We start from the raw sequence: 54681 nt of genomic DNA on the forward strand, positions 1-54681 counted from the left end.
CACAAACGACTCAAGGCACGATGGGCCGATCAAAACCTGCTTAGCCTCTTTACTCATATGCGATAGCCCTGCCCTCGTGGGGGGAGATTGGCTAGTCATCTGGCCCTACACGCCGCCGTCATAAACGACTAGTTTGAACCCATGAACCAGCACGCCAACCTCAGAATCGGCCATTCGGCCTGCCCGCATGATTGCCCGTCGACCTGCGCGCTCGAAGTCGAACTGCTCGACGGCAACCGCATCGGCCGCGTCCATGGCTCCAAGTCCAACAGCTATACGGCCGGTGTCGTCTGCGCCAAGGTCGCGCGCTATGCCGACCGCGTCCATCATCCCGACCGGCTTCTGAAGCCGCTGATCCGCGCCGGTGCCAAGGGCGATGGCGCCTGGAAGGAAGCGAGCTGGGAAGCCGCGCTCGATCTGGTCGCCGAGAAGTTCATCGCATCTGAGGAAAAATTCGGCTCGGAGACGGTCTGGCCTTATTACTATGCCGGCACGATGGGACTGGTGCAGCGCGACGGCATCGACCGGCTGCGCCATGCCAAGAAATATTCCGGCTTCTTCGGTTCGATCTGCACCAATCTGGCCTGGACCGGCTGGATGATGGGGGCAGGCGCGCTGCGTGGTCCCGATCCGCGCGAGATGGCGAAATCCGACTGCGTGGTGATCTGGGGCACCAATGCGGTGGTGACCCAAGTCAACGTCATGACCCACGCCATCAAGGCGCGCAAGGAGCGCGGCGCGAAGATCGTCGTCATAGATGTCTACGAGAACGCGACGATGAAGCAGGCCGATCTCGGCCTGGTGCTGAAGCCAGGCACCGATGGCGCGCTGGCCTGCGCGATCATGCATGTGCTGTTCCGCGACGGCCTCGCTGACCGCGCCTATCTCGAAAGATACACCGACGACCCGAAAGGGCTTGAGGCCCATCTGCGGACGCGCACGCCGGAGTGGGCGGCTGATATCACAGGTTTGACGGTCGCCGAGATCGAGGCCTTCGCCCGGATAGTCGGCACGACCAAGAAAACCTATTTCCGCCTCGGCTACGGTTTTGCGCGCCAGCGCAATGGCGCCGTCAACATGCATGCCGCATCTTGCATCGCGGCTGTCACCGGCAGCTGGCAATATGAGGGCGGCGGCGCCTTCCACTCCAATTCCGGCATCTTCAAGCTCAACCAGGACGTGCTTGAAGGCACGAAGATGCGCGACCCCTCGATCCGTCATCTCGACCATTCACGCATCGGCCCGGTGTTGACCGGCGCCAGCGATGCGCTTTATGGCGGCCCGCCGGTAACGGCCATGCTGATCCAGAACACCAATCCAGTTAATGTCGCGCCCGAGCAGCGGCTGGTGAAGCAGGGCTTCCTGCGCGACGACCTGTTCACCTGCGTGCATGAGCAATTCATGACCGACACGGCCAAGCTCGCCGATGTCGTGCTGCCGGCGACGATGTTTCTGGAACATGACGACGTCTACAAGGGCGGCGGCAACCAGCACATCACGCTTGGCCCCAAATTGATCGAGCCACCGGCAGGGCCGCACACCAACCATTACGTCATCGAGGAGTTGGCTGAGCGCCTCGGGGTCGCCGACCGTCCGGGTTTCGGTCTCACCGAGCAGCAGCATATCGATATCATCCTGGGCAAGCGCGGGCTGGGCAGCTTCGACAGCTTGAAGCAAGACAAATGGGTCGACCTGCAGCCGGATTTCGACACCGCGCATTTCATCAAGGGGTTTGGCCATGCCGATGGAAAATTCCGCTTCCGCGCCGACTGGACCGGGCAGGCGGCACCCAACCGGCCGCCGAAAAGCATGGGCCTGTTCGGCCCAGTGGCGCGGCTGCCGGAATTTCCCGACCATGTCGACTTGATCGAGGTCGCCGACGAGGCGCATCCGTTCCGGCTGGCGACGTCGCCGGCGCGCAACTTCCTCAACTCTACATTCTCGGAGACGCCGGTGTCGAAGGCCAGGGAAGGCCGGCCGGAACTCTTGTTGCATCCCGACGACGCCGCGGAACATGGGCTGGCCGACGGCGACCGCGTCGAAGTCGGTAATCAGCGTGGCGAAGTCGTGCTGCACGCAAAACTCTTCGACGGCATCAAGCGAGGCGTGGTCATCGCCGAAGGCATTTGGCCAAACAGCGCGCACGAGCGTGGCGAGGGTATCAACGTGCTGACAGGCGCCGATGCGCCGGCACCCTATGGCGGTGCTGCCTTCCACGACAACAAGGTCTGGCTGCGCGCGGCAGGCTGAGAACTCAGTTCCTCACGCGCCAAATCATACCGGCAGGATTTCGGCAGCCTTCCTTCGGTTTCGTCGCTAGCTGATGTCGTCGGCGATCTGCTCTGCCTCGATCGAGATTTCGCGCAGCAGTCCGGTGACCGGATTGTGAAAGCCGATGAGATAAAGGCCGAGCTCCGAAGCCCTCGCATTGACGCCGCTGCGGCCCGGCTGGATGCCCGGCTGCAACAATCTGGCATAGCCCGGCCGGAAGCCTGTGGCGAAGATGATCGCATCGAACTCGCAATGCTTGCCGTCGGCAAAACGGGCGCCTTGGTTGTTGGTACGCTTTTAACGAAGACAATCCCCCGATGACGCTGGGGAAAGACTCAGCTAACTTCTGCTGCGCGGCGGACCTCATCATCCGCTTGGCCGGCGCTCCCTTCCTCCCAAGCGGCGCCGGCCTTCTTCTTCAAGAGCCTGCCGAACTGGAGCGCGAGCTGATGACGACCTCAGCTCCGAGGCCACAGGCGGCGGCATGAGGCAGGACACGAATTTCGCTACGCCAAGTTCCTTCGAGAACGCATCGGGAAGCGCCAGCGAAGCCATCGCCGCCTTCGATGCTTGACCGCGCGTGGATGATCGGCAGGGAACCAAATGCCGTCTCCTCGGTTGGTCCTGCTCCAAAGGAGTGTTGCAACCATGTTTCGTCTGCTTGTTGCCGGCGCCTTGGCCTATGTCGCCTATCGCATCGTCAGGAAGATGGTCGAAGACGTGCCCAATACAGTCGACCCGCTGCTGTTGCCGCCGTTGAAATATGATCGCGAGACCTTGCGCCGACAGCCAGCCGCCATGGGCGTCGATCCCCAGCGCTAGCGGTGACACGTTTCCTCGCTCCGCTAGGCTATGTCTGCTTCGCATCAACGTTGCGAACAAAGCAGAAACGATGCTTGATGGGCGATGAACCTCGCCACTGCTGATTCGACCTTCCGGGAACCGACCGTCCAGCCTGCCTATCTCGCCCGGCTGAACGATGCCCAACGCCTGGCCGTCGAGCATGGCGACGGCAAGATCGCCGGCCCGCTGCTGGTCATCGCCGGCGCCGGTTCGGGCAAGACCAACACGCTGGCCCATCGCGTCGCTCATCTGATCGTCAAGGGTGCCGACCCGCGCCGCATCCTGCTGATGACCTTCTCGCGCCGCGCCGCGTCCGAAATGGCCAAGCGCGTCGAACGCATTGCCGGCGAAGTGCTCGGCCGCGATGCCGCGGTCATCACCGATGCGCTGACCTGGGCCGGCACCTTTCACGGCATCGGTGCGCGGCTGCTACGCGACTATGCGCTGGAGATCGGCCTCGATCCGGCCTTCACCATCCATGACCGCGAGGACTCCGCCGACCTGATGAATCTGGTCCGCCACGAACTGGGTTTCTCGAAGACGGAAGCGCGTTTCCCCACCAAGGGCACCTGCCTCGCCATCTATTCCCGTGCCGTCAATGCGCAGGCGCCGCTCAACGAGGTGTTGGGGTCTGCCTTTCCCTGGTGCGCCGGCTGGGCGGAGCAACTGAAGCAATTGTTCGCCGGCTATGTCGAGGCCAAGCAGGCGCAGAACGTGCTCGATTATGACGATTTGCTGCTCTACTGGGCGCAGATGGCGGCCGAGCCTGAAATAGCGGCGCATCTGAGCGGACGTTTCGACCATGTGCTGGTCGATGAGTATCAGGACACCAACCGCTTGCAGTCCTCGATCCTGCTGGCGCTGAAACCCGACGGCGCCGGGCTGACTGTGGTGGGCGACGATGCCCAGTCGATCTATTCGTTCCGTGCCGCCGAGGTGCGCAACATCCTCGACTTCCCCAAACAGTTCGCGCAGGCCGCCGACGTGGTGATGCTGGAGCGCAACTACCGCTCGACCGAAACCATTCTCGCCGCAGCCAATGCCGTGATCGGCGAGGCCTCGGAGCGCTTCACCAAGAATCTATGGTCGGAGCGCAAGTCGACCGACAGACCGAGGCTGGTGACCGTGCGCGACGAGGTCGAGCAGGCCAATTTCGTCTGCGATACGATCCTGGCCGAGCGCGAGGCCGGCACCGCGTTGAAATCCCAGGCGGTGCTGTTTCGCACCTCGCATCACAGCGGGCCGCTGGAAATCGAGCTGACCCGTCGCAACATTCCCTTCGTCAAGTTCGGCGGCCTGAAGTTCCTCGATGCCGCTCACGTCAAGGACGTGCTGGCGGTGTTGCGCTTTGCCGAAAACCCGCGTGACCGCGTCGCCGGCTTCCGCGTGCTGCAACTGATGCCGGGCATCGGCCCTTCGGCCGCCGCGCAGATAGTCGAGACGATGACGACGGCGCTCGACGAAGCGATGGGCCTGGCCGGTTGGCGCCCGCCGCAACGCGCGGCTGATGACTGGCCGGGCTTCGTCTCGCTCTATTCCGGCCTGCGGGCCGGCGCCAAATGGCCGGCCGATCTCGAACAGATCAGGCTGTGGTACGAGCCCCATCTGGAGCGCATCCACGAAGATGCGACGACCAGGCGCGCCGACCTGTTGCAGCTTGAGCAGATCGGATCGGGCTATGTCTCGCGCGAACGCTTTCTCACCGAACTGACGCTCGACCCGCCCGACGCGACCAGCGACCAGGCCGGCCCACCGCATCGCGACGAGGACTATCTGATCCTCTCGACCATCCATTCGGCGAAGGGTCAGGAATGGAAGAATGTCTTCGTCCTCAACACCGTTGACGGCTGCATTCCGGCCGATCTCGGCGTCGGCACCAAGGAAGATATCGACGAGGAGCGCCGGCTGCTCTACGTGGCGATGACGCGGGCCAAGGACAATCTCAACCTGGTCATGCCGCAACGCTTCTTTCCGCACGGCCAGGCGGCGCGCGGCGACCGCCATCTCTATGCCTCGCGCACGCGCTTCATCCCGGCTTCGATCCTTGCGGCGTTCCAGCAAATGTCGTGGCCGAGCGCGCAGGCAGCGCAGGGCAGGGCAGCCCGGCCGGAGGTGCGCGTCGACATCGGCGCGCGCATGCGCGGAATGTGGAAATAGTCTCAGGGGGTCGGCGCGATGTCGCAACCACCGATCAAGGTCGCCGTCGCGGGTGCGCTCGGCCGCATGGGGCGCCAGATGGCGGATGCCGTCCGGGCCGATGCGCGGCTGGCGCTTGCTGCCCGCTTCCATCGGCCTGGCATCGTCGGCGAAGGTCTGGTGAGCCGCGACGAGGCGCTTGCCAAGGCCGATGTGGTGATCGATTTCACCACGCCGAAGGCATCGGCCGACCTGGCCAGGTTTTGCGCCGAGCGCGGTGGTCCAGCCCTGGTCATTGGCTCGACGGGTTTCGATGCCGCTGAATTGGCTGCTATCGCCGATGCCTCGAAAACCATCGCAATCGTGCGTTCCGGCAGCTTCTCGCTAGGGCTCAACATGCTCCTCGGATTGGTCGAGCAGGCGGCGAAGGCGCTCGATCCCGACGACTGGGATGTCGAGATCGTCGAGGCGCATCATCGCCACAAGATTGATGCGCCGTCGGGGACGGCGCTGATGCTCGGGCAAGCCGCCGCCGGCGGGCGTGGCATCGACCTGGAAACGGTCGCAAGGCGGGTCCGCAATGGCGACGTCGGCGCACGGCCGGTCGGCGAGATCGGCTTTGCTGTGATGCGCGGCGGCAGTATCATTGGCGAACACAGCGTCGGCTTCTGCGCCGAGGGCGAGACCGTGACCCTGTCGCATGCGGCCGGCGACCGTGTCATGTTCGCGCGCGGCGCCATCGCCGCCGCACTCTGGGTGGCGGGGCGCCCACCCGGCGAATATGACATGCGCGACGTGCTGGGACTGGGCGCCCCGGCACGGCATTGCGGCTGATCTTTTTCGCCCAGTGGCTGAAAGCCAGCTGAAAGCTTGGGCGTGCCATGACAGGGTCGCGGTGTCACCGCATGACCGGTCCTCAAGCGGCCGGCGAGGAGGAGAATGCGGCGCAGCTTCACGGCGCGTCGCCCAAGTGGAGGAAGTTTCGTGACCGGTTTCATCTCGAAGTGCGCCTTGCGCACAGCGGCGCTAACCCTTGTCATCGCTGCGGCAGGCGCCACGGCGGCATCGGCGGCCGACAAGATCACCATCATCGTCGGCGGCATGGAAAAACAGATCTATCTGCCGGCCGTACTCACCCAGCAGCTCGGCTACTTCAAGGACCAGGGACTCGATGTCGAACTGGTCAATTCGCGCGCCGGCGTCGAGGCCGAGAATGAATTGCTGGCAGGCGCCGTTCAGGGCGTCGTCGGCTTTTACGACCACACCGTCGACCTGCAGTCGAAGGGCAAATACATCCAGTCGATCGTCCAGTTCAGCCAGGCGCCGGGCGAGGTCGAGCTGGTCTCCGCCAAGCATCCCGAAATCAAATCGCCGGCCGACTTCAAGGGCGCCACGCTCGGCGTCACCGGCCTCGGCTCGTCGACCGATTTCCTCAGTCAGTATCTGGCCGTGCGCAACGGGCTGAAGCCCGGCGACTATACGCTGCTGCCAGTCGGCGCCGGCAACACCTTCATTGCCGCCGTCAAACAGGATCAGATCCAGGCCGGCATGACCACCGAGCCGACGATTGGCCGATTGCTGAAGACCGGTGAGGCCAGTGTCCTGGTCGACATGCGTACCCCTGAAAAGACCAAGGAAGCGCTGGGCGGCCCCTATCCGGCGGCGTCCTTCTACGTCCAGTCCGCCTGGCTCGAAGACCACAAGGATGAGGCACAGAAACTCGCCAATGCCTTCGTCATGACGATGAAGTTCATCGCAACGCATTCGGCCGAGGAGATCGCCGACAAGATGCCGAAGGACTACTACGCTGGCAACAGGGACCTCTACGTGCAGGGGCTGGCCGGCGGCAAGGCGATGTTCACGCCGGACGGCCGCATGCCGGCCGACGGCCCGCCAACCGTGCTCAAGGTCCTCTCGACATTCTCCAAGAGTCTGCAGGGCAAGCAGATCGACCTGTCGAAGACCTATACGACGACGTTCGTCGACGCTGCCAAGTAGCGTCGCCCGACGGGCACTGCTTCCCGTCTCCGCTCGTTGAAGAACAACGGTTTGCGCCGCTTGCTTGAATCTAGCCGGCAGCGGCACGGCCTTGCCAGACCACCAGGAGACCCGCGGCCGCGCTGTGGGCTCCCTTGCCCGATTGCGACAGGAGTGTGCCATGCAACTGCAACCCATGGCGGCCGAGAAGCTGTCTCAGGCCGCACTGCCAGCCGATGCGGCGATCGCCATCGACGACGTGACGTTGCGCTTCGTCACGCCGGACGGCCACATGATGACGGCGATCCGCGATTTCACCATGACGGTGGCGCGCGGCGAATTCGCTTGCGTCGTCGGGCCGACCGGCTGCGGCAAGTCGACGACGCTCAATCTCGTCACCGGGCTGCTGCGGCCGACGACAGGCAATGTCCGTGTCATGGGCAGCCCCGTCACCGATATCAGCCGCGACATCGGCTTCGTCTTCCAGGCTGACGCGCTGTTTCCCTGGCGCAGTGTCATCGACAATGTCGCCGCCGGCCCGCTCTATCGCGGCATGCCAAAGGCGCAGGCCTATGAACTGGCGCGTGACTGGATCGCCCGTGTCGGCCTCGGCCGCTTCGAAAAGCACTATCCGCACCAGCTGTCCGGCGGCATGCGCAAGCGCGTCGCGCTTGCTCAGACCTTCATCAACCAGCCCAAGATCCTGCTGATGGACGAGCCGTTCAGCGCGCTCGACATGCAGACGCGCACCGCCATGCAGGACGAGCTGCTGGGTCTGTGGTCGCAGCAGAAGTCTTCCGTCGTGTTCGTCACTCACGACCTGGAGGAGGCAGTGGCACTGGCCGACAAGGTTTATGTGCTGACGGCCGGGCCGGGCACGGTCAAGAGCGTCTACCGCATCGACCTGCCGCGTCCGCGCGTCATGGCCGACATTCGCTACGACCCGAAATTCGTCGAGATCGCCAAGGTGATCTGGAACGACCTGCGCGAGGAAGTGCAACTCGGCCAGAGCCGCACCTTGCAAACCGGCCATTAAAGCGGGTCGCCGACCCGCTCTAATGGTTTTGTTTTTCGCAATTCCGGACGGAAAACCGCTTGGCGCTTTTCCTGGAATTGCTCTGAGAGGAGACGCTGCCATGACCGCCATATCTCCCACCACTTCCCAAGCCGCCGTCCGCGATGCCTCCATTGCCGTTGCCGAAGGCCGGGCGAAGGCGCGGCTCCGCCGCCGGCATGCGTTGGTCATCGGCCTACGCCTGGCTATCCTGGTCGTCTTCCTCGGCCTATGGGAACTCGGTGCCGACCACAACATCATCGATCCGTTCTTCTTCGCCAGCCCGTCCGGTATCTGGGACCAGATCTGGGTGTGGGTCACCGAGGGCACGTCGCAAGGTCCGCTCTGGGTGCAAATCTATGTGACACTCGAGGAAACCTTCCTCGGCTTCGTCATCGGCGCCGTCGGAGGCATCGCCGCGGGCATCATCCTCGGCCGCAACCGGCTGCTGGCGGACGTCTTTTCGATCTACATCAAGATCGCCAACTCGGTGCCGCGCGTCGTGCTGGGCTCGGTGTTCATCATCGCGCTCGGCCTCGGCATGGCCTCCAAGGTGGCGCTCGCCGTGGTAATGGTGTTCTTCGTCGTTTTCGCCAACGCCTTCCAGGGCGTGCGCGAGGCCGACCGGGCGATGATCGCCAACGCCCAGATCCTCGGCGCTTCGCCATTCCAGATCACCCGCACCGTCATCATCCCGTCGGCGATGAGCTGGATCCTGGCCAGCCTGCATGTCAGCTTCGGCTTTGCCCTGGTCGGCGCGGTGGTCGGCGAATTCCTCGGCGCCAAGCAAGGCATGGGCCTGCTGATCTCCACGGCGCAGGGCGCCTTCAACGCCAATGGTGTCTTTGCCGCCATGATCATCCTGGCGGTGATGGCGCTGGTGGTGGAGTTCATCATCACCCGCTTCGAGAACTACGTCGTCAAATGGCGGCCGGCGCCGTTCAACGAGCAGGGGACCTGATCCACTTCGGCATGCGATCAGGCCAAAGGCAATCTTACCTCAACCACCAGGCCACCGGTCGCGCCATCTCCAAGGGTGACGCGTCCGCCGGCATTTTCGATGACCTCGCGCACGATGGCGAGGCCAAGCCCGCTGCCTTCCTCCGTCGAACCGGCAATGCGGTAGAAGCGTTCGAACACATGGTCTCGCTCTTCCGCCGGAATGCCGGGCCCATCATCGGCGACCGTCAGCACGGCTTCGCCGTCTGTGGCCGCCAGTCTCACCGTGACGCTGCCGCCGGCTGCCGAATAGCGAAGCGCATTGTCGACAAGATTGACGATCATCTCGCGCAGCATGGTGCCGTCGCCGATGACCGGTACGGGGCCAGCCTCCTCGAAGCCGAGATCGATCCTGCGAGCGATTGCGGCCGGCGCCTGGGTTTCCAGCACGTGCCGGGCGGCGTCGGTCAGGTCGATGCGGTCGGCGCGCGGCCGCCGGCTACCGGGTTCGGCTCGCGATAAGGTCAGCAACTGTTCGGCCAGCCGCGCCAGCTTGCCGGAGCTTGCCTGCAGCGCCACCAGGGCTTCCTGGCGCGCCTCCGTAGCACTTTCGCGAAGCGCGTAGCTTGCCTGTGTCGACAGCAGCGCCAGCGGTGTGCGCAACTGGTGCGCCGCATTGGCGATGAAGCGGCGTTGCGCCGCCATCTGCGCGCGTACCCGCTCCATGTAGGCGTTCAACGCATCGATCAGCGGCTGAATCTCGCTTTGCGCCCCCGGCACTTCGATCGGATCAAGCTTGCTGCGGCCTGGCGAGCGCACTGCGTCGCGCAGCCGGATCAGCGGCGCCAGACCGCGACGCAGCCCGAGCAGCACGAAGATGCCGGCAATGGCCACCAGCGCCAGTTGCTGGGCAAAGGCGCTCAGCCACAGCCGTTTCACCATCGCATCATGCCCGGCCGGCGTGACACCAACGGTGACGGATATTGGAGAGTCAGTGCCGGCGCCGACCACCGCATGACTGAATGTCAGCAGCCGCAGCGCGTGGTCTCGATAGACCGCTTCCATGCTGCGCTGCCTCGGACCCTTGGGCAGGTCTGGGTAGCCAGTCAGCAAACGCCCGCCAGCCGTCTCGACACGATAATAGACGCTGTCGCGATCGCCGGTGTCGAACATCTCGATCGCCGCCGGCGGCACCGTGGCGTCGAGCACGCCGTCGACGATGGCGACCTGCTCGGCGATGGCACGTGCGGAACCCAACAGCATCCGGTCCGTGACCAGATCGGCGGTCGCCTGCGCGCCGCGGTGGCTGGTCCACAGGTTGATGGTGGCGAGCCCGGCGAGCGGCAACACCACCCAGGCCAGCAACTGCAAACGGAGGCTGCTAGTCCTCATGGCGCCAAATCGTCATGGCGCAAGAGATAGCCGAGGCCACGCAAGGTGGCGATCTGGACACGAGATCCTTCGAGCTTCTTGCGTACACGGTGCACATAGATCTCGATGGCGCTGGGGTCGGCGTCGGTCTCGAAATCATAGATCGCGGCCGACAACGCCGCCTTGCTCACTGTGCGTCCGGCCTTGACCATCAATTGCTCCAACACTGCGTGTTCGCGCGGCGTCAGCGCCAACGTCTCGCCAGCGAGTGAAAACAGGCGGGTATTGGTGTCGAAGACGAGATCGCCGCAGGCAACGACGGGCGCGGTGCGGTCATTGGCGCGGCGCAGCTGCACGCGGATGCGTGCTTCGAGCTCCTCGATCTGGAAGGGCTTGGCCAGATAGTCGTCGGCGCCTTCATTAAGACCCTTGACCCGGCCGTCGAGGCTGGCATTGGCGGTCAGCACGATCACCGGCACTCGGTTGCCGCGCGCCCGCAGCATGCGCAGCACTTCCAGCCCACCCATGCGCGGCAGCGCCAAGTCCAGGATGACAAGCGCGTGGTCGCCGGCGGCCAGCGCGTGCTCGACATCCTCGCCGTCATGAACGATGTCGACGACATAATTCGCCTGACGCAGAGTCTTGCCCAGCCAGTCAGCCAGTTCGCGATTGTCCTCGACGAGCAGCAGCCGCATTTCTATCGCTTTCCTGGAAAGCAGGTCACCCGGAATTCCGCCCGTTCTTCGACCGGCACAGCCAAGGTCGCGTCCGATTGATGGTCGTGCACAAGCGATAATATCGATCTGACGCCAAGGCAAATGCACGGCCGACGGGCACCGTGAACCTCAGCCTCCGAACCGACAGATTGGAAGCCGTGAAAACACAGCCGGCTGTCATCCGGCGTAGGTCAGGCCACACAATTGGAACCCTTTCGGCGCTCGGAAGAGAAAGCTTGAACCAGTCGATCCAGACAAATCGAACCGATCGGTTCGTTTTCCGTTGACGGACCGTGCAGCCCTTGGTGAACGACCGGCTCGGTGCACGGTCGCGCCCGCGGTGGTGATGTATATTAACTACTTGATTTTGAACGATAAAATTATGATTGCCAAGGCCATTTGTCGAATTTCAAGGGCCGAAATCTCACAATCTTTGGAACATCTTCGTGATTGGAATCCGCGGCAGGGCAAACCCATCTCGGGGAGGTCCGAGCGACGCGAAATTCCTCCCAAGGGCACGCACTAGACGGACAGAACAGAGAACCATTGGAGTAAATAAAATGACCAAGATCGCACTCACCGCCGCCGCCATTCTCGTTGCCACGGGCACCGCCTTCGCCGGCAGCGACAATTACGGCTCCTACAATGCCAACCAGCCGGTTCCCAATCAGTCGACTTCGAGCCAGTCGATTTCGGGCCAGTCGACTTTCAACATCGACACCTCGCACACCGGCTCGATCCTGAAGCCCTCGAAGGCACAGGGCGACGCCAACGCTAAGGTGCCGGCTGAGTCTGGCCGGGGCATCTGGGGCCGCTAATCCAGGCAAGTCTTGACTACCAAGTCTTGACTACAAAGAGCGGTGGGCTTGGCCCGCCGCTCTTGTTTTTTGCGCAGAGTAGCACCAGCCGGGGGCGCTGGCCCAAGCGGCCAATCTTCGCTGTCGGCAACAAACAGTTCTCGGCCAAAAATAAAATTGGATTGGCTGGGGTCCGCTGCATGGCAGGCTCGGTCTGCCGCGCCTGGATTCTAGCCCAGATCCTTCGGCCGCAGACAATGTGTCAGCCGGGCGCAAGACAAGGCCGACCAGTCGCCCTCGAAAACGAAGCGCACGAGGGCCGCTGTCGGGAATTTTTCCTCGAGCTTCTTGCGCGCCTTGGCCTCCGATCCTGGCCCGGCAAGCTGGTTGGCCAGATCTTCCAGACCCGGATTGTGTCCCACCACGAGCAAGCTGCCGTCCGACGGATCGACCTGACGAATCTGGCTTAGAATATCCGCCGCTGAAGCGTCGTAGAGCGCCTTGGCGAATGCGACCTTGGGATGCGCAGGCAGTTCCGCCGCCACCAGCCGCCAGGTGTCGCGGGTGCGCAATGCCGGCGACACCAGCGCCAGTTCCGGCAGCCAGTCGCGCGCCGCAAGCTCACGCCCCATCAAATGTGCTGCCTTCAATCCGCGATCGGTGAGTGGACGGTCGAAATCATCGAGTGCCGGATCGTCCCAGCTCGATTTGGCGTGGCGAAGCAGGAGAAGCTGTTTCATCGCCACGCTCTCGACACTCACGGCGTGATGCGCGCCAGATGCTCGAGGTCAGCTTCCTCGCGCAGCGGGTCGGGGGCCATCACCACCGAGGTGCTGTTGTCGGCATCGTCGGCAAAGTGGGCAAGCACGGTGCGGCCGGCCTCCATGCGCGCCTTGCCCTCGGCGACCAGCCCCAGCGCCAGCGGATAGAGCCGGTGCTCGGTCTTCAGCACGCGGGCAGCCAGTGTATCCGCAGTGTCACCGATCATCACCGGCACGGCAGCCTGGGCGATGATCGGGCCGTCATCCATCTCGGAGGTGACGAAATGCACGGTGCAGCCATGGATGCGTATGCCGGCGGCGAGTGCACGCGCATGGGTGTCGAGCCCCTTGAATGCAGGCAGCAGGGCAGGATGGATGTTGATCATGCGGCCCTGCCATTTCTGGACGAAGCCGGGGGTAAGGATGCGCATGTAGCCGGCCAGCGCCACGATCTCGGCGTTGAATGCCGCGAGCGCTGCGTCGATGGCGGCGTCATGCGCCTGCTTGCTGCCATGATCGGCACGCGGAATGACCTGCGTGGCGATGCCGCGCGCCCTGGCGATGCCGAGGCCGGCAGCGTCGGCCTTGTCGGAAATGACGCCGACGATCTCGGCCGGGAAGGCCGGGTCGCTGGCTGCCGCTATCAGCGCGGTCATGTTGGAGCCGCGCCCCGAGATCAGGACGACGGTGCGTTTCCTCTGCGCGCTCATAGGCCGATCGAGCCCCGATAGATGACGCCGGCATCTCGGCGCGGCACGATGCGGCCGATCGGCGTCACCGTCTCGCCGGCCTCCTGCAGCACGGCGGCGACCTGCGCCGCCTGGCCGGACGCGACCGCCAAAATCATGCCGATGCCGCAATTGAAGGTGCGCATCATCTCTTCCGGCGCCACGCCGCCGGTCCTGGCCAGCCACGAGAACACTGGAGGGACGTCGATCGCCTCGAGGTCGAGCTCGGCCGAAAAATCCTTGGGCAGCACGCGCGGAATGTTTTCCGGGAAGCCGCCGCCGGTGATGTGCGCGAGCGCCTTGATGCCATGCGTGTTGCGAATAGCCTTGAGGATCGATTTGACGTAGATGCGGGTCGGCTCAAGCAGCGCCTCTGCAAGCGTGGCCTCGTCGTTGAATGGCGCCGGATCGCCCCACGCCAGGCCGCTGACGGCGACGATGCGGCGCACCAGCGAATATCCATTCGAATGCAGGCCCGAGGAAGCCAGGCCCAGCAGCACGTCACCTTCGACGATGTCGTCGGTGGGCAAGAGCTGGCCGCGTTCTGCCGCGCCCACCGCAAAGCCGGCAAGGTCGTAGTCGTTGCCGTGATACATGCCGGGCATCTCGGCCGTCTCGCCGCCGATCAGCGCGCAGCCGGCCTGGCGGCAGCCCTCGGCAATGCCGCCGACGATCGCGGCACCCTGGTCGGGATCGAGCTTGCCGGTGGCGAAATAGTCGAGGAAGAACAGCGGCTCGGCACCCTGCACGACGATGTCGTTGACGCACATGGCGACGAGATCGATACCGATCGTATCGTGCTTGCCGGCATCGATGGCGATCTTGAGCTTGGTGCCGACGCCGTCATTGGCGGACACCAGCACCGGATCGATAAAGCCGGCGGCCTTGAGGTCGAACAGGCCGCCAAAACCGCCGATCTCGCCATCGGCGCCCGGCCGGCGCGTCGCCCGCACCAGCGGCTTGATCTTCTCGACCATGAGATTGCCCGCGTCGATATCGACGCCGGCCTCTGCATAGGTGAGCCCGTTGGTGAGCCCGTTCCTGCGCTTGCTCGTTTTGGGCTGGCCCGTTTTGGGCTGGCTTGTGTAGCGCTTGCTCATCGCAATTTTCCTGCTCGTTTGCGGGCTCTTCGCATGAACGGCTGCGCCTCGCAAGGATGACGACGGAATGGTTGGCTTTTGCCCCCGATAAAAGCGAGGCGATGGCGCCCTTGTGCAAAATCTCCTCCGCCCTCGTTTCTCATCGGAGGCAAAACCTCGCGTCTCCATTTCGCCTCACCCCTTTGCATCCTTGTAAGTAGTTGTTGTTGGTGCTCTGTTGCCAGTCATCAGGCATCGGGGAACAGGCCATGCTCAATCCTTCGCAACAGATCATGAGGCTAGGCCTCGGATTCGCCGTGTCACAGGCGCTGCGCGTCATTATCGAACTCGGCATCCCCGATCTCCTGGCTGCCAGCGAGCGGTCGGTAGATGAACTGGCGGCTGCCACTCAATCGGATGCTGACTCGCTTTATCGTGTAATGCGACTTCTCGCGCCTGAAGGGGTGTTTAGCGAAGTGCTGCCCCGTCATTTCGAGTTGACGGAGGTTGGTGCGGTGCTGCGCTCCGATCGGCCGGGTCCCCGTGACTTCATCCGTATGATCAACAGCGAAGCCTATCTTGCCTTCGAACAGCTCCTGCATTCTGTTCGCACCGGAAAGCCGGCCTTCGACAAGGTTTTCGGGAGCCCAAGGTTTGACTGGCTGTCGGAACATCCGGAGCAGGCTGCCTTGTTTCAGCGTGCCATGGTCGCCTTGAGCCAAGGCAGTAACGAGGCCGTTGCCGAAGCCTATGATTTCAAGCCGTTCACGCGGATCGTCGACGTTGGCGGCGGACATGGCCAGCTTCTCTCGGCGATCCTGGCGCGCAACCCTCACCTGGACGGCGTGCTTTTCGATCTGCCTTCGGGCGTCGCGGCAGCACGCCAGGGTGCCGGAGGCGACCTGCCGCGCACCGAATTTGTCGCCGGTAATTTCTTTGAAAGCGTTCCCACCGGTGACGTCTACATCATCAAGAAGGTCGTTCACGATTGGGATGATGGGCGTGCCGCGGAGATCCTGCGAAATTGCCGCAAGGCAATGCTGCCGAACGGGAAGGTGCTTGTGGCCGAGACGCTCGTGCCGCCAGGTGACGAACCGAACCAGATCAAGGGTATCGACGTGGTCATGCTCGCCGTCACTGGCGGCCTGGAGAGAACGCGGACCCAATATGCAAGCTTGTTCGACGCCGCCGGGCTACGCCTTGAACGAGTGATTCAGACCCGAGGACCCATTTCCATCCTCGAGGCGTCTGCGGTCTGATCAAGCAAAGTGTCGCCGCACCTTTTCCGTGAAGGTTAGGGACATCGCATACCCGAGACTGTCGAGATGGCCGACCGGCAGGGCGCAGGGGTGGTTCACACACAGACCTTTGCCATGTCTGGCGCGCTGCTCCCTTGCGATCCTCCTCCGTCTCCATCATGTATCAGAAGCAAACCCGGCAGGCACGCTTTGACCATCCCCAATCTGATCACCATCCTGCGCTTTGTTCTGGTGCCGGCGGTGGTGCTGGCAATGCTGCAGGCAAGCTGGGACTGGGCCTTTGCCGGGTTTCTCGTTGCCGGCATTTCCGACGGCGTCGACGGTTTTATCGCCCGCCGGTTCAACCAGCAGTCAAGGCTCGGCGCCTATCTCGACCCGATGGCCGACAAGCTGCTGCTGGTTTCGGTCTTCGTCGTCATGGGCTTTATCGGGCAATTGCCGCTGTGGCTGGTCATCACCATGGTGTCGCGCGATGCGTTGATCGTCTGCGCGGTCCTATTGTCCTCCGTCATGGCTCATCCGGTCGAGATGAAGCCGCTTTTCGTGTCGAAGGCCAACACCGCCATCCAGATCGTGCTGGCCTCGGTGGTGCTCGGCGAACTTGCCCTGTCGGTTCACCTCGACCCGCTAAGGCCAGTCCTCATATTGCTGTCCGGGGTCTTGACCGTGGCTTCGGCCGCGGCCTATCTCGTGGCTTGGCTGAGGCATATGAGCGGCTATGGCGAAGGCTCCAAACCGGACACCTGACCAGGAATCAATCGAAGCGGCCGCCGAGGCTGCGGCGGCAGGCGAAACTGCGTCTCTGGCGTTTCGCCGCCAGATCCGCTTCTGGTTGATCAGCGCCGTCCTGCTGGCGGTCTTCCTCTACGTCTTCTCAGGCATCCTTTTGCCGTTCGTCGCCGGCATGGTCCTGGCCTACTTCCTCGATCCGGTCGCTGACCGGCTGCAGCGCCTCGGCCTGTCGCGCTTCATGGCGACGGTGGTCATCCTCATCGCCTTCCTCATCGTGCTGGTGCTGGCCTTCGTCATCCTTATTCCGGTGCTGGCGACGCAGATGGCCGATTTCGCCGGCAAATTGCCGGAATACCTGACCCGGCTGCAGAGCCTGATCACGTCTTTCGATCCGAAATGGCTGGAACAGAAATTCGGTGTCAACGCCAATGGCCTGCGTGACGGGCTGAATTCGCTGCTGACCTCCGGCTTCGGCCTGCTCACCACGGTCTTCACCTCGATATGGAGTTCCGGCGTGGCGCTGGTTTCGGTGGTCAGCCTGTTCGTGGTGACGCCGGTGGTCGCCTTCTACATGCTGCTCGACTGGGATCGCATGGTGGCGGTCATCGACAGCTGGGTGCCGCGCGACAATGTCGCGACGGTGCGCGCCATCGCCAAGGACATCAACACCGCCACCGCCGGCTTCGTGCGCGGCCAGGGCACGCTGTGCCTGGTGCTGGGCGCCATGTATGCCACCGGGTTGACGCTGACCGGGCTGAATTTCGGCATTCTCATCGGCCTGTTCGCCGGGCTGATCTCCTTCATTCCCTATGTCGGTTCGCTCACCGGACTGGTGCTCGCCGTCGGCGTAGCCTTCGTCCAGTTCTGGCCGGACTGGACGATGATCGTCGCCGTCGCGGTGGTGTTCTTCATCGGCCAGTTCATCGAAGGCAACATCCTGCAGCCGCGACTGGTCGGCAAAAGCGTCGGCCTGCATCCGGTGTGGTTGATGTTTTCGCTGTTTGCGTTCGGCGCGCTGTTCGGCTTCGTCGGCTTGTTGATCGCGGTGCCGGCTTCTGCTGCCGTTGCCGTGCTGGTGCGGTTTGCCATCGCCCGCTATCTCGAATCGCCGCTTTACAAGGGCCACGGCGCGGCGCCTGTGCCGCAGCTTCCGGAAGATCGCGGCGGCGGCCACCGCACGCAACCGCGTCGCTGAAGTGACTGGCCAACCAACCGACCCGCCGCGCCAGTTGCCGCTCGATCTCGGCCATGGCACCGGCTATACGCGCGACGAGCTCGTCGTCTCAGGCACCAACAACCAGGCTGTAGCCTTGGTCGATCGCTGGCCGGACTGGCCTTCGAAGGTTGTGGTGCTGGCCGGTCCCGCCGGTTCGGGCAAGACACATCTGGCCTCCATATGGCGCAAACGTGCCGACGCGGTGGCGGTCGACGCCAAGCGTATCGGTGACAGCATCGCCAATCTCGGCGCCCGCGCGGCACTGATCGACGATGTCGATAAAGGAGCGATTGATGAACAAGGCTTGTTCCATCTGATCAACGCGGTGCGCGGTGCCGGCTCGACACTGCTCCTGACGGCGCGCCGCTTTCCGTCGGCCTGGGGTGTCAGGCTGCCTGACCTTTCCTCACGATTGAAGGCGGCGGCGACGGTCGAGATCCATGAGCCCGACGATCTCTTGCTCGCCGGCGTCATCACCAAGCTTTTCGCCGACCGCCAGGTCGAGGTCGAGCCGCATGTCGTGCAGTATCTGGTGCGCCGCATCGAGCGCTCGCTGGCGACAGCGATGCGCGTGGTGGAAAGGCTGGACCGCACCGCGCTCGAGCGCAAGACGCCGATCACGCGCACGCTCGCCGCAGAAACCGTCAGTGCCATGGATGAAGGGCAGGGCGAGTTCGAGATTTAGGCTGAATTTAGGAGGCTGATCTCACAGCCACATTCTGGCAAAATGGCGGACCAAGAGGTAGACGGCTGAGTGGGCGGCGATATAGCCGGCGGCAACCAGCACAAACATCCCTATACTGGCACGCCAGGAGCGGGAGACGATGGCGCCTGGGGCCTGCCTGACCTGTCTGCGGCTTTCCCGGTTCCACATCGCCAGTGCTGCGCAGGCAGTCGCCCACGTCACCATGAAGGGAACCGTTATGCCGGCATAGGCAAGGTGGGCCGGTCCAAACAGCGACACCCAAGCATCGATCCCAAGCATCTGAAATTCCCCGTTTGCCGAAGTTCGAGCGGGCAATGGCACCCGCATTGCTGCCCTCAGACTTGCACCGGCAAGCTGTTGCGACAAGGCCGACCGCCGGAGTTGGCGCAGGGCGAACACGCATTTGCGCCCGGGGCATTTGCAATTTTTCAGGGAGTGGTCGGAGTGGAGAGATTCGAACTCCCGACCCTCTGGTCCCAAACCAGATGCGCTACCAGGCTGCGCTACACTCCGAACGGTCTGTTGCCTATTCATTTCAGTGGAGCATGGCAAGTGCAAAAACCTTGCCGCCATGCGCATTGCGCAGTAATGACGGTCGAAGGGCGGCGATGCTGCCTTGCACAATAACGAGGTGGCCATGTCCGCGCGCATTTTCAGCCCTGCCAAAACCGCGATGCAGTCCGGCACGGCCAAGACCGGCTACTGGGTGCTGGAATTCGACCCCGAGACGCGCAAGAAGATCGACCCGCTGATGGGCTATACGACGTCGCGAGACACGAGAAGCCAGATCAGGCTCACCTTCGATACACGCGAAGAGGCGGTGGCTTATGCCGAAAAGGAAGGGCTCGCCTACCGCGTCGAGGAGCCGAAAGAGACCAAGCGCCGCCAGATTTCCTATGCGGAGAATTTCCGCTATGACCGCAGGACGCCCTGGACGCATTGAACGGCAGCCAGCGTCAAGTATCCAGCCGGCCCAACGGCCGGCCAGCGGTCCCGTAGCTCAGCTGGATAGAGCACCGGCCTTCTAAGCCGATGGTCACAGGTTCGAATCCTGTCGGGATCGCCAATAATTTCAAAGACTTGTGCCGGTGATCTGATCTACGCCGCAAGTCCTGGCATCCAGCGACTGCCAGCGCCGCAACTCCATGCGGCAGCGAGCCTAGTCTGGGCTTGCAGCCGATTGGGCGCGGCGATGCGGAATTATTTCGTGATCTGGCGGGATTGGAACCTTAGCTCCCATAGCGCGTTCGGGGCCTTGTATTCGCGGTGCCTCATAAAAAGGCAATGTGCGGGGCCGGCGAATGGGCAGGGGCAAAACAAGCGCGGGTTGGGGTAGGAGTATCCAGGTTATGTCGAAACGTGAAATTGGAACGTCCCCTTCGTTGGGGCGGCGTATCGCTGAACTCAAGGCGAGAATGCGGGATGCGGAAATTTCCGACCATGAGATGAAAACGTTTCACAAGGTCGCCGCCATCATGGGACCTGGCGACGGCTCCCTACGGCTGGATGCCGACGATCTGATCGCGGCATCCTTCGTCCTCGAGACGCTGGGCGAACAGGCCTCCAACCGCTGACATTTCCCTGCACCAGCCCGAAATTCTTAACGTGGGAGCCAGCGCGGCCGCCGGCGGCGGCCGTTGCCGCGCGCTATTCAATTGGAGGGAAAGTCTTATCAATTTGTTTGCGTTGGTCCGTCATAGTCGCGTCGACTAACGGAGTTGAACGCGATGAGGATCGATCTGTCGCCGACGAGTTGGGGCAGGGTGATCGCTGTGACCACGGCCGGTACGGCATTCTTCATTGCCGTGGCGTTCTTCGTCGATTCCTTTAATTTCCCCTATCTGTCGCGCGAAGCCGTGTGGCGGGCACAGATGACGGACCTGCTGCTGCCTTTGGCGCTGGGCGGATCCTTCCTGTTTTTCCTCATGTGGAAGATACGCCAGCTGGCTATCGCGCAGCGCGACCTGAGCGTCATTGCCGCGACCGACAGCCTGACGGCGGTGCTGAACCGTGGTGCCTTCTCGATGCTGGTCGAGGCCTATTTGGAGCAGACCCGCAAGGAGGAGCAGACCCGTTCGGGGGCACTGCTGATCATCGACGCCGACCATTTCAAGTTGATCAACGACCGCCTGGGCCACGACTGCGGCGACCAGGCGCTCAAGCTGATAGCGCAGGCGATCAAGGGGCAATTGCGTGGCGGCGATATTGTCGGCCGCATCGGCGGCGAAGAATTCGGCGTGTTTCTTCCCGGCGTAGATCCCTCGCAATCCTGGATGGTTGCCGAAAGCATCCGCCGACGTATCAGGGAGATGGACTTTTCGCCCGGCGGCAGACCTTGCCCGCTTTCCGTCAGCATCGGCGGCGCGAGTTTTACCGGCCCGATCACCTATGAGGAAATTTTCTCCGCCGCCGACAGAAGGCTTTACACGGCAAAGTCGAACGGGCGCGATCAGGTCAGCTTCGATCCGGCGGGGACCGCCCCGGTGCCTCAACCCAGCGTCACCACCGTGCATTGAGATTAGTCCAATCATGGGTGGTCATCGCAACCTGGAAAACCGTCGTGTCCTGTCACAATTGTGGACAAGAACCTCGAACACCCCACTGATTTGTGAAGGCTTCGGCGCTTTCGCTTTGCCGACATCGCGCTAAAGTGTCCGCAGCCCTGCCGGGGCTGGACGAATCGAGCAGGGCCTCCTTCGCATGACATTGATGAGCGCGGCGGCCCTGCTGATCCTTGTCCTGACTTACGCCGGTGTCGCCGTTGGCCGCATCCCCGGCCTGCGCCTCGACCGTGCGGGGATCGCGTTGCTCGGCGGGGCGGCGATGATCGCCATCGGCGCGCTCAGCATGGAGGACGCCTACCGGNTGCGTCTCGACCGTGCGGGGATCGCGTTGCTCGGCGGGGCGGCGATGATCGCCATCGGCGCGCTCAGCATGGAGGACGCCTACCGGGCGATCAATTTCGACACCATCACGCTGCTGCTCGGCATGATGATCGTGGTCGCGCATCTGAAAGTGTCGGGCGCTTTTCGCGGCCTTGGCGCCATCGCCATCNCTGCTCGGCATGATGATCGTGGTCGCGCATCTGAAAGTGTCGGGCGCTTTTCGCGGCCTTGGCGCCATCGCCATCGAACATGCGCATGCGCCCTTCATGCTTTTGGTGATGGTGACGCTGCTGACCGGCGTGCTGTCGGCCTTCCTGGTCAACGACGCCATCTGCCTTGTCATGGCGCCGATCGTCGTCCACGTCACCCGCATCATCAAGCGCAACCCGATCCCCTATCTGATCGCCACCGCCACCGCGTCGAATTGCGGCAGCGTCGCCACCATCACCGGCAATCCGCAAAACATGGTCATCGGCGCGCTGTCGGGCATTTCCTATCCGGCCTTTTCGGCAGCACTCGCTCCGGTCGCGTTGTTCGGCCTCGTCGCGGTGGTCGTCATCATCCGCGTCGTCTACCGGGCCGAATTCGCACGCACGGTCCAACTGACGCCCGAGGTCGCGCGCGGCCGCATGCATAAGCGGCAGGTGCTGAAGGCGGTGGTGGTCTGCATCGGACTGGCAATTGCCTTCTTCGCCGGCGTGCCCGTCGCCAAGGCAGCCCTCGTCGGCGGCGCGATCCTCTTGCTCACCCGTGCCATCAAGCCGGAACGCATCTACCGCGAGATCGACGGTCCGCTGCTGTTCATGTTCGCCGGCCTGTTCATTGTCGTCGCCGGCGCCGAAAGAACGCTGCTGACATCAGACATGATCGCTTCGGCAAAGAATCTCGGGCTGGACGATGTCTGGCGCCTGTCCGGCTTCACCGCGGTGCTCTCCAACATCATGAGCAATGTCCCGGCCGTGCTGGNCGCGCCATCAAGCCGGAACGCATCTACCGCGAGATCGACGGTCCGCTGCTGTTCATGTTCGCCGGCCTGTTCATTGTCGTCGCCGGCGCCGAAAAGACGCTTCTTACCTCAGATATGATTGCCGCGGCGAAGAACATCGGTCTCGACGATGTCTGGCGCCTGTCCGGCTTCACCGCGGTGCTCTCCAACATCATGAGCAATGTCCCGGCCGTGCTGGCGCTGCGGCCCTTCATACCCGGCCTCGAAAACCCCGAGCGCGCCTGGCTGGTCGTCGCCATGAGCTCGACGCTGGCCGGCAATTTCACGCTGCTTGGTTCGGTCGCCAATCTGATCGTCGCCGAACAGGCACGGGCCGCCGGCACGCCGCTGTCGTTCGGCGCCTTCTTCAAGATCGGCTTGCCATTGACGCTGATAACGCTTGGTATGGGCACGGCATGGCTGGCGTTTGGGTTCTAGACCTGGCTGCTTGAAGTTCGCGCCCGCACAAGCGTCGCTGCGGCGCGGCCGGCCGCCTCGATATAATCGAGATTGCGGTGGATCAGCATGATCGAAAAGGAGCCGTCGATCAGCAGCACGATCTAGCGCGCCAAGGCTTGCGGCACTCCGAACCGGCGATCGCCAGCATCCTAACGGCGGTGGCGCGCGGCCTCAATCAGAGCATCACCGACGGCCTGCTGGTCGAGGCCGAGCAGTTCGCCCGCATGGCCTCGACCGCCGATTTGCGCGAAGGGCTCGATGCCTGGATCGAGCGGCGCGAGCCGCGCTATGGCGGCGCATGGGCACATATCGCGCGGCCTGAGGAGACCAGGCGAGCCTCGCTGGCGTCGGATCAGGGCGCCACCACCAAGCGGCCTTTCATGTTGGGGTGAAAGCGGCAGAAATAGTCGACCGGTCCCGCCGCCTTCAACGTCAGGCTTCCGGATTTCTTCGGCGGGATCATCACTTCCCAGCCACCTTTCACCGTGGCCGTGTGGGCGAACATATCCTTGTTCACCCACTCGATCGTGTCGCCGACCTTGGCCCCGACGGTGGCCGGCGAGAACACCAATTTGTCGATGGTGACCCGGATCGTTTCAGCTTGCGCCGGAATGATGCCGACGGCCAGCATCATCGCAATCCACAGAGGGCGTTTCGGCATGCTCCCGGTCCTTACTTCAGCATGCCGGCGACGTGTTCGGCATGCTGCTCATGGCCCTGGAAAATCTTCAGCCCGGTTTCCAGCAGGCTCTTCAATTCGGCATTCTGCGCCGACGGAATGAGCAGCGTTTCAAGAGCGCCGTCGACCTGCTTGTGATAGGCCACCTCATTGTCGACATAAGCCTTGTCGAAGGCCGCGCCCTTGAGCTTGGCGAGTTTCGCCCGCTCCTCCTCCGCCGCTTTGGTCAACGCCTTGCTGGTAGCGTTGTTTTCCGGCGTGACCTTGAGTTTCTTGACCAGATCGAGCGCCTGCACGTTCACCGCCTCATGGTCGCGGATCATGTCCTTGGCGAAGTCCACGACTTCCTTGTTCTTGGATTTCTTGATCGCCTGCTTGGCGGCCTCCACATCGAGCACGCCGGCGGTGTAGGCGATATGGGCGATCTGCGGGTCGGTCGGCTTGTCGGCGGCTTGCGCAAATGGGGCAGTGCCAAGCAGCAGCAGGGCGGCCAGCGCAGCGGTATATCGGATTAGCATGGTATCTCCTTCGCCCGGACGCAGGGGTCGCGCCGGACAGTGTTTTTCGGTTGACGATCATTGGATGCGGGACGGCGGCAAACGTTCCCGTCAAAATAAACTGAATCCGCCGGGGTCAGCTCTCCAGCCCGAGCCGCCGCATGACCGCGCTGGTAAGCCTTTCGCAACGGCGGCCGGCGAAGGGGAAGGCATCGAGCAGCACCGGCCCGATCTGGTCGTCCAGCGCCTTGCGCACCAGGGCACGGGCGCGGTGCAGCCTTGTCTTGACGGTTTGCGGCCGCACGCCGAGCAGATCGGCGGTCTCTTCGATGCTCAGCCCCTCGATCACACGTGCCACGAACACAGTCCGGTAGACATCGGGAAGGCTGTCGGTGGCCTGTTCGACCAGTTGGAGGATCTGCCGTTGCGCCATCGTCCGTTCCGGATCGTCGCTGGGGTTGAGGGGGAACCGGATGATCTCGGCTTGCGGGTTTTCCGGCATTGCTACCGTTCGGCGCCTCTTGCGCAGACGGCCGAGCGCCTCGTTGATGACGATGCGCGACAGCCATGTGGCCAGCGAAGAGTCGCCGCGAAAGGCATCGAGATGGGCGAACGCCCTGACATAGGCCTCCTGCACGATGTCCTCGGCCTCGCTGTCATTGCGCATGACGCCACGCGCGATCCTGTAGAGCCGTTGATTGTGCGTCTTGATGATGGTGCGGAAGGCATCGCCCTCGCGCGCCAGGGCGCGTCGCACGAGTTGCACGTCGCCTGATGCAGAAGACACGGCCGTCAAAACAGCAGGCATGGCCAGTTTCCTCAACCCGATCTCTGGACCGGAACCTCGATTGAGAGATTGGACGCTGTTGCCGGCAAAAGGTTCCCGACGATCTTTCTCCGGGTCCGGTGGGGTTAAGCTACCGCATCCAATGAAGGCTTGTCAGCAGCCTGCAGGCGCGCCGTTGCCGCCAGGAGATCGGTCTGGGTGATCAGCCCAAGAATCCGCTCGTCGTCGTCGACGATGATCACCGCGTGGCTGCGGCCGTCGGTGAGCACCGGCAGCAGGCCCATGGCGGCGAAATCGGCGCCGGCGGTCGCGGCGGGCGATATCACGGATGCAATCGAACCGCAGGCCTGGGTCAGTTCCCGCAATCCCACGGTGCCCGCCAGCCTTGCCTCCGCGTTGACGACCGGCAAGGTGCGGATGTTGTGGTCAAGCAGCAATTGGCGCGCCGCCTCGGCTGAGGTGTGTGCGTCGACCGAAATCACATCGCGCGACATGATGTCCTCGCACAGAACGGTCTTGTGCGCGCGCACCATCGCCTGCAATTCCACTTGCCGCAGCAGCCGGTCGAGATCGCTGCGATCGATATCGAACGTCTCGTCGAGTGCGCCAAGCGCGGCATCGATGTCTTCGGACCGGAAGCCGACGCGCGACTGTGCAGGCGGATCGCTGGTGCCGTGGCTATTCGTTGGCGCTGCAGCCGGCACATGCGGATAATTGCGCCGGGCCAGTCTGTGGAAGCCGTAGCCGAGCGCCACCAGCAGGATCGAGTTCAGCGCCACCGGCACGAACGGAAACAGGAAGCCGGCGCTGATGACGGCGGGCCCTCCCAGCACCGCGGTCAGGGCGGCCGCCCCGCCTGGCGGATGCAGGCAACGCGTGAACGACATTGCGGCGATGGCCAGTGCCACCGCGATGCCGGTGGCAAGGGCGGTTTCGTGGATGAAATGCGCCACGATCACGCCGACCAGTGCCGAAATCGTGTTGCCGCCGATGATCGACCATGGCTGCGCCAGCGGGCTGGCGGGCACGGCGAACAGGAGCACGGCCGACGCCCCCATCGGCGCCACCAGCAGCGGCACGTGCGGACCGTTGCCGAGCACGAGGCTGGCGATGACACCGGTGAGCGCAATGCCGACCGTCGCGCCGATACAGGCGACGAGGCGTTCGCGCAGCGTCGCGCCGGCAAGAATGGGAACAAAGAGGCGGAACGCCATGACGTCGAAAAACTCTGCCGTATTCCAGGGGAAGTAGAAATCGTGATGATCGCAACGCAATGGCGCGATCTCATGGGATTTGAAAGCCAAATCGATCCGCGAAGTTGCGTTTTGTGGGAATAGAATTCCGTGACTTCTGATCGTTCAGGCTGTCGCCGCGGCGGTCAGGCCGCGCGAAATGTCGGCCTTCAAGTCGTCGACATCCTCGAGGCCGATCTGCAGCCGGATCAACGGGCCCTCATAGGGCGCTTTCGCGACAACACGGTCGCCGAGCCAGACCGGCACCGCAAGGCTCTCATAGCCGCCCCAGGAATAACCGAGGCCGAAGATCCGCAACGCGTCTAGGAAGGCGTGCTGCTGCTTCTGGCCGCCGCCGGCAAGCACGATGGAAAAGATGCCGCTGGAGCCGGAGAAGTCGCGCTTCCACAAAGCGTGATCCGGGTGGCTGGGAAGGGCAGGGTGGAGCACGCGCGCCACGCCTTCCTGGCCTTCGAGCCAGGAGGCGATGGCGAGTGTGCTGCGCTGATGGTGCTCCAGGCGCACGCCCATGGTGCGCAGGCCGCGCAGCACCTGGTAGACATCGTCGGGCCCGGCGCAGCAGCCAAGCGTGCAGAAGCTCTCATAAAGATGCTTCCAGCAGCTCTCATTGGCCGACACCGTGCCAAGCAGCACGTCGGAATGGCCGGCCGGGTACTTCGTCGCTGCATGGATCGAAATGTCGACGCCATGGTCGAGCGGACGGAAATACAGCGGCGTCGCCCAGGTGTTGTCCATCATGACGATAGCGCCTGCGGCGTGCGCCGCCTTGACGATGGCCGGGATGTCCTGCACCTCGAAAGTGTTGGACGCTGGCGATTCCGTGAACACCACCTTGGTGTTGGGCTTGATCAACGCCGCGATGCCGGCGCCGACCTCGGGGGCATAGTACTCGACGTCGACACCCAGTCGCTTCAGCATCGTGTCGGCGAAGTTGCGGGTCGGGTGATAGACGCTATCGACGATCAGCAGATGGTCGCCAGCCGACACGAAGGCGAGCAGCGGCACGGTTACCGCCGCAAGCCCCGACGGCACCACGATCGTGCCGGCCGAGCCTTCCAACGCGTCTATGGCGTGGGCAAGGGCATCGGTCGTCGGCGTGCCGCGCGTGCCGTAGGTGTATTTCTGGCTGCGTGCCGCCATCGACGCCGCGTCTCGATAGAGCACGGTCGAGGCATGCACCACCGGCGGATTGACGAAGCCGAAATAGTCATGCGGATTGTTGCCTGAATGGGCAAGCCGCGTGTTGATGCCCATCTCGCCGCTAACGTGCCCGCTGCCGTCTTTCGCCATTCTGCGTCGCCTTGTTTGACAAGCCGCTAGCCATAGTGCGGCGTCATGGACCGTGCAACAGCCACCGGCCGCCAGGGGATGGACTTCGAATATGCCAATTCGTCGCGGCAAAAGGTGGCGATTTGGGTGCGGCGCGACCCCGGCGGTGCGTTGCCGGCAGATGCGCCGGTCTCCGCCGACAGGGCTACGAACTCGGGTCAACGGGTTCCTTCGCCGGCGCGTTGGCTGACGGAGCATCAAACGAAAAACCCGCCTGCGCGACGGGTCACTGGCGCAAATCGGCACCTTAGACAAATATATACCATAGCTGAGGTCACGGAATCAAGAAAAAATTCCTATCATGAAAAAGCTACCGGCACAAAAGCTGCCGACACCGCCGAACTGGCTGTCGTCAGGTCTTTCGTTAACCTGAGTTCGGAGCCCTATCTCAGCCGATCGGCCTATTGTGGCCGGCTGCGGAAGATATATAATTGTCTGCTAATATTAATCGCCGGATTGCTTCGATCAGATGCTGCCGGATGGTTGTTGCCGGTTGGACTTCTGGTCCTCCACGATCCGGATCGCGCTCATGAAGCGTGAGCGCGGCAAGGGGAGGAATGCCATGCCCGACGTCAAATGGACCATGAAGGCGCGCGAGTTCATCAACTGCAATTGCGCTTATGGCTGCCCGTGCCAGTTCAACGCCATGCCGACATACGGTTTCTGCGAGGCCGTTGCTGGCATGGAAATCGAGAGCGGCCATCACGGCGACACCAAGCTCGACGGATTGCGGTTCGTCGGGATTTTCCGCTGGCCCGGCGCCATACACCAGGGCAGGGGCGAAGCCGCGGTGGTTATCGACGAGAGGGCAACCGAAGCCCAGCGCGGAGCGCTGCTTCGCATATTGGGCGGTATGGACACCGAACCGGGTGCGACGATATTCCAGGTCTTTTCGACCACGCTGGAAAAATTCCACGATCCGATCTTCGCCCCGATCGATTTCAACGTCGACGTCGAGGCGCGAACCGGGCGGTTGCACGTCAAGGGTGTGACCGATGGCCATGGCGAGCCGATCAAGAATCCGGTCACCGGCGCGGAACACCGGGCGCGCATCGACCTGCCGCACGGTTTCGAATACGCGATCGCCGAAGTCGGGCGTGGCTGGACCAAGACGACGGGCCCGATCAAGTTCGAACTGGCCGATTCGCACAGCCATTTCGCCAATCTGCATCTCACGCAGAGCGGCATCGTGCATTGAGCTGATCCGATGACCGACACGGCCCTTGAGGCGGTGCTGCGGCGCGACCGCGCGGTCGTGACGGCCGCGCTCGTCGTGATTGCTGTGCTTGCCTGGGCCTACGTGCTGTGGCTCGCCGCCCACATGGTCATGCCCGGCTCCCCCCTGCCGGACGGCGCAGGCAGTGACATGTCCGGAGTGGACATGTCGAACATGGGCCGGATGGATATGGGCGCCGCCGTGGCGCCCGGTTTCCGGGCATGGGCACTGGCGGATTTCGCTTTCATCTTCACAATGTGGGCGGTGATGATGGTCGGCATGATGACGCCTTCGGTCGCGCCGATGCTGCTGCTCTATGCCGGCGTCGCCCGCAAGGCGCGGGCGGACGGCCGGCCCATCGCTTCGACGGGGTGGTTTTTTGCCGGCTACCTCTCCGTCTGGATCGTGTTCAGCATTGTGGCGACCGGCGCGCAATGGCTGCTCGCCCGTTTTGCCCTGCTCGATCCGCGACCGACAGCGCGATCCTCGGTGGCTTCGTCCTGATCGCCGCTGGCCTCTATCAATGGACAGCGATGAAGGGCGTCTGCCTGCGTCAATGTCAGGCGCCGATCGCGTTCCTGGCCAGCCATTGCGGGTTCCGCTCCGCTCCGCTCGGCGCGCTTCAGCTCGGCGTCGATCATGGCGCCTATTGTCTGGGTTGCTGCTGGGCGCTGATGGCTCTGCTGTTCGTCGGCGGCGTCATGAACGTGCTGTGGATCGCCGGCATCGCCATCCTTGTCTTGCTGGAGAAAACGGTCCCGACCGGCCAGTTGATTCCGCGCGTTTCCGGCGCGTCGATGGCTGCTATCGGAACCTGGCTCGTTTTTCGGGCGCTTTGAAACGGTCTTGTCTCAAGGCTGTGTTGGCTGGCGACCGCCCAGTATGTGTTGGATACCGTTGCGCCGAGTCAGTAACGCCTAGGTATTGCCTGGGATGAATTGCGGCTGCCGCGGCCTGCATTTGCGTTGCATGAGCTTTGCCGGCTTGTTTGCGCTGCTGACTAATTCGCGGGCGCGTTGTCTGCAATTCAGGCATTTGCGGCAATCGGTTTCAAACTCTTTCAGTTTAGGTCATTTCCCTTGACCTCACAGGAATTATCGCCTTCGATGACATTCGTGAATGGGAGGTGGCGCGTCGGTTACGATGCGGGGTGCCGGGAATGGGCCGGAACGGGAACAGCATTCACACGGGAAAAAAGTCAGGGTTTGCCCTGAAAACAGAGAAAAGGGTCTGTGGGTCATGAAACATATTGCTATCGGCATTCTTGGCGCCGCCACGCTTGGGTTGATGGCGTCGGCCGCGTCGGCGGCCACGCTCGACACCGTCAAGGCGAAGGGTTTCATCCAGTGCGGCGTCTCGACAGGCCTGGCCGGCTTCTCGGCGCCGGACGACAAGGGTGAGTGGCAAGGCATCGATGCGGATTTCTGCCGCGCTGTCGCAGCCGCCGTGTTTGGTGACGGCACCAAGGTCAAGTTCACGCCGCTCAGCGCCAAGGAGCGGTTCACGGCACTGCAGTCCGGTGAGGTCGACATCCTGTCGCGCAACACCACCTGGACCATCAATCGCGACACGGCGCTTGGCCTGAATTTCGTCGGCGTCACCTACTATGACGGCCAGGGTTTCATGATCAATGCCAAGAAGCTGCCGGGCGTCAATTCGGCGTTGCAGCTTTCCGGCGCCGCCGTCTGCGTGCAGAGCGGCACCACCACCGAGCTCAATCTGGCCGACTATTTCAAGGCCAACAAGATGGAGTACAGTCCGGTCGTCTTCGAAAAGCTGGAAGAGGTCAACGCCGCCTATAACGCCGGCCGTTGCGACGTCTACACCACCGACCAGTCGGGCCTCTACGGCATCCGCCTGACGCTGGACTCGCCGGCCGACCACGTCGTGCTGCCCGAGATCATCTCCAAGGAGCCGCTCGGACCGGCCGTGCGCCAGGGTGACGACCAGTGGTACCACATCGTCAAGTGGACCTATTTCGCTCTGTTGCAGGCGGAAGAGCTTGGCATCACCAAGGCCAATGTCGACGAAATGAAGAACTCGCCCAGCCCGGAGATCAAGCGCGTGCTTGGCCAGGAAGCCGATACCAAGATCGGTACCGATCTCGGCGTCTCCAACGACTGGGTCGTCAACATCGTCAAGGCCGTGGGCAATTATGGCGAAATGTTCGACCGCAATGTCGGTTCGGGCAGCCCGCTGAAGATCGCCCGCGGCATCAACGCACTGTGGACCAAGGGCGGCCTGCAGTACTCTCCGCCGATCCGCTGATCGAAATGTGATCCGGGAGGCAGGTCGTCTGCTTCCCGGTTTCTCTTTCCAGGGGACGGTCGAATGGCATCGCAGGAAGTTCTTCGCGAGGAGCCCAGCCGAGGTTCCTTCATCAACGATCCAAGAGTCCGGGGCATATTCTTCCAGGCGGTGGTCGTCGTTGTGTTGGTGGCTGGCGTCTGGTGGATTGCCCATAACGTCATCGACAATCTGACCCGGCTGCGCATCGCGTCGGGCTTCGGCTTCCTCAAGGGCCGCGCCGGCTTCGACATCAGCGAGAGCGCCATCGCCTATTCATCGGATTCGACCTATGGCCGCGCCATCCTGGTCGGCTTCCTCAACACCGTGATCGTCGCCGTCGTCGGCATCATCACCGCGACAATCATCGGCTTCATTGTCGGCATCGGCCGGCTTTCGCAAAACTGGCTGATCAGGAAGATCTGCACGGTCTATGTCGAGGTGTTCCGCAACATCCCGCCGCTGCTGGTCATCTTCTTCTGGTATTCCGGCGTGCTTGCCGTACTGCCGCCGCCGCGCGAGAGCATCAATCTGCCGTTCGGCTCCTTCCTCAACCAGCGCGGCTTCTATTTTCCGCGCGCCGTGTGGGGCGACGGCTCCTGGCTTATCTTCGTCGCTCTGCTTGTCGGCATCGCCATGGCGTGGTTCGTCGCGCGCAAGGCGCGGCAACGGCAGATGGCGACCGGCCAGCAATTTCCGGTGTTTTGGACGTCCGCCGCGGTGATCGTCGGGCTGCCTCTGCTCGCCTATGTGTTGAGCGGCTTCCCCTTGAGCTTCGATTACCCCAAGCAATCGACCTTCAACCTGACCGGCGGCTTCCAGGTCAGGCCGGAGTTCCTGTCGCTGTATCTGGCGCTGTCCTGCTATACCGCCGCCTTCATTGCCGAGATCGTACGCGCCGGCATCAGGGGCGTCAGCAAGGGCCAGACGGAAGCTGCCGGCGCGTTGGGGTTGCGGCCCGGATCGATCCTGCGGCTGGTCGTCGTGCCGCAAGCCATGCGCATAGTCATTCCGCCGCTGACCAGCCAGTATCTCAATCTGACCAAGAACTCGTCGCTCGCTATCGCCATCGGCTATCCGGACCTGACTGCCACCGCCGGCACGGTGCTGAACCAGACCGGCCAGGCCGTCGAGGGCGTGGTGATCATGATGGTGATCTATCTGGCCATCAGCCTTCTGACCTCGCTTGTGATGAACTGGTTCAACGCCAAGATGGCGCTGGTGGAGAGGTGAGGTAAGGACATGCAGGAACATGACATGTCCTGGGTGCGCGCCGAAATGGCGCTGGCTGAGCCAGCACCTGCCGGCGTTGCGGGTTTCCAAGCGTGGGTGCGCAAGAACCTGATCGCTTCCACCGGCGACACCATCATGACCATCGCCGGCATCGCCCTGGTGGTGATGATCCTGCCGCAAATCATCAATTGGGCGTTCATCAATGCTGTGTGGACCGGGCCGGACCGGACCGCATGCGCCACCGTGGCGCAAGGCGGCGTCCAGCCGGAGGGCTGGACTGGCGCCTGCTGGGCTTTCGTCAATGCCAAATTCGGACAGTTCATGGTCGGGCGTTATCCGATCGAGGAGCGCTGGCGGCCGATTCTGGTCGCTATCCTGTTCGTGGCGCTGCTGGTGCCGATGCTCATCCCGAAGGTGCCGCGTAAAGGCCTGAATGCCATTCTGCTGTTCTTTGCACTGCCGATCGTCGCCTTCATCCTGCTGGTCGGCGGCATGTTCGGCCTGCCGCATGTCGAAACCTCGCTGTGGGGCGGGCTGCTGGTGACGCTCAGCCTGTCCTTCGTCGGTATTGCAGTTTCGCTGCCGCTTGGCATCGTGCTGGCGCTCGGCCGTCGGTCCAAGATGCCGATCATCAAGACGCTGTGCGTCATCTTCATCGAGACGGTGCGCGGCATCCCGCTGATCACAGTGCTGTTCTTCGCCAGCGTCATGCTGCCGCTGTTCCTGCCGGAGGGCGTCTCGTTCGACAAGTTCCTGCGCGCTTTGATCGGCGTGTCGCTGTTTGCCGCCGCCTATATGGCCGAAGTGGTGCGCGGCGGACTGCAGGCAATCCCCAAGGGCCAGTATGAAGGTGCGGATTCGCTCGGCCTCGGCTATTGGCAAAAGATGTATTTGATCGTCATGCCACAGGCACTGAAGCTGGTCATCCCGGGCATCGTCAACACCTTTATCGGCATGTTCAAGGACACCAGCCTGGTCATCATCATCTCGATGTTCGACCTGCTCGGCATTGTGAAGCAGAACTTCTCCGACCCGAACTGGGCAACGGCGCAGACGGCCAGGTCCGGCCTGATCTTCGCGGCCTTCATCTTCTGGCTGTTCTGCTTCGGCATGTCGCGCTATTCAATGTTCACAGAACGTCGGCTCGACACCGGCCACAAACGCTAAACAAAAGAACAAAAGGGAACCCGTCATGGCCACCGAAAATGCCGTCAGCGCGGAAGAGATCAAGGTCAACGCCGCCAAGATGCAGATTTCGACCACCGATGTCGCCATAGACATCATCGCCATGCACAAATGGTATGGCGAATTCCATGTGCTGAAGGACATCAATCTGAAAGTGATGCGCGGCGAGCGTATTGTCATCTGTGGCCCTTCGGGCTCCGGCAAATCGACGATGATCCGCTGCATCAACCGTCTGGAAGAGCACCAGAAGGGCAAGATCATCGTCGACGGCAAGGAACTGACCAACGATCTCAAGAAGATCGACGAGGTCCGCCGCGAGGTTGGCATGGTGTTCCAGCACTTCAACCTGTTCCCGCATCTGACCATTCTGGAGAACTGCACGCTGGCGCCGATCTGGGTGCGCAAGACGCCGAAGAAACAGGCAGAGGAAATCGCCATGCATTTCCTCAAGCGCGTCAAGATCCCCGAACAGGCCCATAAATATCCCGGCCAGCTGTCCGGCGGCCAGCAGCAGCGCGTGGCGATCGCCCGCTCGCTATGCATGAACCCGCGCATCATGCTGTTCGATGAGCCAACCTCGGCGCTCGATCCGGAAATGATCAAGGAAGTGCTGGAGACCATGGTTGGCCTTGCCGAGGAAGGCATGACCATGCTGTGCGTCACCCACGAGATGGGCTTTGCCCGCAAGGTCGCCAACCGCGTGATCTTCATGGACCAGGGCCAGATCGTCGAGCAGAACACGCCGGCCGAGTTCTTCGACCACCCGCGCCACGAGCGCACGAAGCTGTTCCTGTCACAGATCCTGCACTGATCGTTTTTCCACGGACGCAAGAAGCCCGGCCGAAACTTTGGCCGGGCTCTTTTCGTATGGATCGCCAGGATGTGAGGCAGATGTGTTGCGCCGGAGCGCCACCGCAGGGCTGCCGTCGATGAAGAAGCCCTGGCGATGTCTCGGCCTGGTGGTTGCGGTGGTGACGTTGACGGTTGCGCTGGGTGCGTTGGTGCCGCGGCCGCTGTGGCGGTCGGCCGCCGCGGCAGCACCCGCCGCCACCCACCGCATCCTGGTGTTGAAGAACCCGATCCACACCGACATCGCCATTCCGATCGACGATGCCGTGCGCCAGCGCTTCCACTTCCTGGTCGACGCCGGCATACCCGCCGATAGCCCGGAGGTGCGCTACATCGTCTTCGGCTGGGGTGGCCGCGCCTTCTATCTGGAGACGCCGACATGGTCTGAGTTGAAGGCTGTGCCGGTGATGAAGGCACTGACCGTCGATGCGTCGGTCATGCATGTCGAGGTCGCCGGCGACATCATCAAGGGTCCCGACATTGCCGGCTTCGACATCGGCGAGGAGCGCTTTGCGGCGCTGCTCGATTTCATCGATACGAGTTTTCAGCGGGATCCGACGGGTCCGACCCTTGTTCCGGGCGCGGCCTATTCCAGGTTCGACGGCTTCTACGAAGCCAATGGCCATTTTAACGCATTGGTCGGCTGCAACACGTGGACGGCGGCTGCCTTGCGCATCGCCGGTCTGCGCACCGGCTGGTGGAACCCGCTGCCCGTATCGCTTGGCCTGTCGATGCGGCTTTACAATTAGCGTGGGCATTCCGCGAATTGGCAAGCGTCGCGTTCCTTCACACCCCCCTCTGTCCTGCCGGACATCTCCGGCAGGACAGAGGGGGGTGCTGTCCCACCAACCGATTGTGCTTGTACGCTCAGCGTCGAATGATCTTCTGAGCCCGCCACCCATAGAGCCAGTCCAAATCCGCCGCGAGTTTTTCCGACGAGCGGATTTTCAGGAACACATTGCGCGCGATCGCCACTGGGCCCGCGGCATGCCAGGCAAGGCGGTTGATGGCGCCGCGGCGTGCGACCCTGGCGACGCGCGGCCGCCGCAGGTTCTCCCAGATTTGTAGGCTTTGTGCCGGATCGGCAGGGAAGTCGGCAATGATATCGGCAAGTGTCGCCGCATCCTCGATCGCCATGGCCGCGCCTTGCGCTGCGAACGGCGTCATCGCATGTGCGGCGTCGCCGATCAGCGCGATGCCGTCCGGCATTGTCCAGGGTCGCTTCTGGTCGACCGTATGAAGCGGCCAGGTCAGCCACGGGCCAGCCCCTTCCACCAGTCTTGCAAGGCCAGGCGCGGTGCCGCGCACTGCGCCGGCGAGGATGCCGGGATCGGCATGGCCGGACCAGCCTTCGGCAATGCGTTCGCCCTTGGTGAAGGCGACGAGATTGAAGGCGTCACCCCCGCTGACGGGATAGGCGACCATATGGAAGCCCCGGTGCAGGAAGGTGGTGACGCAGTCCGGAGCGCCGATCGCCGCGAACGCCTGCCCTGCGGCACTCAGCGCGGCAATGGTCGTGCGCCAGGCCAGTTCGCCGGAAAAGCGACTTCTTGGCGAGGCAGCCCCCTTTGCCGCGTCGACAAGCCCGCGCACCGAGGACCAAACGCCATCGGCGCCGACCAGCAGGAACCCCTCGGCCGCGATGGATTTGCCGTCGATCTCAACCGTCGCGGTGATGCCATGGGCTCCGGTGGCAAAACCGTGGAGGCGGGCCCCAGTGACGATCTTGATGTCGGCGATCTCGTCGGCACGCGCCATCAGTGCACTCTGCAGGTCGGCCCTGTGGGCGACGAGATAGGGCAGCTGCCAGCGCGTCTCGGCGACTTGCCCCAACGGCACGCGTGCCAGTTCGCGCAGCGTCGCTGCGTCCTTCAAGACCACGGCTTCCGGCCGCACCGCTGCCGGCAGCAGCCGGTCGAGCACTCCAAGCTGGCCCAGGATGCGCGTCGCGTTGGGAGAAAGCTGGAGGCCGGCGCCTACTGCTTCCAGGCGTTGAGCCTGTTCGAACACCTGCACGGAATAGCCGTGTTTGGCGAAAACAAGCGCTGCGGTCAGCCCGGCGACGCCCGCCCCGGCGATGAGAATTTGCCGGGAACGCATGTCGTTCATCGAGCTTGTCGCGAAAAGAATCAGGCAGCCTGGTCGATATAGATGCAGCCGGCCGGCAGCGTTTCCGTCGCCTTCAGCTTGGGCGAATAGCGGTACAGCGTCGAGCAATAGGGGCAGACTTTTTCATTGTCGTCGCCCATGTCGAGAAACACATGCGGGTGATCGAAAGGCGGGTTGGCGCCCGTGCACATGAATTCCTTGACGCCGATGTCGATAGCCGGGTAGCCCGCATCGTTCTGGAAGTGGGGAATGGAACCGCCTGCCATCGTCGTCTCCTTAACGCAGTCTCTTCTGCATCTGGATCATAACAGGCGTCTTTGCAAGTTCGATGAAATGAAACTGTCGCAAAAGCCTGTCAGAGGATAAGTTAAGCCGGTTAACGCATGACCCGGAAAACCGACTTCGGTTTTCGGAAGGGATCATGCGTTGCCCTGGAGTGGTAGAGCGTCCTTTGCGCGTCCTCGAGGACGCGCGGCGCCCTAGCCGGCAGACTGTGTGGAAGAGCGGAATATGAACGAACTGAAGCCGGTGCAGAGCGAATTCATCAACGTCGAGGCGGCAAGCCCGGAAGGCGGCAATCCGGATCGTTTCGTCAATCGCGAATTTTCCTGGCTGCAGTTCAACCGGCGCGTTCTCGAAGAATCGCTGAACCTCAATCATCCGCTGCTGGAGCGTGTCCGTTTCCTGTCGATCTCGGCCGCCAATCTCGACGAGTTCTTCATGGTGCGCGTCGCCGGCCTCGCCGGCCAGGTGCGCGAAGGCATCGTGCTGAAAAGTCCTGACGGGCGCACCCCCGAACAGCAGCTGGAACAGCTGCTGCGCGAGGTCGAGCGGCTGCAGGAAGACCAGCAGAAGAGCCTGTCTGCGCTCACGGTGCTGCTCAACAAGGAGGGCATCGAGACCATTACCCGCGACGCGCTCACCAAGGACGAGAAAATCTGGCTGGAAGACCATTTCCAGGAGCAGGTGTTTCCGGTGCTGACACCGCTGTCGATCGACCCGGCGCACCCGTTCCCGTTCATCCCCAATCTCGGCTTCTCGATGGCGCTGCAACTGCGTCATCGCAAGAACGGCGAAGAGATGAGCGCGCTGCTGCGCCTGCCGGTGGCGCTCAAGCGCTTCATCCGTCTGCCGGACCGCAAACGCCATGTCCGCTTCATCCCGCTGGAAGAAGCGGTCGGCCTGTATATCGGCAAGCTCTTCCCTGGCTATGAGGTCAAGGGCTCGGGCACGTTCCGCATCATCCGCGACAGCGATATCGAGGTCGAGGAGGAGTCCGAGGATCTAGTGCGCCTGTTCGAGACGGCGCTGAAGCGGCGCCGCCGCGGTTCGGTGATCCGGATCGAGTTCGACATACTGATGCCGGCGGAACTGCGCGATTTCGTCGCTGGCGAGCTTGGCGTCTCGTCGAGCCGCATCAGCGTGCTCACCGGTCCGCTGGCGCTCAGCCAGATTTCCGAAATCGTCGCCGTTCCCCGCGACGATCTCAAATTCACCCCCTACAATCCGCGCTTTCCCGAACGCATTCGCGAGCACGGCGGCGACTGTTTCGCCGCCATCCGCGAGAAGGACATCGTCGTCCACCATCCGTATGAATCCTTCGATGTGGTGGTGCAGTTCCTGCGTCAGGCGATGGCAGACCCGGAAGTGGTGGCGATCAAGCAGACGCTTTACCGCACCTCCAATGACAGCCCGATCGTGCGCGCGCTGGTCGACGCGGCCGAGGCCGGCAAATCGGTCACGGCGCTGGTCGAGCTCAAGGCGCGCTTCGACGAGGAAGCCAACATCCGCTGGGCGCGCGACCTGGAGCGTGCAGGCGTGCAGGTCGTGTTCGGGTTTCTCGAACTGAAGACACATGCGAAGATGTCGCTGGTGGTGCGGCGCGAGGACGGCAAGTTGCGCAACTATGTGCACCTCGGCACCGGCAACTACCATCCGGTCACCGCCCGCATTTACACCGACCTGTCCTTCTTCACCACCGATCCGACGATTGCCCGCGATGTCGCCCAGCTCTTCAATTTCATCACCGGTTATGCCGAGCCGACGGACGAAATGCGTCTGGCGATCTCGCCGTTCACGCTGAGAAGCCGCATCCTGAAGCACGTTGCCGATGAGATTGCCTATGCCGTGGAAGGCAAGCCGGCGCGCATCTGGATGAAGATGAATGCGCTCGTTGACCCGATCATCATCGACGCGCTCTATGATGCCAGCCGCGCCGGAGTCGAGATCGACCTTGTCGTGCGCGGCATCTGCTGCCTGCGGCCGCAGGTTCCGGGCCTTTCGGAGAACATTCGTGTAAAATCGATCGTCGGAAGGTTTCTCGAGCACAGCCGCATCTATTGCTTCGGCAACGGTCACGGCCTGCCGTCGGACGAGGCTGTCGTCTACATCTCGTCGGCGGACCTCATGCCGCGCAATCTCGACCGCCGCGTCGAAACCATGGTGCCGATCATCAACCCAACTGTGCATGAACAGATCCTTGGCCAGATCATGCTTGGCAACATCATGGACAATCAGCAAAGTTTCGACGTATTGGCTGATGGAACTTCCCGGCGCGTGGTGCTGGAGGAGGGCGAGGAACCGTTCAACGCGCAGGAATATTTCATGACCAATCCGAGCCTGTCGGGACGGGGTGACGCGCTGAAGTCGCACGCGCCCAAGCGCATCGCGCAATTCAAGCGCCGCAAGAAGAACGCCGCAGCGTCCGGCTGATGCTGTCTAATTCCCAAGGCCGGTTGCAGGACCGTCGACCGCTGTCCATCATCGACATCGGATCGAATTCGATCCGTCTCGTCGTCTATGAGGGGCTGTCGCGCTCGCCGACCATGCTGTTCAACGAAAAGATGCTCGCCGGTCTCGGCCGAGGCATCGTTTCGACCGGCAAGCTCGACCCCGAGGCGGTGACGCGCTCGATGGAAGAGTTCCGCCGCTTTCGTGCGCTCTCCGACCAGGCCGGCGCCGAACAGATGTATGTGCTGGCCACCGCTGCCGCCCGTGAGGCTATCAACGGTCCCGATTTCATCCACCGCGCCGAAGATGTGCTCAAGACCGAGATCCGTGTGATCAGCGGCCGTCAGGAAGCCTATTATTCGGCGCTTGGCGTCATTTCCGGCTTCCATCCGGCCGATGGCATCGCCGGCGATCTGGGTGGCGGCAGCCTCGAACTGGTCGATGTCAACGGCGAAGCGATCGGTGACGGCATAACGCTGCCGCTGGGCGGCCTGCGCCTGCAGGACATGGCGAAGAACTCGCTGACCCAGGCGGCCAAGATCGCGCGTGACGAACTCGCGAGGGCCAAGCTGTTGAAAGGCGGTCGGGGCAGGCCCTTCTACGCCGTAGGCGGAACCTGGCGAAATCTCGCCCGGCTGCACATGGAAATGACCAACTATCCGCTTGGCGTCATGCATCACTACGAGATATCAGCCGAAAGCGCGTCGAACTTCCTCAAGCAGGTCGCCAAGGCCGAGATCGAGAAGGTCAAGGGGATCGAAGGCGTTTCCAAGAACCGCCGTTCGCTGCTGCCTTATGGCGCCATCGTGCTGCAGGAAATCATGGCGGCGATGCAGCCGTCGAAGATCATCGTCTCGGCGCTCGGCGTCCGCGAAGGCTTTCTCTATTCGCTGCTCGACAAGGCAGAGCAGAAGGCCGATCCTTTGATTTCGGCCTCGGAGGAACTCGCCCGCCTGCGCTCCCGCTCCGTCACCCATTCGCATGAGCTTGTCGACTGGACAGCAAGGACCTTTGCCGCCTTCGGCATCGACGAGACCGAGGACGAGGCACGCTATCGCCACGCGGCGGCATTGCTCGCCGACATCGGCTGGCGCGCGCATCCTGAATACCGCGGCAAGCAGTCGCTCAACATCATCGCACACGCGTCCTTCTTCGGTGTCGACCATCCCGGCCGCGCCTTCCTGGCGCTGGCCAACGCCTACCGTCACGACGGCATCTTCAACGAATCCATCGCCCCTGAAATCAAGGCGCTGGCGACGCCGCGCTATCTGGAGCGGGCCAGGGTGCTGGCGGCGATGATGCGCGTCGTCTATCTGCTGACGGCGTCGATGCCGGGCATCATGCCCAGGCTGAAATGGGAACAGCGCGGCAACGGCGTGCTGGCGCTGGTCTTGCCGGCATCGCTGGCCGACCTCTATGGCGAACGGCCGGCCGGACGCCTGGCGCAACTGGCAAGGATCACCAACCGCCGTCTGGTGTTGGCCGTCGAGGGCGGCCCGAGCGTGTCGGTGAAGTGAACACGGCCTACCAGAGCGTGACTTAACCCACGCGGATATTAGACCAACTCGTTCGCGCCACTTGTCAGCGGCTTCGCGTTTGATGACCGGCTTCCCCCAATCCGTCGCTGCTTCGCAGCGCCACCTTTCCCCCCTCCGGAGGGAAAGGAAGGGAGCCTAGCGTGAGGAGCGTTGGCTAGAATCAGTTCGCGCCCTTCCTCTACCCCGTCGATCGGGGGAGAGGTGGCTCGGCGAAGCCGAGACGGAGTGGGGGTCGACCTGGCTTGGGTGTCGAGGGTTCAACCGGGGGCAATATCTCTGGTTGGTCCGGGGCTGCCCTTAGATTTGAGACGATATCAAACCGCGCCACGCCCATCGACCGACCATACCCCGGCGCCGGCCATGCCAAGTGCCAGGAAGCCGCCTGATATGGCGATGTCCTTCATCAGCATCTGCTGGTGCAAGAAGGCGAGCATCGCATCGCCGCCACCCTGGCCGTAATGGCCGATGAAACCGGCGACAATGCAGAAGGCGGCGAGCAGCAGCGCCGCAATCCGGGTCTGGAAGCCGACCAGGATGAGCAATCCGGCGATGAGTTCGAACAGTCCCGTGCCCCAGGCGGCCAGCGTCGGCAGCGGCAGGCCGAGGCCGGCGAAATAGCCTGTCGTGCCGGCAATGTCGCTCAGCGCGTGAAAACCGGAGGGCACGAACAGGGCGGCGAGCAGCAGCCGGGAAAGCAGAAGCAGCGCGTTGCGGGGCATGTTCACCTCCCGTTGTCGGTCGAGCCGGGCGATTAGCCCATTCCAAGCCGTGATCATAACAGGAATCAACCGGCTGAGACGTCTGTACCGACAACGAAAAAGCGGCGCGGAAAATTCCGCGCCGCTCATTTCAGGTCCTTGGNGCGGAAAATTCCGCGCCGCTTTTTTGTTGAGCTATCGCCAGGCTTGGATCAGCCGCGCTTTGCGTCGATCGAATAGGCGCCGGCGCCGGAGGAAGCCAGCAGCAGGAAGCCGCCAGTGATGGCGAGGTTCTTGAGAAACTGGATCATCTGCATCTGGTCGGCCCAGCCGGTGTGGGCAACCAAGCCGGTGGCGACGGTGAAGACAGCGAGCACCCAGGCTGCGGCCCGGGTCTGGAAGCCGACGAGGATGGCGACACCACCGAGAAGCTCGATCAAGCCGACGATGATAGCCGTTACGGTCGGCAAGGGCAGGCCGAGGCTGCCGAAATAGCCGGCCGTGCCGGCGATGGCGGTGAGCTTGCCGAAACCTGAAAGCAGGAAGATGACCGCAAGCAGGACGCGGCCGAGAAGGATGGTGGTTGAGGCATTGGATGCGCCGGAACCGGCGACTGAAGTGTTGGTGGACATGTTGGCTCTCTCCGGGAAGGGGTTGATGCCGGTGAGATAGAGCATGCGGACTGTTCACCAAAGCCGTCAGACTGGCGACACATTGTTCACAGCGCTTACATTTCCGTGATCGGACGACCTGCGCAAAATTCGCCTCGGGTCAGGACGCGACAGGAGTAAATTCTCCCCTCGCGAAATGTCCTACCCCGGATACGTCATGTCCTCCGGCCGCACCAGCCGGTCATAGTCGGCTTCGCTGACGAGCCCGGTGGCGAGCGCTTCCTCGCGCAGCGTGGTGCCCTTCTTGTGCGCGGTCTTGGCGATCTTCGCCGCATTGTCGTAGCCGATGGTCGGCGCCAGCGCCGTCACCAGCATCAGCGAGCGGTCGAGTGCCGCCTTGATGTTGTCTTCACGCGCCTCGATGCCGACGACGCAATTGTCGGTGAAGGAGACCGAAGCGTCGGAGAGCAGCTGCACCGACTGGAGAAAGTTGTAGGCCATCAGCGGGTTGTAGACATTGAGCTCGAAATGGCCCTGGCTGCCGGCGAAGGTGAGCGCCGCATTGTTTCCGAACACCTGAACGCAGACCTGCGTCATCGCCTCGCACTGGGTTGGATTGACCTTGCCCGGCATGATCGACGAGCCCGGTTCGTTTTCCGGCAGCGACAGTTCGCCGAGGCCCGAACGCGGGCCGGAACCGAGGAAGCGGATGTCGTTGGCGATCTTGAACAACGCAGCCGCCGCCGCGTTGATGGCGCCGTGCGAGAACACCATGGAATCATGGGCCGCCAGCGCCTCGAACTTGTTCGGCGCGGTGACGAAGGCGATGCCGGTGATGGCGGCGATGCGATCCGCCACCTTTTCGGCAAAGCCGACCGGCGCGTTGAGGCCGGTGCCGACAGCGGTGCCGCCCTGCGCCAGTTCCTGCAGCCCGGGCAGCGTCAGCTCGATGCGCTTGATCGACGAGGCGACCTGCGCGGCATAGCCCGAAAATTCCTGGCCAAGCGTGAGGGGGGTGGCATCCTGGGTGTGCGTGCGGCCGATCTTGATGATGTGCGCGAAGGCCTTGGTCTTGGCTTCAAGTGCCTTGTGCAGATGTTTCAGCGCCGGCAGCAAATCGTGCACGATGCGCTCGGCGCAGGCGATGTGCATGGCCGTCGGATAGGTGTCGTTCGACGACTGGCTCATATTGACGTGGTCGTTGGGATGCACCGGCTTCTTCGAGCCCATGACGCCGCCCAGCATCTCGATCGCCCGGTTGGAGATCACCTCATTGGCGTTCATGTTGGACTGCGTGCCCGAGCCGGTCTGCCAGACCACCAGCGGAAAATGGTCGTTGAGCTTGCCGTCTATGACCTCTTGCGCCGCCTCGACAATCGTCTTGCCGATCGAAGGATCAAGCCGCTTCAGCTCCATATTGGCCTCGGCCGCCGCCCGCTTGACGATACCCAGCGCGCGCACGATCGACGCCGGCTGCTTTTCCCAGCCTATCTTGAAGTTGCCGAGAGAACGCTGCGCCTGCGCGCCCCAATAACGGTCGGCGGCGACTTCGATCGGGCCGAACGTGTCGGTTTCGGTTCTGGTCTCTGCAGCGGTCACGGGTCTCTCCTTGTCGAAGTCGGCAACGGCGTATCGCGTTGCACAAACGGCTTCAAGCGGAGATTGCGGGCGGCAATGATGCAAATCGGTTGAAGGTGCGCCTCCGCCTTCTCACGTAAGGAAAAAGGCGGAGGCGCGTGTCGGCTTGCCTCGAATGTCCTGAACGGCCAATCAGGCTAGCGGCGGCCCCACAATGTCGATGCCATTTTTTGCGCAGAGCTGTACCAGCACCGCGATGATTTCCGGTGTCGGTTCCATCTGCGGCGGCAGCTCTGGCTGTTCGGCGGGACGGCTCGCTTGACGCAGCATCGTCTCGAAGTCGGAGCCGCGCGTGATGGTTAGGGTTCGCGCACCGTTTGGAGATTCGACCCGGTAAGTGTGCGGTAGGCCTTTCGGCGCAATGACGGTTTCGCCGGCGTCTGCAATGCGTTCGTGGCCGTCGATTTCAAAGCGTAATCTCCCGTCCAGGAGGTGAAAAACTTCGTCTTCCCTGCGATGCACATGCAGTGGCGGAGAGTCGCCATAGGGCATGCGATGCTCGACGACGCAGATGCCGTCTTCTCCTGCGGCCGCCGAGACGTGGATCGCGACGAGCGTGTTGTTGAACCAGAAGAGCTCCTTGCCTGTGATCGTCCGGGCGGTCATTGTCATGGCTGTCTGATCCTTCTGTTGCTGTGCCGATGACCACCTAACCAAGGACATGCCCACAGCGGAAATCGAATGATCATATGGGGCGAATTGATGCGATGAATTTGAATGCGCTCGACCTCAATCTCGTCAGGGTGTTCGACGCCCTTCTGCGGGAGAGAAGCGTTACGCGTGCCGGCGAGCAGATCGGCCTCAGCCAGCCTGCCGTCAGTGCCGCGCTCAATCGCTTGCGGCATCTCCTCAACGATCAGTTGTTCGTTCGGCGGGGCAATGACATGATGCCGACGCCGCGCGCCGAGAGCTTGGCCGAGCCCTTGCGCGTGGCCCTTCGCGAAATCGAACGCGTCTTCCATTCGGCGAAGGCGTTCGATCCGGCGGAGCTGGAGCGAACCTTCACGTTCATGGGTGCCGATTTCTTTTCCATGCTGCTGATGCCAACCCTGGCGGCACGCATCGCCGGCGCCGCGCCGCGCGTGTCGTTAAGGTTTCTCGATAGCGCGCGCGGCGACGTTTCGCGGCTGCTCCAGGAGGATGAAATCGACGTAGCGCTCGAGCGTCCGCTGGAGGTCTCCGACTGGGTCTCAAGCACGCCTCTGTTCCATTCACCATTCGCCATCATCGCCGCGGAAGACAACGCTGCGATCAGGCAGGCGGGTACTGCCGAAGGCGAGCCTTTGCCGATCGAGCTTTTCTGCGAATTGCCCCATATTCTTCGTTCTATTGATGGCTCGATGTCGGGCGCCACCGACGAGGCGCTCCGCAAAATCGGACGAACGCGTCGCGTAAGCCTGACACTGCCGCACTTTCAGGCTGTCGCATTGGCAGTGGCAAATGGAAACCACCTCGCAGCGGTTCCCAGGCAGTTCGCCGTTTGGGCGGCGAGGACCCTGCCGCTCGTCATCTTTGAACCGCCGCTCCCCATTGCCGTTCCTGAAATCAGAATGTACTGGCACGCGCGCCACGACGACGAGTCACCTCATCGCTGGGTTCGCGATCAGATCCTGGAGGCGATAGCCTCACTCGGATTTGTGGAAGGCGGGGCTACTGAAAATGCCGGCGCCTAGTCTGGTGCAGGGATCGATCACCCCACCGCATGGCCACCGTCGATCGACAAAGGCCGTCACTGTCCAGGCCGCCTCGTCGCTCGCGAGATAGACCGCGATGCTGGCTGCGGGCAGCGTCAAGTTTTTCGGTGTCGCGGCCGACGATCAGGACGCCCCCCGCCGGCTCTCCGGCAAAGCGCGCTCCGGCAGGTGCCGCACTCGAATCGCCTCAATCATCTCCCAAGTTGCGAACGCGATGTCGGCGAGAGGCGCAAGGTCTCAATTGGCTTGGTCAGGCTGAGTTGCGCGGCCTGCCAAATGGCCTGCCATGCCAGCGAGGCGGCGAGCGCGGCTTTGTGGCGGACATACGCCTCGGCGCTGTCAAAGCCAGCGACGGACATGAAGACGTTTTCATCAGCCCGTACCGGCAGGCGCGGAAAACTGTTTTCGGCATGCTCGGTGACGAAAGCAGCGAGCAGGTCTGCTCCAGACGCCGTCATCAGGGGTGCCGTTTCGGCCTCGAAGTGCCTCCCGAAATCAACCTCCATGCCGGGCTGCAAATGATGAATCTCAATGACAACGAGGCCAGTCGGCGGCCTGTCTTGAATTGAGTTTTCGTCGGTGGCCAGGCTTGGACGCTGCGCGCCCGTAAGGTCGAAGCCGGCGCCCGGCCATGCGGGCTTCAGCAGCAGCACGTCGTCGGAATCGATCATTGTCGCGTTGGCCGCATGTTTGTGCGCCGCCCAGACCGGGCCGTCATAAAAGGCGGCGAGAGCATTTGTCCGCGCATCCATGCCGTCGAAGCCGCGCATCCAGACGAACATGTCCGGGCGATCGAGATCCCGGAACTGGCCGATGATGGTCATTCCAACGTCCTCCTGGCCCTCGATCAGCTTGCCGTCGAAAATGTCGATAAGCGTGTCGCGCTGTCCGGGCTTCAGCGTGTATTGCCGAAGCTCGACGACAGGCGAGGCGAGCACCGATGGCTTCGGCGCGGCATTCAGGGGCATGTTCATCCAACTCTCCTCAAAAACAGGGTGATCATCCTGTTTATAAAACAGACCGGTTGTCCTGTTTTGTCAATATGCTAGAGTTCGGCAATGTCAGCAGAGATGAACGTTCAATCAAAACCGCGCCCACGAAAACGCATCAACGACCCTGAAGGCATGCGCAAGAAAGTGCTCGATGTCGCCGAGGACGCGTTCCAGGCGTGCGGCTATCACGCCTCCAGCCTCGGCGACCTGATGGCGGCGGCGGGCGTCAGCGGCGGTGCACTGCATCACCATTTCCCGACAAAGAAGGCGCTCGCGCTGGCGGTAATTGACGAGCGTGTGGCGGCAGCGGTGGAACAGACATGGATCGCGCCGCTGCTGGCGGCTGCGTCGGTGCGCGAAGGCGTGCGCGCCGTGTTCGAGGCGGTGGCGGCGGAACTGGAGCAGCAGGGTTTCGTGCGTGGCTGCCCGCTCAACAATTTGGCGCATGAGCTGTCGCTCGCCGATCCCGATTTCCGGATTGCCCTTGCAGGTATTTTTGCCGATTGGCGGCGGGCGATTTCGGACAAGGTGCGGGCCGACCAGCGGGCGGGCAGGGACGAGGGCACAGATCCCGAGCGCTTTGCCGCGCTGGCGGTCGCCACCTATTCCGGCGCCATGTCGATGGCCAAGACGGCGCAGGATCCGAGCGTGCTGCGGGACTGTTTGGCGGGACTGGAGCGGAGTGCGCTGTCGTCATCTCAAGGCGGACTGGCAGCCAGGCGACGTCGCCGGGTGCTGCCACGACCAAGAACCCTTTGATGTCACAGTGATAACACGCTGCGTTGACTTGGCGCGCCAGCTCTAGCTACTGCGCCCGCGGCTTTATCGCCTCATAGCGTTCGGAACTTGCGCCTTCGTCGTAGCGCCTCGGCAGCCTGGTTCTCGAAGGGCGGAGATGCAGGCCTTTGGCACGATGTCGAATGGCGGCAAGGAGAGGCGCTGGACGGCCGGCCGCTCTCCATGCTGAAATTCAGCTCATGATGAATAGCCGTTCGCCTGGATTGTTTTCTCGTCGCAGCTTTTTGGCGCAGGCCGTAGGTTTTGCCGCGGCCGGCGCATCGTCGCGCCCGGCATTCAGCCAGACCGGCCTACGCATCCAGCCCATCGACGCCACCTTCCTGTTCATCGCCGATGTTCATGCCTGCCGTATGGCGAGCGGCTTGAGCCCCAACTGCCGGCAGGAAGGAAAGACCGACGCGGCCCTGCTGCGCAACGTGACGGCGCTCAACGGTCTCGCCGACAAGGACTGGCCCACCGAGATCAACGGTGTCGCCAGTGGCCTGCGCTCGGCGGGCGGCCGCATCGGCAGGCCGCTCGGCCTCGTCGTCGGCGGCGACATCACGGACGATGGCGGCGGCCAGATCACCCAGCCGAGCGAGGGCACCCAACTGCTCCAGTTCAGCCAGCGCTACCAGCAGGGCGTCGGCCCCGATCGCGTGCACATGCCCGTCTATGTCGGGCTCGGCAACCATGATCTCGACCAGAACGGGCCGCCGCGCCATGTCAATTGGTACCGGCGCGAATTGCGCGACTATGTCGAGGTCAATCATCGCGCCGGCGTCTTCTTCAAGCCGCCGGTGCCGGCCACCGATTATGATGTCGCCACCGACTGCTATTCCTGGGACTGGGGCGGCCTGCATCTGATCCAGACGCATCGTTTTGCCGGCGACACCGGTCACGGCGCCGTCTCCAGCCTGCCGTGGCTGAAGCAGGATCTGGCGACCTATGCGGCGGATGGTCGTCCGGTCATCCTGTTCCAGCACTATGGCTGGGACACCTTCTCGATAGAACGCTGGGATGCCGCCAAAAGGCACTACGACGATGACGGCTCCGGTGCACCGCACTGGTGGAGCGAGGCCGACCGGCAGGCGCTGCTGGCGGTGCTCAAGGGCTACAATGTCGTCGGCATTTTCCATGGCCACCAGCACGACCCGCCGCTGATCTATCGCAGGGATGGTCTCGATCTGTTCAAGCCGAAGGCTGCCTATATGGGAGGTTTCGCGCTGGCCAGGGTGACCGGCAACGGCTTGGACGTGGTGCTGGGCGAGGCAACCGGCGATCATGGCGAGGTCGCTTTCACCAATGCCTTCAGCAAGGGCTGGAGTACATGAAGAGGCGACCCTCGCGGCCGCCTTTTCCGTATCTTCTGGGAATCTTGAATTCGGAGCAATTCATCCGCGCGCGGCTAGCGAGCCGGCGTCGGTTGGGTTCCAGGCGTCGCCCGGGCAGCAGATCAGGTCGTGCCGCCGCCTCCCGAGGCAAGCTTGGCGGGCTAGGCTGTGAGCACGCGCCGACCAAGGGATTCCAGGGGTCATGCGTGCGGGGAGAAAAATGGCTGAATTCACGCTCTTCATCGGCAACAAGTGCTTCTCTTCGTGGTCGCTCCGGCCATGGGTGGCGATGCGGCATCTGGAGATCCCGTTCGACGAGAGCTTCGTACGGCTGCGCACGCCGGAGACCTTCGCAAATCTGGCGAAAGTGTCGCCGACCGGCCAGGTGCCCGTCCTGAATCACAATGGCAAAACCATCTGGGAAACACTTGCTATCCTCGAATATCTGGCTGACCTGTTTCCAGACAAAAGGCTTTGGCCGGCCGACATCGACGCCCGCGCCCTGGCGCGCTCGGTGGCGACCGAAATGCATTCGGGTTTTCGCGAGGTCCGCTATGGCTGGCCGATGAATTTGCGACGGCCGAAGGGCCACAAAGAGCTCGACGCCGAAGGTGAACTACAGCGCGAGCGCATAGAGACGATCTGGCGCGAGTGCCGGGAACAATACGGCAAGGGCGGCCCGTTCCTGTTCGGCCATTTCACCGCGGCCGACGCCATGTATGCGCCTGTCGTCACCCGCTTCGACACCTACGGCGGCACGCTTGCGCCGGACACACGCGCCTATGTCGACGCCGTTCTTGCCACCCCGGCGATGCGCCATTGGTATGCGGAAGCGGCAAAGGAGACATGGCCGGAACCCGGCCCGGACGAATGAGCTTCTTCCCCGCCTGGTCGCCCGGACGGTTCTCGAAGCATGCAGAACCAACGATTGCCGACCCTCCTCGGCTGACGGAAACCCCGATCGTGAAGGCCTGCTCATAGGGCTTTGCTTTGCGCACAATCCGTACTCAGACATAAGGGCACAGCGCCAGATCCCGGCACGCCGGCGGTCACTGGCGTTTCACCAGCACCCATCTGTGCCCAACGGGACCCTTACCCCTCGCGCCTCAACACCGCGACCATTGTTGCCATTTACGATCGCGCGAAGTCGAACTTCAACCAAAGCGTGTGATGACGCTTCTCGGCGCGCTGGATTGGCTCAGATTCTGGAGGATTTCAGGGTAGGTTGGTGTGAAGATGCAGATCGAATCTGTATCGCTTGGCCAAGATGGCTGCGGGCCAGAAGCGTCCCCACCAAGCCGGAGCAACAGAAGCACAACACCACTTGATCCTTTACAATGAACCAAAGGGCGAACAACGGGGACGGCACATGTCGGCGAGTGCTTATGCATTGATTGGATTCATCTCATGGGCGCTGGGCCTGCTGATCGTGATGGAAGTCATCCGGACCTACCTGGTGATCTCTGGGCAAGTCGCGGCAAACGGCTTCACGCCAGATAACGCAGCACTCACCCCCTTCATGCAGAGGCTGGCCCGCGCCCACGCCAACTGCATTGAAGGGCTTCCAATCTTCGGAGGTCTGCTAGGCGTCGCCATCATTATCGCAAGAACAGATGTCACGAATCCGCTTGCCTATACCCTGTTAGGTGCACGGATAGTGCAGTCGATGATCCACCTCGTCTCCACGACCCAACTCGCGGTTAGTCTCAGGTTCACCGCGTTCGCCGTGCAAATGGTGATCGGTGCGTATTGGTCCTGGGTGCTGTTGATCTGAAGAGTGCCGCGAGTTCAGAATCACGGCGGTCTTTCAACTGAAAAAAGCCGCCGGTTCAGCGGGTAAGAGAACGAGGTTGGGGGCCTATCGCGAAGATCCTATCGGGATGGAAGTCGACCAGCGCTCTGCCAGAGTGAAGTTGCCAAACTCACCTGGAGCATCCAAGCCAACACCACCCAAGCCCCGGCCGCTATCCACGTCGATCTTGGCGCGACATTTGCGCCGCAACCGGACATCGCCTTCGCAGCGAAATCCGGGGAGGGAGGGAAAGCCCCGCTCGATACCGGCCAGCCGGTTCGTCACCATACAAGAACGCCCCTCGCACGTTTTATTGTACGGGAGGCGTCCTTTGTGTCAGCGTCCCTGAGATCGCTCTCTGAAACTGCTGACACAATGAAATGCATGGGCGCGAAATTGGTTCCCGGCATGCTGCTATTTTTTTGATGGAACAGGCGCCTTGGTTTCTGTGCCCGGAGCCGCCGGCGAATGGATCCTCGCCAGGCGCGTCTGCGTCGAATCAGGTGAGAAGAAAACCAGAAATTGACACGCCGCCAAAAGAAGCCTACAAGGAATTCGTCGATATTTGTTTGACTGACTTTTGTTATCCGCGCTTTCGAGCGCGCCTTTGACGAACTTCCCACATCAAAAATCGGGACAAACGACGTCATGCATCCGCATGGCGTCGAACGAATATTTGCCATGGAAAGGGTTCGTCATGAGCACCGGCACAGTTAAATGGTTCAACGCCACCAAAGGTTTTGGTTTTATTCAGCCTGACGACGGCTCTGCCGACGTTTTTGTCCACATCTCGGCCGTAGAGCGCGCCGGCATGCGCGACATCGTCGAGGGCCAGAAGCTCGGCTACGAGATGGTCCGCGACAACAAGTCGGGCAAGATGTCCGCCGACCAGTTGAAGGCGGCCTGAAAAAAGAATTCAGCTCTCCCGGTGACCACGGATGTACTGGCACCGGTGAGTGGCGAATTCGAGCGCATGGCCGCGGAGACCTGAGTTTCCACGGCATGTCATGCGCATGAGAAGGGCGTTCCCGTGCATCCCCCGTGCATCCTTTTGGATGTCACTTGGTTGCGCGGCGCTCTCATGAAGGTCAGGCGGTGCCTGGCCTTTTTCATTTTGCGCGTCTTGCCGCTGAAAATACGCCGCGCGCCGACCTGGACGTGCTATGGGACGCTCCAGCAATTGAATCCGCTGCCGTATGGCTTCGTGCATGGTCCCGACCGAAGATCCGGTCTTGCTCCATCGTCACGGGCTCCTGACAGGAGAAAGATTTTGACCGCTCAATCGAAGACAACAGCCGAACAGGCCGTGTCCTTGTTCAGCAAGACGCAAACCCAGTCGATGTCGCTCAACCGTATCAATTCCGAGCGCGATGCCGTCAGCCAAGCGCGTGAAGCCAAGACCGCGCGCTTGCGCGAATTGCGCCTGGAGAAGGAGGCCGATGAGTTGGCCGCCGCCGCGGCGCTCGCCGCTTTGCCGAAGCGAACCGGAAGACGCTGATGGCTACCAAGCGCGTGCCTCCGAGACTGATCGCCGCCGATTCGACCATCGCCGACGTGGTCGATGGCCTCAACAAGCCCGTCGAATATGTGCGCCGGGTGCTGGAAAAGCTGGAGCGCTGCAAACGCGCTCATGGCGATGCCCAGGTGCGGGTCGGCGTGCGCGGTCGCGCCGAATGCCCGAACTATTTGATCGAATATGTCCGTGAAGACGCCAAGACCCATGAGCGCGTGACCCATCAGGACGCCGCCTACAGCGGCAGCACGCATCGCGAGCTGGCTGTGCACCATATCGCGGAAGTCAGAAACTGGTCGCCCGAGGAAATGAACATCACGGCGGTTTCGGCGTTGATCGGCCGCCTGCGCAATCCACGTGCACCAACATCGCGCTTCGTCGACGAGGACTGACATGGCCATAAAATTCTCCACCAAGGACCAGCCGGCAGCACCGGCTGCCACCGCAAAACCGGCCAAGCCGGTTGCCGCGCCGAAAGCCAGCGAAGCTGCCGAGACCGCGACCGATCTGTTCAAGTCGCCGGCCGAAGCGTCGTCGCGCAAGACAGGCAAGAAAAATGACAGGCAAGAAGAAATGACAGGCAAGAAGAAATAGCCCCTTGCCGCAAGACGCCGATCGCAATCCTGCCGCGCCGGGGCTGTCTGCCCTGGTGGCCGCTGCAAGTCCTTTGTCGTCGCAGCGCGGCACCGCTGCTCTGTTCGACTGCCAGAGCTGCGGCGCCTGCTGTTGCTACTCGGCCGAGTGGCCGCGCTTTTCCACCGAGGACGATGCGCAGCTCGACCGCATCCCAGAAAAATATGTAGCCGCCAATCTGTCCGGCATGCGCTGCGAGGGCGTGCGCTGCTCTGCCCTGTGCGGCGAGATCGGCAAGTCGACCGCATGCGGCATCTATGAACTCCGCCCGGACGTCTGCCGCGCCTGCATGCCTGGTGACGACGATTGCCTGATGGCGCGCCGGGCGCACGGATTGCCGGTGTAGCTGCTAATCTACCCCACAAAGGGGGAGATTAAGCTCACCGCCGCTTGTGCGCCATTGTCCGCCCCGATACCTTCCGCCGGGCGGGGCAGCGGAGGATTTCATGAGCATCGAATTTCTGTTGACGTCGCTGATCGTCGTGGCTTCGCCCGGCACCGGCGTTCTCTACACGCTGAGCGCCGGCCTGTCGCGCGGCGCGCGGGCCTCGATCATCGCCGCCTTCGGGTGCACGCTCGGCATCATCCCGCATATGGCGGCCGCCATCACCGGCCTTGCGGCACTGCTGCACACAAGTGCCGTCGCCTTCGAGACGCTGAAATATCTTGGCGTCGCCTACCTGCTCTACATGGCTTGGAACACGTTGAAGGAAAAGGGTGGCCTGAGCGTCGAACAGGATGTGACGCCGCGCTCGGCCCGCAAGGTGATTGCCACCGGCATCCTCGTCAACGTGCTCAATCCGAAACTGTCGATCTTCTTCTTCGCCTTCCTGCCGCAATTCGTCAGCACCACCGAACCCAACGCGTTGTCGAAGATGCTGGAGCTCAGCTCCGTCTTCATGCTTTTGACCTTCGTGGTTTTCGTCGGCTACGGCGTCTTCGCCGCCTCGATCCGCAGCCATGTCGTGTCGCGGCCAATGGTGCTGACCTGGATGCGCCGAACCTTCGCCGGAGCCTTCGTCATGCTCGGCGCAAAGCTGGCGCTGGCCGACCGGTAGAAACCGGTTCGCGGGTCCTGTCGTCTTTGCGCAAAATCCCTGCCAGATAGTCAGAAGGCGAGCCCAAGCTCGCCTTCATCTGCTCTTCAACTCCGGGCAATCACTTGTTGGCGCCGCCGAGAGCCTTCAATTTTTCGCAGAACGGTGCGTGTGGTTTGCTCATCGCAGCGTCCTGGCATTCCTTCATCATCATGGCCTGATCGTCCTTGGACATCGCTGCCCAAGCGGCCTTCATTTCTTTGTCGGATTTCATCGTCTTCATGCTCGAATCGGTGAAGAACGGTTCCATCATCTTGGGCGAGTCGAGCGCCCCGGCAAATGCCGTGCCGCTGAAGACAGCCAATGCGAGTGCTCCAAAGCAGGCGGTTCTAATGCTCATCGCACGAGTCCTCCCTCATGGGTTTTCTCGATCGTCGAATGGCGGTCGCGCCCGGTTCTAGCACAGATTGAAATAGTTTAGGACTAACTCATATGGCTGTGGTCGGGCGTCCTCGTGCATCAATTGGATTAGCGGAGGCTTACCGACGCATGGCGCCGACCTGTTGCGCCGCACCTTCGGCGCCAAGCTGGCGCTGGCGGATCGGTAGCGCCGGCCGGCGCTACCTCTTCACATAGCCCTTGGCCTCGACGATCCGGCCGCCAGCGACACGCATCAAATTGACGCCGCGCAGCGAATTGCCGTCGGCCATGCAGTAGCGCCAGCGGATCGTCGCCCGGTCTCCAGCGACGAAGGTCTCCTCTAGGTCGAAATGCGTGCCGGGTCCGGTCGCAATCGCCGACCACAGTTCGATACAGGCTGCCTTGCCGGCGTGGCGGGCACCGTCCGGCGCCGGCGTAGTGTTCTCGATGACGCAGTCTTCCGCCACCAGTCCGTCCAGCGCTGACGGGTCGTGGCGTTGGAACACGTCGTTGAAGCGACGCATGATCTCGGCCGTTTCGGCGGAGCGCCGAGCCGTTGCGTTGTCGATGATGATTTCCTGTGTCACTGGATTGCTCCTTCCTTTCAGTAATCCGTGGCGGTCGCGACGAGCTCGGCCTTGAGCGTGATGTTTGCCACGCCGGCCAGCGCACGCGAGACAAGGCATGCTGTTTTCGTCGTCTCTGCGAGTTTCTGGAATTCATCCGGGGTAAGGCTCGGAATCTCGGCTTGCGTCTCAATCTCGATGCGGGTGATCGTCGGCCCGGCGGCGGTTGTGCCGAGATGCACCTTGGCGATGGTGCTGATGCTTGTGGGGATATGACCGGCCGTGCCCAGTTTGGCACTGAGCGCCATTGAGAAGCAGCCGGCATGCGCCGCGGCGATCAGTTCTTCCGGATTGGTGCCCGGACCGTTCTC

Annotated in this window: 57 protein-coding genes, 2 tRNA genes and 4 pseudogenes (1 of these 63 only partly in view); 39 read left to right on the plus strand and 24 right to left on the minus strand. The window is 62.6% G+C overall.

Annotated features, from left to right (window positions below):
• The first annotated feature begins 141 nt into the window (after nucleotides 1-141).
• The gene (locus X744_RS144860) at nucleotides 142-2250 is read left to right on the plus strand and encodes a molybdopterin oxidoreductase family protein (protein ID WP_023761916.1); all 2109 of its coding nucleotides are present in this window, start codon (nucleotides 142-144) and stop codon (nucleotides 2248-2250) included.
• A 66-nt stretch (nucleotides 2251-2316) separates the two neighbouring features.
• Here the strand turns inward: X744_RS144860 and X744_RS1000000176310 are convergent, their stop codons facing one another.
• Nucleotides 2317-2469 carry a hypothetical protein gene (locus X744_RS1000000176310; protein WP_023761917.1) on the minus strand — a complete coding sequence of 51 codons (153 nt, stop codon included), beginning with the start codon at nucleotides 2467-2469 and terminating at the stop codon, nucleotides 2317-2319.
• A gap of 450 nt (nucleotides 2470-2919) precedes the next feature.
• On the opposite strand from X744_RS1000000176310, the gene X744_RS1000000172590 reads away from it, so the two are divergent.
• The 6 genes from X744_RS1000000172590 (at nucleotide 2920) to X744_RS144835 (ending at nucleotide 9242) form a co-directional block, all read left to right on the plus strand.
• Nucleotides 2920-3093 carry a hypothetical protein gene (locus tag X744_RS1000000172590; protein ID WP_023761919.1) on the plus strand — a complete coding sequence of 58 codons (174 nt, stop codon included), beginning with the start codon at nucleotides 2920-2922 and terminating at the stop codon, nucleotides 3091-3093.
• 84 nt (nucleotides 3094-3177) lie between these two features.
• Nucleotides 3178-5271, plus strand: coding sequence for an ATP-dependent helicase (locus X744_RS144855; RefSeq protein ID WP_023761920.1), 2094 nt, complete (start codon nucleotides 3178-3180; stop codon nucleotides 5269-5271).
• Between the two features lie 18 nt (nucleotides 5272-5289).
• Nucleotides 5290-6084 carry a 4-hydroxy-tetrahydrodipicolinate reductase gene (gene dapB / locus X744_RS144850; RefSeq protein ID WP_023761921.1) on the plus strand — a complete coding sequence of 265 codons (795 nt, stop codon included), beginning with the start codon at nucleotides 5290-5292 and terminating at the stop codon, nucleotides 6082-6084.
• 150 nt (nucleotides 6085-6234) lie between these two features.
• Nucleotides 6235-7248, plus strand: coding sequence for an ABC transporter substrate-binding protein (locus tag X744_RS144845; RefSeq protein WP_023761922.1), 1014 nt, complete (start codon nucleotides 6235-6237; stop codon nucleotides 7246-7248).
• A gap of 160 nt (nucleotides 7249-7408) precedes the next feature.
• Complete coding sequence (locus X744_RS144840; protein ID WP_023761923.1) at nucleotides 7409-8263, plus strand: ABC transporter ATP-binding protein; 855 nt, start codon at nucleotides 7409-7411, stop codon at nucleotides 8261-8263.
• 100 nt (nucleotides 8264-8363) lie between these two features.
• A complete protein-coding gene (locus X744_RS144835) occupies nucleotides 8364-9242 on the plus strand; it encodes an ABC transporter permease (RefSeq protein WP_023761924.1) in 879 nt (292 codons plus the stop codon).
• Between the two features lie 17 nt (nucleotides 9243-9259).
• On the opposite strand, the gene X744_RS144830 is transcribed toward X744_RS144835, so the two are convergent.
• Together X744_RS144830 and X744_RS144825 are read right to left on the minus strand one after the other, a co-directional pair.
• Nucleotides 9260-10612 (minus strand): sensor histidine kinase, encoded by a 1353-nt coding sequence (locus X744_RS144830; RefSeq protein WP_023761925.1) that lies wholly within the window; start codon nucleotides 10610-10612, stop codon nucleotides 9260-9262.
• Nucleotides 10609-11286 (minus strand): response regulator, encoded by a 678-nt coding sequence (locus tag X744_RS144825; protein WP_023761926.1) that lies wholly within the window; start codon nucleotides 11284-11286, stop codon nucleotides 10609-10611. Before X744_RS144825 ends, X744_RS144830 begins: the two co-directional genes overlap by 4 nt.
• Nucleotides 11287-11867: 581 nt before the next feature.
• Between X744_RS144825 and X744_RS144820 the strand changes: the two genes are divergently transcribed.
• Entirely contained in the window at nucleotides 11868-12125 is a 258-nt protein-coding gene (locus tag X744_RS144820) for a DUF680 domain-containing protein (RefSeq protein WP_023761927.1), read from the plus strand.
• A 209-nt stretch (nucleotides 12126-12334) separates the two neighbouring features.
• On the opposite strand, the gene X744_RS144815 is transcribed toward X744_RS144820, so the two are convergent.
• The 3 genes from X744_RS144815 to purM are packed head-to-tail and all read right to left on the minus strand — an operon-like array spanning nucleotide 12335 to nucleotide 14693.
• Complete coding sequence (locus X744_RS144815; protein WP_023761928.1) at nucleotides 12335-12844, minus strand: histidine phosphatase family protein; 510 nt, start codon at nucleotides 12842-12844, stop codon at nucleotides 12335-12337.
• A 17-nt stretch (nucleotides 12845-12861) separates the two neighbouring features.
• Nucleotides 12862-13575, minus strand: a complete 714-nt coding sequence (gene purN / locus X744_RS144810) for a phosphoribosylglycinamide formyltransferase (RefSeq protein ID WP_023761929.1) — start codon at nucleotides 13573-13575, stop codon at nucleotides 12862-12864.
• Nucleotides 13572-14693 carry a phosphoribosylformylglycinamidine cyclo-ligase gene (gene purM / locus X744_RS144805; protein ID WP_031260959.1) on the minus strand — a complete coding sequence of 374 codons (1122 nt, stop codon included), beginning with the start codon at nucleotides 14691-14693 and terminating at the stop codon, nucleotides 13572-13574. The genes purN and purM overlap by 4 nt, the downstream gene beginning before the upstream one ends.
• A 296-nt stretch (nucleotides 14694-14989) precedes the next feature.
• On the opposite strand from purM, the gene X744_RS144800 reads away from it, so the two are divergent.
• From X744_RS144800 to hdaA, 4 genes are all read left to right on the plus strand, one after another.
• Complete coding sequence (locus X744_RS144800; protein ID WP_245266822.1) at nucleotides 14990-15931, plus strand: methyltransferase; 942 nt, start codon at nucleotides 14990-14992, stop codon at nucleotides 15929-15931.
• A 189-nt stretch (nucleotides 15932-16120) separates the two neighbouring features.
• Nucleotides 16121-16678, plus strand: coding sequence for a CDP-alcohol phosphatidyltransferase family protein (locus X744_RS144795; protein WP_023761932.1), 558 nt, complete (start codon nucleotides 16121-16123; stop codon nucleotides 16676-16678).
• Nucleotides 16650-17858, plus strand: a complete 1209-nt coding sequence (locus X744_RS144790; protein ID WP_023761933.1) for an AI-2E family transporter — start codon at nucleotides 16650-16652, stop codon at nucleotides 17856-17858. Before X744_RS144795 ends, X744_RS144790 begins: the two co-directional genes overlap by 29 nt.
• A gap of 1 nt (nucleotide 17859) precedes the next feature.
• Complete coding sequence (gene hdaA, locus X744_RS144785) at nucleotides 17860-18564, plus strand: DnaA regulatory inactivator HdaA (protein WP_023761934.1); 705 nt, start codon at nucleotides 17860-17862, stop codon at nucleotides 18562-18564.
• 21 nt (nucleotides 18565-18585) lie between these two features.
• Here the strand turns inward: hdaA and X744_RS144780 are convergent, their stop codons facing one another.
• Together X744_RS144780 and X744_RS144775 are read right to left on the minus strand one after the other, a co-directional pair.
• Nucleotides 18586-18864: a hypothetical protein gene (locus X744_RS144780; protein ID WP_023761935.1), complete on the minus strand. Its 279-nt coding sequence runs from the start codon at nucleotides 18862-18864 to the stop codon at nucleotides 18586-18588.
• A 157-nt stretch (nucleotides 18865-19021) separates the two neighbouring features.
• Nucleotides 19022-19098, minus strand: a tRNA-Pro gene (locus X744_RS144775).
• A 124-nt stretch (nucleotides 19099-19222) separates the two neighbouring features.
• Between X744_RS144775 and X744_RS144770 the strand changes: the two genes are divergently transcribed.
• From X744_RS144770 to X744_RS01000000170215, 6 genes and pseudogenes are all read left to right on the plus strand, one after another.
• Entirely contained in the window at nucleotides 19223-19528 is a 306-nt protein-coding gene (locus X744_RS144770) for an ETC complex I subunit (protein ID WP_023761936.1), read from the plus strand.
• Between the two features lie 46 nt (nucleotides 19529-19574).
• A tRNA-Arg gene (locus X744_RS144765) sits at nucleotides 19575-19651 on the plus strand.
• Nucleotides 19652-19934: 283 nt separating this feature from the next.
• Nucleotides 19935-20159, plus strand: a complete 225-nt coding sequence (locus X744_RS144760; RefSeq protein WP_023761937.1) for a hypothetical protein — start codon at nucleotides 19935-19937, stop codon at nucleotides 20157-20159.
• A gap of 153 nt (nucleotides 20160-20312) precedes the next feature.
• On the plus strand, nucleotides 20313-21101 hold the full coding sequence (locus X744_RS144755) for a GGDEF domain-containing protein (RefSeq protein ID WP_023761938.1): 789 nt from the start codon (nucleotides 20313-20315) through the stop codon (nucleotides 21099-21101).
• 184 nt (nucleotides 21102-21285) lie between these two features.
• A pseudogene (locus X744_RS0138110) lies at nucleotides 21286-22435 on the plus strand (SLC13 family permease); the annotation flags it as partial.
• 2 nt (nucleotides 22436-22437) lie between these two features.
• Nucleotides 22438-22893 (plus strand): annotated as a pseudogene (locus tag X744_RS01000000170215) (SLC13 family permease); the annotation flags it as partial.
• On the opposite strand, the gene X744_RS1000000176085 reads toward X744_RS01000000170215, so the two are convergent.
• Nucleotides 22890-23012, minus strand: a complete 123-nt coding sequence (locus X744_RS1000000176085; protein ID WP_023761939.1) for a hypothetical protein — start codon at nucleotides 23010-23012, stop codon at nucleotides 22890-22892. The pseudogene X744_RS01000000170215 and the gene X744_RS1000000176085 overlap by 4 nt on opposite strands.
• Between X744_RS1000000176085 and X744_RS144750 the strand changes: the two are divergent.
• Nucleotides 23010-23306 (plus strand): annotated as a pseudogene (locus X744_RS144750) (enoyl-CoA hydratase); the annotation flags it as partial. The gene X744_RS1000000176085 and the pseudogene X744_RS144750 sit on opposite strands and share 3 nt — an antisense overlap.
• Here the strand turns inward: X744_RS144750 and X744_RS144745 are convergent.
• The 5 genes from X744_RS144745 to X744_RS144725 all read right to left on the minus strand — a co-directional run bounded on the left by X744_RS144745 (nucleotide 23267) and on the right by X744_RS144725 (nucleotide 27420).
• Entirely contained in the window at nucleotides 23267-23575 is a 309-nt protein-coding gene (locus X744_RS144745; protein WP_023761941.1) for a cupredoxin family copper-binding protein, read from the minus strand. The pseudogene X744_RS144750 and the gene X744_RS144745 sit on opposite strands and share 40 nt — an antisense overlap.
• 11 nt (nucleotides 23576-23586) lie before the next feature.
• On the minus strand, nucleotides 23587-24111 hold the full coding sequence (locus X744_RS144740; protein ID WP_023761942.1) for a DUF4142 domain-containing protein: 525 nt from the start codon (nucleotides 24109-24111) through the stop codon (nucleotides 23587-23589).
• Nucleotides 24112-24226: 115 nt separating this feature from the next.
• Nucleotides 24227-24898, minus strand: a complete 672-nt coding sequence (locus X744_RS144735; RefSeq protein WP_023761943.1) for an RNA polymerase sigma factor — start codon at nucleotides 24896-24898, stop codon at nucleotides 24227-24229.
• A 104-nt stretch (nucleotides 24899-25002) separates the two neighbouring features.
• A complete protein-coding gene (locus X744_RS144730; protein ID WP_023761944.1) occupies nucleotides 25003-26091 on the minus strand; it encodes an HPP family protein in 1089 nt (362 codons plus the stop codon).
• 144 nt (nucleotides 26092-26235) lie between these two features.
• Nucleotides 26236-27420 carry a cystathionine beta-lyase gene (locus X744_RS144725; protein ID WP_023761945.1) on the minus strand — a complete coding sequence of 395 codons (1185 nt, stop codon included), beginning with the start codon at nucleotides 27418-27420 and terminating at the stop codon, nucleotides 26236-26238.
• Nucleotides 27421-28021: 601 nt separating this feature from the next.
• Here X744_RS144725 and X744_RS144720 point away from each other — a divergent pair.
• From X744_RS144720 to X744_RS144695, 7 genes and pseudogenes are all read left to right on the plus strand, one after another.
• A complete protein-coding gene (locus X744_RS144720) occupies nucleotides 28022-28657 on the plus strand; it encodes a DUF1326 domain-containing protein (RefSeq protein WP_023761946.1) in 636 nt (211 codons plus the stop codon).
• Nucleotides 28658-28666: 9 nt separating this feature from the next.
• Nucleotides 28667-29514 (plus strand): annotated as a pseudogene (locus X744_RS01000000170220) (DUF2182 domain-containing protein).
• 400 nt (nucleotides 29515-29914) lie between these two features.
• Nucleotides 29915-30943, plus strand: coding sequence for an amino acid ABC transporter substrate-binding protein (locus X744_RS144715; protein WP_023761947.1), 1029 nt, complete (start codon nucleotides 29915-29917; stop codon nucleotides 30941-30943).
• Between the two features lie 63 nt (nucleotides 30944-31006).
• Entirely contained in the window at nucleotides 31007-32194 is a 1188-nt protein-coding gene (locus X744_RS144710) for an amino acid ABC transporter permease (RefSeq protein ID WP_023761948.1), read from the plus strand.
• Nucleotides 32195-32203: 9 nt separating this feature from the next.
• Nucleotides 32204-33361, plus strand: a complete 1158-nt coding sequence (locus X744_RS144705) for an amino acid ABC transporter permease (protein ID WP_023761949.1) — start codon at nucleotides 32204-32206, stop codon at nucleotides 33359-33361.
• A gap of 25 nt (nucleotides 33362-33386) precedes the next feature.
• Nucleotides 33387-34190: an amino acid ABC transporter ATP-binding protein gene (locus X744_RS144700; protein ID WP_023761950.1), complete on the plus strand. Its 804-nt coding sequence runs from the start codon at nucleotides 33387-33389 to the stop codon at nucleotides 34188-34190.
• A 118-nt stretch (nucleotides 34191-34308) separates the two neighbouring features.
• Complete coding sequence (locus X744_RS144695; protein ID WP_023761951.1) at nucleotides 34309-34977, plus strand: TIGR02117 family protein; 669 nt, start codon at nucleotides 34309-34311, stop codon at nucleotides 34975-34977.
• A gap of 118 nt (nucleotides 34978-35095) precedes the next feature.
• Here the strand turns inward: X744_RS144695 and X744_RS144690 are convergent, their stop codons facing one another.
• Together X744_RS144690 and X744_RS144685 are read right to left on the minus strand one after the other, a co-directional pair.
• A complete protein-coding gene (locus X744_RS144690) occupies nucleotides 35096-36337 on the minus strand; it encodes an FAD-dependent monooxygenase (RefSeq protein ID WP_023761952.1) in 1242 nt (413 codons plus the stop codon).
• Between the two features lie 20 nt (nucleotides 36338-36357).
• Nucleotides 36358-36603 (minus strand): zinc-finger domain-containing protein, encoded by a 246-nt coding sequence (locus X744_RS144685; protein WP_023761953.1) that lies wholly within the window; start codon nucleotides 36601-36603, stop codon nucleotides 36358-36360.
• 244 nt (nucleotides 36604-36847) lie between these two features.
• Between X744_RS144685 and X744_RS144680 the strand changes: the two genes are divergently transcribed.
• Nucleotides 36848-39049 (plus strand): RNA degradosome polyphosphate kinase, encoded by a 2202-nt coding sequence (locus X744_RS144680; RefSeq protein ID WP_023761954.1) that lies wholly within the window; start codon nucleotides 36848-36850, stop codon nucleotides 39047-39049.
• Nucleotides 39049-40584, plus strand: coding sequence for an exopolyphosphatase (gene ppx / locus X744_RS144675; protein ID WP_023761955.1), 1536 nt, complete (start codon nucleotides 39049-39051; stop codon nucleotides 40582-40584). Before X744_RS144680 ends, ppx begins: the two co-directional genes overlap by 1 nt.
• 335 nt (nucleotides 40585-40919) lie before the next feature.
• Here the strand turns inward: ppx and X744_RS144670 are convergent, their stop codons facing one another.
• The 4 genes from X744_RS144670 to X744_RS144655 all read right to left on the minus strand — a co-directional run bounded on the left by X744_RS144670 (nucleotide 40920) and on the right by X744_RS144655 (nucleotide 44164).
• Entirely contained in the window at nucleotides 40920-41324 is a 405-nt protein-coding gene (locus X744_RS144670; RefSeq protein ID WP_023761956.1) for a DoxX family protein, read from the minus strand.
• 191 nt (nucleotides 41325-41515) lie between these two features.
• Entirely contained in the window at nucleotides 41516-41935 is a 420-nt protein-coding gene (locus X744_RS144665) for a DoxX family protein (RefSeq protein ID WP_023761957.1), read from the minus strand.
• A 180-nt stretch (nucleotides 41936-42115) separates the two neighbouring features.
• Nucleotides 42116-43513 (minus strand): class II fumarate hydratase, encoded by a 1398-nt coding sequence (fumC, locus tag X744_RS144660; protein WP_023761958.1) that lies wholly within the window; start codon nucleotides 43511-43513, stop codon nucleotides 42116-42118.
• Between the two features lie 171 nt (nucleotides 43514-43684).
• Entirely contained in the window at nucleotides 43685-44164 is a 480-nt protein-coding gene (locus tag X744_RS144655) for a cupin domain-containing protein (RefSeq protein WP_023761959.1), read from the minus strand.
• Nucleotides 44165-44241: 77 nt separating this feature from the next.
• Here X744_RS144655 and X744_RS144650 point away from each other — a divergent pair, with 77 nt between their 5' ends.
• On the plus strand, nucleotides 44242-45225 hold the full coding sequence (locus X744_RS144650) for a LysR family transcriptional regulator (protein ID WP_245266823.1): 984 nt from the start codon (nucleotides 44242-44244) through the stop codon (nucleotides 45223-45225).
• Nucleotides 45226-45437: 212 nt separating this feature from the next.
• Here X744_RS144650 and X744_RS144645 read toward each other — a convergent pair whose 3' ends face one another.
• Nucleotides 45438-46220, minus strand: a complete 783-nt coding sequence (locus tag X744_RS144645) for an NIPSNAP family protein (RefSeq protein WP_023761961.1) — start codon at nucleotides 46218-46220, stop codon at nucleotides 45438-45440.
• 96 nt (nucleotides 46221-46316) lie between these two features.
• On the opposite strand from X744_RS144645, the gene X744_RS144640 reads away from it, so the two are divergent.
• From X744_RS144640 to X744_RS144600, 10 genes are all read left to right on the plus strand, one after another.
• Nucleotides 46317-46997, plus strand: coding sequence for a TetR/AcrR family transcriptional regulator (locus X744_RS144640; protein WP_023761962.1), 681 nt, complete (start codon nucleotides 46317-46319; stop codon nucleotides 46995-46997).
• A gap of 218 nt (nucleotides 46998-47215) precedes the next feature.
• The gene (locus tag X744_RS144635) at nucleotides 47216-48349 is read left to right on the plus strand and encodes a metallophosphoesterase (protein WP_023761963.1); all 1134 of its coding nucleotides are present in this window, start codon (nucleotides 47216-47218) and stop codon (nucleotides 48347-48349) included.
• 220 nt (nucleotides 48350-48569) lie between these two features.
• Nucleotides 48570-49223 (plus strand): glutathione S-transferase family protein, encoded by a 654-nt coding sequence (locus X744_RS144630; RefSeq protein WP_023761964.1) that lies wholly within the window; start codon nucleotides 48570-48572, stop codon nucleotides 49221-49223.
• Between the two features lie 393 nt (nucleotides 49224-49616).
• Complete coding sequence (locus X744_RS144625; RefSeq protein WP_245266825.1) at nucleotides 49617-50123, plus strand: MAPEG family protein; 507 nt, start codon at nucleotides 49617-49619, stop codon at nucleotides 50121-50123.
• Nucleotides 50124-50838: 715 nt separating this feature from the next.
• Nucleotides 50839-51048, plus strand: a complete 210-nt coding sequence (locus tag X744_RS144620; protein ID WP_010915421.1) for a cold-shock protein — start codon at nucleotides 50839-50841, stop codon at nucleotides 51046-51048.
• A 363-nt stretch (nucleotides 51049-51411) separates the two neighbouring features.
• Nucleotides 51412-51639: a hypothetical protein gene (locus X744_RS144615; RefSeq protein ID WP_023761966.1), complete on the plus strand. Its 228-nt coding sequence runs from the start codon at nucleotides 51412-51414 to the stop codon at nucleotides 51637-51639.
• Complete coding sequence (locus tag X744_RS144610; RefSeq protein ID WP_023761967.1) at nucleotides 51639-52046, plus strand: hypothetical protein; 408 nt, start codon at nucleotides 51639-51641, stop codon at nucleotides 52044-52046. Before X744_RS144615 ends, X744_RS144610 begins: the two co-directional genes overlap by 1 nt.
• A 1-nt stretch (nucleotide 52047) precedes the next feature.
• Entirely contained in the window at nucleotides 52048-52248 is a 201-nt protein-coding gene (locus X744_RS05225) for a hypothetical protein (protein WP_023761968.1), read from the plus strand.
• 4 nt (nucleotides 52249-52252) lie between these two features.
• Nucleotides 52253-52633, plus strand: coding sequence for a YkgJ family cysteine cluster protein (locus X744_RS144605; protein ID WP_023761969.1), 381 nt, complete (start codon nucleotides 52253-52255; stop codon nucleotides 52631-52633).
• A 100-nt stretch (nucleotides 52634-52733) separates the two neighbouring features.
• On the plus strand, nucleotides 52734-53345 hold the full coding sequence (locus tag X744_RS144600; protein ID WP_023761970.1) for a LysE family translocator: 612 nt from the start codon (nucleotides 52734-52736) through the stop codon (nucleotides 53343-53345).
• A gap of 100 nt (nucleotides 53346-53445) precedes the next feature.
• On the opposite strand, the gene X744_RS144595 is transcribed toward X744_RS144600, so the two are convergent.
• The 3 genes from X744_RS144595 to X744_RS144585 form a co-directional block, all read right to left on the minus strand.
• The gene (locus X744_RS144595; RefSeq protein WP_023761971.1) at nucleotides 53446-53724 is read right to left on the minus strand and encodes a hypothetical protein; all 279 of its coding nucleotides are present in this window, start codon (nucleotides 53722-53724) and stop codon (nucleotides 53446-53448) included.
• Nucleotides 53725-53944: 220 nt separating this feature from the next.
• Nucleotides 53945-54331 (minus strand): nuclear transport factor 2 family protein, encoded by a 387-nt coding sequence (locus X744_RS144590; RefSeq protein ID WP_023761972.1) that lies wholly within the window; start codon nucleotides 54329-54331, stop codon nucleotides 53945-53947.
• 17 nt (nucleotides 54332-54348) lie between these two features.
• Nucleotides 54349-54681: the 3' portion of an OsmC family protein gene (locus X744_RS144585; RefSeq protein ID WP_023761973.1), read on the minus strand. The gene runs 114 nt beyond the window's last position; 333 of the gene's 447 nt are visible here — the last part of the coding sequence; its start codon lies beyond the right edge, outside the window; it ends in the stop codon at nucleotides 54349-54351.

Origin of the sequence: Mesorhizobium sp. LNHC252B00 (assembly GCF_000502955.1) — a bacterium.
Lineage (GTDB): Bacteria > Pseudomonadota > Alphaproteobacteria > Rhizobiales > Rhizobiaceae > Mesorhizobium.

Excerpts from the sequence above, each read along its gene's own strand:
- X744_RS144780 (WP_023761935.1), bottom strand. The coding sequence starts at position 18,864 with ATGCTTGGGATCGATGCTTGGGTGTCGCTGTTTGGACCGGCCCACCTT.
- X744_RS144705 (WP_023761949.1), top strand. The coding sequence starts at position 32,204 with ATGCAGGAACATGACATGTCCTGGGTGCGCGCCGAAATGGCGCTGGCT.
- X744_RS144640 (WP_023761962.1), top strand. The coding sequence starts at position 46,317 with ATGAACGTTCAATCAAAACCGCGCCCACGAAAACGCATCAACGACCCT.
- X744_RS144710 (WP_023761948.1), top strand. The coding sequence starts at position 31,007 with ATGGCATCGCAGGAAGTTCTTCGCGAGGAGCCCAGCCGAGGTTCCTTC.
- X744_RS144635 (WP_023761963.1), top strand. The coding sequence starts at position 47,216 with ATGATGAATAGCCGTTCGCCTGGATTGTTTTCTCGTCGCAGCTTTTTG.
- X744_RS144610 (WP_023761967.1), top strand. The coding sequence starts at position 51,639 with ATGGCTACCAAGCGCGTGCCTCCGAGACTGATCGCCGCCGATTCGACC.
- X744_RS144740 (WP_023761942.1), bottom strand. The coding sequence starts at position 24,111 with ATGCTAATCCGATATACCGCTGCGCTGGCCGCCCTGCTGCTGCTTGGC.
- X744_RS144860 (WP_023761916.1), top strand. The coding sequence starts at position 142 with ATGAACCAGCACGCCAACCTCAGAATCGGCCATTCGGCCTGCCCGCAT.
- X744_RS144690 (WP_023761952.1), bottom strand. The coding sequence starts at position 36,337 with ATGAACGACATGCGTTCCCGGCAAATTCTCATCGCCGGGGCGGGCGTC.
- X744_RS144670 (WP_023761956.1), bottom strand. The coding sequence starts at position 41,324 with ATGCCCCGCAACGCGCTGCTTCTGCTTTCCCGGCTGCTGCTCGCCGCC.
- X744_RS144760 (WP_023761937.1), top strand. The coding sequence starts at position 19,935 with ATGTCGAAACGTGAAATTGGAACGTCCCCTTCGTTGGGGCGGCGTATC.
- X744_RS144835 (WP_023761924.1), top strand. The coding sequence starts at position 8,364 with ATGACCGCCATATCTCCCACCACTTCCCAAGCCGCCGTCCGCGATGCC.
- X744_RS144595 (WP_023761971.1), bottom strand. The coding sequence starts at position 53,724 with ATGAGCATTAGAACCGCCTGCTTTGGAGCACTCGCATTGGCTGTCTTC.
- X744_RS144625 (WP_245266825.1), top strand. The coding sequence starts at position 49,617 with ATGGCTGCGGGCCAGAAGCGTCCCCACCAAGCCGGAGCAACAGAAGCA.
- X744_RS144630 (WP_023761964.1), top strand. The coding sequence starts at position 48,570 with ATGGCTGAATTCACGCTCTTCATCGGCAACAAGTGCTTCTCTTCGTGG.
- purN (WP_023761929.1), bottom strand. The coding sequence starts at position 13,575 with ATGAGCGCGCAGAGGAAACGCACCGTCGTCCTGATCTCGGGGCGCGGC.
- X744_RS144815 (WP_023761928.1), bottom strand. The coding sequence starts at position 12,844 with ATGAAACAGCTTCTCCTGCTTCGCCACGCCAAATCGAGCTGGGACGAT.
- X744_RS144735 (WP_023761943.1), bottom strand. The coding sequence starts at position 24,898 with ATGCCTGCTGTTTTGACGGCCGTGTCTTCTGCATCAGGCGACGTGCAA.
- X744_RS144720 (WP_023761946.1), top strand. The coding sequence starts at position 28,022 with ATGCCCGACGTCAAATGGACCATGAAGGCGCGCGAGTTCATCAACTGC.
- X744_RS144830 (WP_023761925.1), bottom strand. The coding sequence starts at position 10,612 with ATGAGGACTAGCAGCCTCCGTTTGCAGTTGCTGGCCTGGGTGGTGTTG.
- X744_RS144770 (WP_023761936.1), top strand. The coding sequence starts at position 19,223 with ATGTCCGCGCGCATTTTCAGCCCTGCCAAAACCGCGATGCAGTCCGGC.
- dapB (WP_023761921.1), top strand. The coding sequence starts at position 5,290 with ATGTCGCAACCACCGATCAAGGTCGCCGTCGCGGGTGCGCTCGGCCGC.
- X744_RS144700 (WP_023761950.1), top strand. The coding sequence starts at position 33,387 with ATGGCCACCGAAAATGCCGTCAGCGCGGAAGAGATCAAGGTCAACGCC.
- X744_RS144620 (WP_010915421.1), top strand. The coding sequence starts at position 50,839 with ATGAGCACCGGCACAGTTAAATGGTTCAACGCCACCAAAGGTTTTGGT.
- X744_RS144655 (WP_023761959.1), bottom strand. The coding sequence starts at position 44,164 with ATGACAATGACCGCCCGGACGATCACAGGCAAGGAGCTCTTCTGGTTC.
- X744_RS144685 (WP_023761953.1), bottom strand. The coding sequence starts at position 36,603 with ATGGCAGGCGGTTCCATTCCCCACTTCCAGAACGATGCGGGCTACCCG.
- X744_RS144695 (WP_023761951.1), top strand. The coding sequence starts at position 34,309 with ATGAAGAAGCCCTGGCGATGTCTCGGCCTGGTGGTTGCGGTGGTGACG.
- X744_RS144680 (WP_023761954.1), top strand. The coding sequence starts at position 36,848 with ATGAACGAACTGAAGCCGGTGCAGAGCGAATTCATCAACGTCGAGGCG.
- X744_RS144745 (WP_023761941.1), bottom strand. The coding sequence starts at position 23,575 with ATGCCGAAACGCCCTCTGTGGATTGCGATGATGCTGGCCGTCGGCATC.
- X744_RS144645 (WP_023761961.1), bottom strand. The coding sequence starts at position 46,220 with ATGAACATGCCCCTGAATGCCGCGCCGAAGCCATCGGTGCTCGCCTCG.
- purM (WP_031260959.1), bottom strand. The coding sequence starts at position 14,693 with ATGAGCAAGCGCTACACAAGCCAGCCCAAAACGGGCCAGCCCAAAACG.
- X744_RS144725 (WP_023761945.1), bottom strand. The coding sequence starts at position 27,420 with ATGGCGAAAGACGGCAGCGGGCACGTTAGCGGCGAGATGGGCATCAAC.
- X744_RS144730 (WP_023761944.1), bottom strand. The coding sequence starts at position 26,091 with ATGGCGTTCCGCCTCTTTGTTCCCATTCTTGCCGGCGCGACGCTGCGC.
- X744_RS144600 (WP_023761970.1), top strand. The coding sequence starts at position 52,734 with ATGAGCATCGAATTTCTGTTGACGTCGCTGATCGTCGTGGCTTCGCCC.
- ppx (WP_023761955.1), top strand. The coding sequence starts at position 39,049 with ATGCTGTCTAATTCCCAAGGCCGGTTGCAGGACCGTCGACCGCTGTCC.
- X744_RS144755 (WP_023761938.1), top strand. The coding sequence starts at position 20,313 with ATGAGGATCGATCTGTCGCCGACGAGTTGGGGCAGGGTGATCGCTGTG.
- X744_RS144820 (WP_023761927.1), top strand. The coding sequence starts at position 11,868 with ATGACCAAGATCGCACTCACCGCCGCCGCCATTCTCGTTGCCACGGGC.
- X744_RS144715 (WP_023761947.1), top strand. The coding sequence starts at position 29,915 with ATGAAACATATTGCTATCGGCATTCTTGGCGCCGCCACGCTTGGGTTG.
- X744_RS144825 (WP_023761926.1), bottom strand. The coding sequence starts at position 11,286 with ATGCGGCTGCTGCTCGTCGAGGACAATCGCGAACTGGCTGACTGGCTG.
- X744_RS144650 (WP_245266823.1), top strand. The coding sequence starts at position 44,242 with ATGGGGCGAATTGATGCGATGAATTTGAATGCGCTCGACCTCAATCTC.
- X744_RS05225 (WP_023761968.1), top strand. The coding sequence starts at position 52,048 with ATGGCCATAAAATTCTCCACCAAGGACCAGCCGGCAGCACCGGCTGCC.
- X744_RS144855 (WP_023761920.1), top strand. The coding sequence starts at position 3,178 with ATGAACCTCGCCACTGCTGATTCGACCTTCCGGGAACCGACCGTCCAG.
- X744_RS144790 (WP_023761933.1), top strand. The coding sequence starts at position 16,650 with ATGGCGAAGGCTCCAAACCGGACACCTGACCAGGAATCAATCGAAGCG.
- X744_RS144665 (WP_023761957.1), bottom strand. The coding sequence starts at position 41,935 with ATGTCCACCAACACTTCAGTCGCCGGTTCCGGCGCATCCAATGCCTCA.
- X744_RS144840 (WP_023761923.1), top strand. The coding sequence starts at position 7,409 with ATGCAACTGCAACCCATGGCGGCCGAGAAGCTGTCTCAGGCCGCACTG.
- X744_RS1000000172590 (WP_023761919.1), top strand. The coding sequence starts at position 2,920 with ATGTTTCGTCTGCTTGTTGCCGGCGCCTTGGCCTATGTCGCCTATCGC.